Origin of the sequence: Paenibacillus sp. 23TSA30-6, assembly GCF_014858585.1 — a bacterium.
In the GTDB taxonomy this organism is placed as follows: domain Bacteria; phylum Bacillota; class Bacilli; order Paenibacillales; family Paenibacillaceae; genus Paenibacillus.
Window position 1 is genome coordinate 57,672 of sequence record NZ_SLTL01000018.1, and the last position, 50,003, is coordinate 107,674.

Annotated in this window: 42 protein-coding genes and 4 pseudogenes (1 of these 46 only partly in view); 16 read left to right on the top strand and 30 right to left on the bottom strand. The window is 44.3% G+C overall.

All coding sequences use genetic code 11. The annotated features are described in order from the left end of the window. A protein-coding gene (locus tag E0698_RS16935) for a DHA2 family efflux MFS transporter permease subunit (protein WP_192512302.1) crosses the window boundary here: on the top strand, positions 1-1,032 show its 3' portion. Its footprint begins 489 nt before the window's first position; only the last 1,032 of its 1,521 coding nucleotides appear in the window; its start codon lies beyond the left edge, outside the window; it ends in the stop codon at positions 1,030-1,032. 229 nt (positions 1,033-1,261) lie between these two features. Beyond that, positions 1,262-1,708, top strand: coding sequence for a hypothetical protein (locus tag E0698_RS16940; protein WP_149095671.1), 447 nt, complete (start codon positions 1,262-1,264; stop codon positions 1,706-1,708). Positions 1,709-1,811: 103 nt separating this feature from the next. On the opposite strand, the gene E0698_RS16945 is transcribed toward E0698_RS16940, so the two are convergent. Beyond that, positions 1,812-2,303 (bottom strand): phenolic acid decarboxylase, encoded by a 492-nt coding sequence (locus E0698_RS16945; protein ID WP_014279672.1) that lies wholly within the window; start codon positions 2,301-2,303, stop codon positions 1,812-1,814. Positions 2,304-2,469: 166 nt separating this feature from the next. On the opposite strand from E0698_RS16945, the gene E0698_RS16950 reads away from it, so the two are divergent. Beyond that, positions 2,470-3,018 (top strand): PadR family transcriptional regulator, encoded by a 549-nt coding sequence (locus tag E0698_RS16950; protein WP_192512303.1) that lies wholly within the window; start codon positions 2,470-2,472, stop codon positions 3,016-3,018. A gap of 98 nt (positions 3,019-3,116) precedes the next feature. On the opposite strand, the gene E0698_RS16955 is transcribed toward E0698_RS16950, so the two are convergent. From E0698_RS16955 to E0698_RS16965, 3 genes are read right to left on the bottom strand one after another with little or no spacing between them, the layout of a single operon-like run. Beyond that, entirely contained in the window at positions 3,117-4,316 is a 1,200-nt protein-coding gene (locus tag E0698_RS16955; RefSeq protein WP_192512331.1) for a Ger(x)C family spore germination protein, read from the bottom strand. A 2-nt stretch (positions 4,317-4,318) separates the two neighbouring features. After that, positions 4,319-5,404: a GerAB/ArcD/ProY family transporter gene (locus tag E0698_RS16960; protein WP_192512304.1), complete on the bottom strand. Its 1,086-nt coding sequence runs from the start codon at positions 5,402-5,404 to the stop codon at positions 4,319-4,321. A 30-nt stretch (positions 5,405-5,434) separates the two neighbouring features. Beyond that, positions 5,435-7,144 (bottom strand): spore germination protein, encoded by a 1,710-nt coding sequence (locus E0698_RS16965; RefSeq protein WP_192512305.1) that lies wholly within the window; start codon positions 7,142-7,144, stop codon positions 5,435-5,437. A gap of 312 nt (positions 7,145-7,456) precedes the next feature. On the opposite strand from E0698_RS16965, the gene E0698_RS16970 reads away from it, so the two are divergent. The 4 genes from E0698_RS16970 (at position 7,457) to E0698_RS16985 (ending at position 13,441) form a co-directional block, all read left to right on the top strand. Next, entirely contained in the window at positions 7,457-7,798 is a 342-nt protein-coding gene (locus tag E0698_RS16970; protein WP_192512306.1) for a phage tail protein, read from the top strand. Positions 7,799-7,845: 47 nt separating this feature from the next. Beyond that, complete coding sequence (locus E0698_RS16975) at positions 7,846-11,745, top strand: immunoglobulin-like domain-containing protein (protein WP_192512307.1); 3,900 nt, start codon at positions 7,846-7,848, stop codon at positions 11,743-11,745. Between the two features lie 131 nt (positions 11,746-11,876). Beyond that, positions 11,877-12,026, top strand: a complete 150-nt coding sequence (locus E0698_RS16980; RefSeq protein ID WP_192512308.1) for a hypothetical protein — start codon at positions 11,877-11,879, stop codon at positions 12,024-12,026. 155 nt (positions 12,027-12,181) lie between these two features. Further along, positions 12,182-13,441, top strand: coding sequence for an exosporium glycoprotein BclB-related protein (locus tag E0698_RS16985; protein WP_192512309.1), 1,260 nt, complete (start codon positions 12,182-12,184; stop codon positions 13,439-13,441). 57 nt (positions 13,442-13,498) lie between these two features. On the opposite strand, the gene nirD is transcribed toward E0698_RS16985, so the two are convergent. After that, the gene (gene nirD / locus E0698_RS16990) at positions 13,499-13,819 is read right to left on the bottom strand and encodes a nitrite reductase small subunit NirD (RefSeq protein ID WP_134911307.1); all 321 of its coding nucleotides are present in this window, start codon (positions 13,817-13,819) and stop codon (positions 13,499-13,501) included. A gap of 42 nt (positions 13,820-13,861) precedes the next feature. After that, positions 13,862-16,291 (bottom strand): nitrite reductase large subunit NirB, encoded by a 2,430-nt coding sequence (gene nirB, locus E0698_RS16995; RefSeq protein ID WP_192512310.1) that lies wholly within the window; start codon positions 16,289-16,291, stop codon positions 13,862-13,864. Positions 16,292-16,632: 341 nt separating this feature from the next. Between nirB and E0698_RS17000 the strand changes: the two genes are divergently transcribed. Both E0698_RS17000 and E0698_RS17005 read left to right on the top strand, forming a co-directional pair. Next, a complete protein-coding gene (locus E0698_RS17000) occupies positions 16,633-17,202 on the top strand; it encodes a TetR/AcrR family transcriptional regulator (RefSeq protein ID WP_192512311.1) in 570 nt (189 codons plus the stop codon). Positions 17,203-17,250: 48 nt separating this feature from the next. After that, positions 17,251-17,601, top strand: coding sequence for an Asp23/Gls24 family envelope stress response protein (locus E0698_RS17005; RefSeq protein WP_192512312.1), 351 nt, complete (start codon positions 17,251-17,253; stop codon positions 17,599-17,601). Positions 17,602-17,763: 162 nt separating this feature from the next. Here the strand turns inward: E0698_RS17005 and E0698_RS17010 are convergent, their stop codons facing one another. From E0698_RS17010 to rpe, 4 genes and pseudogenes are all read right to left on the bottom strand, one after another. Beyond that, on the bottom strand, positions 17,764-18,435 hold the full coding sequence (locus tag E0698_RS17010; protein ID WP_192512313.1) for a DUF4867 family protein: 672 nt from the start codon (positions 18,433-18,435) through the stop codon (positions 17,764-17,766). Then, positions 18,432-19,211, bottom strand: coding sequence for a glucose PTS transporter subunit IIA (locus E0698_RS17015; RefSeq protein WP_238354039.1), 780 nt, complete (start codon positions 19,209-19,211; stop codon positions 18,432-18,434). Before E0698_RS17015 ends, E0698_RS17010 begins: the two co-directional genes overlap by 4 nt. A gap of 41 nt (positions 19,212-19,252) precedes the next feature. Beyond that, a pseudogene (locus tag E0698_RS27710) lies at positions 19,253-19,315 on the bottom strand (ribose-5-phosphate isomerase); the annotation flags it as partial. 19 nt (positions 19,316-19,334) lie between these two features. Beyond that, positions 19,335-19,991: a ribulose-phosphate 3-epimerase gene (gene rpe, locus E0698_RS17020; RefSeq protein ID WP_192512314.1), complete on the bottom strand. Its 657-nt coding sequence runs from the start codon at positions 19,989-19,991 to the stop codon at positions 19,335-19,337. Positions 19,992-20,352: 361 nt separating this feature from the next. Here rpe and E0698_RS17025 point away from each other — a divergent pair, with 361 nt between their 5' ends. The 4 genes and pseudogenes from E0698_RS17025 to E0698_RS27005 all read left to right on the top strand — a co-directional run. Continuing rightward, on the top strand, positions 20,353-22,032 hold the full coding sequence (locus E0698_RS17025; protein WP_192512315.1) for a spore germination protein: 1,680 nt from the start codon (positions 20,353-20,355) through the stop codon (positions 22,030-22,032). A gap of 24 nt (positions 22,033-22,056) precedes the next feature. Continuing rightward, positions 22,057-23,160: a GerAB/ArcD/ProY family transporter gene (locus tag E0698_RS17030; RefSeq protein WP_149095661.1), complete on the top strand. Its 1,104-nt coding sequence runs from the start codon at positions 22,057-22,059 to the stop codon at positions 23,158-23,160. Continuing rightward, positions 23,153-24,349 (top strand): Ger(x)C family spore germination protein, encoded by a 1,197-nt coding sequence (locus E0698_RS17035; protein WP_192512316.1) that lies wholly within the window; start codon positions 23,153-23,155, stop codon positions 24,347-24,349. The genes E0698_RS17030 and E0698_RS17035 overlap by 8 nt, the downstream gene beginning before the upstream one ends. Before the next feature lie 65 nt (positions 24,350-24,414). Next, positions 24,415-24,711 (top strand): annotated as a pseudogene (locus E0698_RS27005) (cellulase family glycosylhydrolase); the annotation flags it as partial. Positions 24,712-24,803: 92 nt separating this feature from the next. Here the strand turns inward: E0698_RS27005 and E0698_RS17045 are convergent. Both E0698_RS17045 and E0698_RS17050 read right to left on the bottom strand, forming a co-directional pair. Beyond that, positions 24,804-24,917, bottom strand: a pseudogene (locus E0698_RS17045) (glycoside hydrolase family 2 TIM barrel-domain containing protein); the annotation flags it as partial. Positions 24,918-25,023: 106 nt separating this feature from the next. Continuing rightward, on the bottom strand, positions 25,024-25,932 hold the full coding sequence (locus E0698_RS17050; protein ID WP_202894943.1) for a LysR family transcriptional regulator: 909 nt from the start codon (positions 25,930-25,932) through the stop codon (positions 25,024-25,026). Positions 25,933-26,133: 201 nt separating this feature from the next. Between E0698_RS17050 and E0698_RS17055 the strand changes: the two genes are divergently transcribed. After that, entirely contained in the window at positions 26,134-26,991 is an 858-nt protein-coding gene (locus E0698_RS17055) for an alpha/beta fold hydrolase (protein WP_192512333.1), read from the top strand. Between the two features lie 496 nt (positions 26,992-27,487). On the opposite strand, the gene E0698_RS17060 is transcribed toward E0698_RS17055, so the two are convergent. The 3 genes from E0698_RS17060 to E0698_RS17070 form a co-directional block, all read right to left on the bottom strand. Then, positions 27,488-29,842, bottom strand: coding sequence for a glycoside hydrolase family 2 TIM barrel-domain containing protein (locus E0698_RS17060; RefSeq protein WP_192512317.1), 2,355 nt, complete (start codon positions 29,840-29,842; stop codon positions 27,488-27,490). A 79-nt stretch (positions 29,843-29,921) separates the two neighbouring features. After that, positions 29,922-30,716 (bottom strand): Nif3-like dinuclear metal center hexameric protein, encoded by a 795-nt coding sequence (locus E0698_RS17065; protein WP_192512318.1) that lies wholly within the window; start codon positions 30,714-30,716, stop codon positions 29,922-29,924. 126 nt (positions 30,717-30,842) lie between these two features. Then, on the bottom strand, positions 30,843-31,406 hold the full coding sequence (locus E0698_RS17070) for a 5' nucleotidase, NT5C type (protein WP_192512319.1): 564 nt from the start codon (positions 31,404-31,406) through the stop codon (positions 30,843-30,845). 280 nt (positions 31,407-31,686) lie between these two features. Between E0698_RS17070 and E0698_RS17075 the strand changes: the two genes are divergently transcribed. Then, positions 31,687-32,226: an AraC family transcriptional regulator gene (locus tag E0698_RS17075; protein WP_238354041.1), complete on the top strand. Its 540-nt coding sequence runs from the start codon at positions 31,687-31,689 to the stop codon at positions 32,224-32,226. Positions 32,227-32,400: 174 nt separating this feature from the next. Here the strand turns inward: E0698_RS17075 and E0698_RS17080 are convergent, their stop codons facing one another. From E0698_RS17080 to E0698_RS17105, 6 genes are all read right to left on the bottom strand, one after another. Beyond that, positions 32,401-33,987 (bottom strand): sensor domain-containing diguanylate cyclase, encoded by a 1,587-nt coding sequence (locus E0698_RS17080; RefSeq protein WP_238354042.1) that lies wholly within the window; start codon positions 33,985-33,987, stop codon positions 32,401-32,403. A gap of 467 nt (positions 33,988-34,454) precedes the next feature. Further along, positions 34,455-35,297 (bottom strand): PTS mannose transporter subunit IID, encoded by an 843-nt coding sequence (gene manZ / locus E0698_RS17085; RefSeq protein ID WP_269465364.1) that lies wholly within the window; start codon positions 35,295-35,297, stop codon positions 34,455-34,457. Positions 35,298-35,307: 10 nt separating this feature from the next. Beyond that, a complete protein-coding gene (locus E0698_RS17090; protein ID WP_134911320.1) occupies positions 35,308-36,078 on the bottom strand; it encodes a PTS mannose/fructose/sorbose transporter subunit IIC in 771 nt (256 codons plus the stop codon). Between the two features lie 47 nt (positions 36,079-36,125). Continuing rightward, positions 36,126-36,614 carry a mannose/fructose/sorbose PTS transporter subunit IIB gene (locus E0698_RS17095; protein ID WP_192512321.1) on the bottom strand — a complete coding sequence of 163 codons (489 nt, stop codon included), beginning with the start codon at positions 36,612-36,614 and terminating at the stop codon, positions 36,126-36,128. A 2-nt stretch (positions 36,615-36,616) separates the two neighbouring features. Then, positions 36,617-37,045 (bottom strand): PTS sugar transporter subunit IIA, encoded by a 429-nt coding sequence (locus tag E0698_RS17100; protein ID WP_223264266.1) that lies wholly within the window; start codon positions 37,043-37,045, stop codon positions 36,617-36,619. A gap of 191 nt (positions 37,046-37,236) precedes the next feature. Further along, positions 37,237-40,029 (bottom strand): sigma 54-interacting transcriptional regulator, encoded by a 2,793-nt coding sequence (locus tag E0698_RS17105; protein WP_192512322.1) that lies wholly within the window; start codon positions 40,027-40,029, stop codon positions 37,237-37,239. Positions 40,030-40,289: 260 nt separating this feature from the next. Here E0698_RS17105 and rpoN point away from each other — a divergent pair, with 260 nt between their 5' ends. After that, on the top strand, positions 40,290-41,609 hold the full coding sequence (gene rpoN / locus E0698_RS17110; protein WP_192512323.1) for an RNA polymerase factor sigma-54: 1,320 nt from the start codon (positions 40,290-40,292) through the stop codon (positions 41,607-41,609). Between the two features lie 138 nt (positions 41,610-41,747). On the opposite strand, the gene E0698_RS17115 is transcribed toward rpoN, so the two are convergent. The 9 genes and pseudogenes from E0698_RS17115 to E0698_RS17155 all read right to left on the bottom strand — a co-directional run bounded on the left by E0698_RS17115 (position 41,748) and on the right by E0698_RS17155 (position 49,359). Further along, entirely contained in the window at positions 41,748-42,713 is a 966-nt protein-coding gene (locus tag E0698_RS17115; RefSeq protein ID WP_192512324.1) for a bile acid:sodium symporter family protein, read from the bottom strand. Between the two features lie 139 nt (positions 42,714-42,852). Beyond that, on the bottom strand, positions 42,853-43,077 hold the full coding sequence (locus E0698_RS17120; protein WP_223264267.1) for a hypothetical protein: 225 nt from the start codon (positions 43,075-43,077) through the stop codon (positions 42,853-42,855). 327 nt (positions 43,078-43,404) lie between these two features. Next, entirely contained in the window at positions 43,405-43,677 is a 273-nt protein-coding gene (locus E0698_RS17125) for an SDR family NAD(P)-dependent oxidoreductase (RefSeq protein WP_238354043.1), read from the bottom strand. A gap of 124 nt (positions 43,678-43,801) precedes the next feature. After that, complete coding sequence (locus E0698_RS17130) at positions 43,802-44,380, bottom strand: TetR/AcrR family transcriptional regulator (RefSeq protein WP_134911326.1); 579 nt, start codon at positions 44,378-44,380, stop codon at positions 43,802-43,804. A gap of 128 nt (positions 44,381-44,508) precedes the next feature. Further along, on the bottom strand, positions 44,509-45,507 hold the full coding sequence (locus E0698_RS17135) for an NADP-dependent oxidoreductase (RefSeq protein WP_192512325.1): 999 nt from the start codon (positions 45,505-45,507) through the stop codon (positions 44,509-44,511). Between the two features lie 180 nt (positions 45,508-45,687). Beyond that, entirely contained in the window at positions 45,688-46,773 is a 1,086-nt protein-coding gene (locus tag E0698_RS17140; RefSeq protein ID WP_192512326.1) for an alkene reductase, read from the bottom strand. 49 nt (positions 46,774-46,822) lie between these two features. Further along, entirely contained in the window at positions 46,823-47,575 is a 753-nt protein-coding gene (locus E0698_RS17145) for an SDR family NAD(P)-dependent oxidoreductase (RefSeq protein WP_192512327.1), read from the bottom strand. 374 nt (positions 47,576-47,949) lie between these two features. Further along, a pseudogene (locus E0698_RS27010) lies at positions 47,950-48,180 on the bottom strand (TetR/AcrR family transcriptional regulator); the annotation flags it as partial. 141 nt (positions 48,181-48,321) lie between these two features. After that, a complete protein-coding gene (locus E0698_RS17155; protein WP_192512328.1) occupies positions 48,322-49,359 on the bottom strand; it encodes an aldo/keto reductase in 1,038 nt (345 codons plus the stop codon). Positions 49,360-50,003 lie beyond the last annotated feature (644 nt).

The window sequence follows — 50,003 nt, forward strand, 5'->3', positions numbered from 1 at the left end:
AACTGGCATTGGGTTTTCCTGGTCCACGTTCCGTTGACCATCCTCACTTTGATTCTTGTTTTCGGTGGCATAGAGGAGTCCAGAGACCCGCAGGTGAAAAAGCTGGACATTATCGGCATTATCACGCTTTCGTTGACAGTTTTTGGCCTTGCATACTTTATCACGCAAGGGCCGGAACTCGGCTTTACCAGCAGAGCATCCATCAGCATCCTTGTTGCAGTAGCAGTAAGTCTCATTGTTTTTCTATTTGCGGAAAAGCTCAGCGCCCATCCGATGTTTGACTTTTCCGTATTCAAGATACGTAATTTCTCCGGCGCTCTCCTTGGCTCCATCGGCATGAACTTCAGTTTTTGGCCGTTCATGATCTATCTACCGATCTATTTCCAGAGTGGCCTGGGTTACGGCATCGTAGCCGCCGGGCTGTCTCTCTTGGCTTATGCGCTGCCTACCTTGGTAATTCCGCCTCTGGCAGAGCGTTTTTCGCTCCGCTATCAGCCGCGCATAGTCATTCCATCAGGTCTGTTCATCCTCGGTATGGGCTTCATTTTGATGAAATATGGCAGCGGCAGCGATCACGCCAGTTGGTTGACCATGCTCCCTGGCTCCTTGTTGGCTGGTATTGGGCTTGGCTTAACCAACACGCCTGTAACCAACACGACCACTGGCTCTGTTCCGAGTGCCCGTGCAGGCATGGCTTCCGGTATAGATATGAGTGCCAGATTGATCAGTCTAGCCATCAACATCGCTGTGATGGGATTCATCTTGCAGGAAGGTATTCTGTATTATTTGAAGGGTGCCCTTTCCGGGACTCTCAATGCAGTGCAATTGCGGTCTGTAGCCGAAAAAATAGCCGCCGGAAATACTGTATCTCTCAAGCAGAGTTTGCCAGAACTCTCCTCTCTGGATGCGTCTGGAGCCGTCGTCCATGCAGCGCTTGTGCATGGCTTTGGCTTGATAATGCTCTACGGCGGTATTGGTGTCTGGGTTCTAGCCGCGATCAGTTTTATGATTTTTGGACCTAAGAGAGCATAAAGACAATCCCCGGGATAAGGATATCCGGGGTTCTCTTTTTTTCAATATAAAGGACTATCGGCAAGATAATAAAAGAAACGGATGCAAGTATTCGCTTTCATGAGTATTAAAAGTCAGTTTTCGTTACTCATCCTCATTTTAAGCCCTTGTTTGTGATTTACATTACATCCGCTGTGACGTATGATTCTCCCATCCCTATTTACGGTGAATCGAAGGAGGCCATTCTAGCATGAGCATGACGCTTGCCCAGCCCAAAACGTCCACAGCAACCCAATTACGCATTGGTTCCATGGCAATCATTCAGTACGACTATCGGCAGTTTCCAGACTCTAAACATGATCAACACCGCTGCTGTGGCTTGCTCACCATGTCGTGTAACGATGCTCAAGGCCGGGCAGAATATGAGCTGCCTGAAATCAAAGGAAGCTTCGACCTCGTCCGATGGGCTTCCGTGTTCACCTTGCTCAAGGGTCTATCCTTTACCGAGGCTCACCAATATATTCAGCACCACGCTGACAACTGGGGACATGTCAAAGCAGAGCTGGCTCTGTCCGCCTTATCCGACCTGACCACCCACGTGAACCTGCAAAGTCTCTCTCCTGCAACGCCCATCGTAAAACCACGGATTAGCCGTTCTTATCTGATCGAGCATGGTCTGGTCTACTATTCATTCTAAATCCCGCTCACAGATTAATCCCTACCCTCTCTCCAATCAGCACAAAAAAGCCTGAGACTGCTTATCACAGACCCAGGCTTTACACCCATCAGCAAATGTTTGATTATGCTTGCAGCTTACCTGCACGAATATCGTCTGTCATACCTGCGTATGGCGCTTGAGAAATCAATTTTTCGTTGTTTACACCCGCATTTTCAATGAATGTAATATCTGCAAATTCAGGGACAACATATTTAGGATAGGTTTCGTATTTTTCACGTGATTCTTCCATCAGTGGAATAAAATCGTTCTGATATCGTACAGTGATTTCGGGATGCTCATGAACCCATTTAGGGAAGAAAATAATGCCGTGCATCCGTTTTTCCTCTGGCATAAAGTTCAGGGAAACGTCCGTACCTGTCGGTTCAGTCCAAGATACTTTGTACACATTCTCCACCAGCTTCACCAGGTTGACCTTCTGGTCACGAACCCAACGTCCGCCTACCATGCCGCTATGAATGCGATAGTCGATGGTATCTTCATTTTTAATATATATTTCGTATTCCCAACCATTCTCGTAGGTGTAGATCATGTGACTGCCGATAAACTTGTCCATCTTGCATCCTTCTTTCTGTATTATGAGTTTTCATGAATTTGAACATCATGCTGAAATAATAAGTATTGAATTTTAAACATGTAAACTAAAACATGTTTTTTATTACATATAAATTGTAGCACTGTGGTATACTAATGTCAAATACCGCATTGCGAGGAGAGCTACGTTGAAACGTATATTAAAATATGCCATTTTAGGCCTGGTCCACAAACAGGAAATGAGCGGCTACGATATAACAAGCCAATTCAAGAAGGAAATCGGACAATTTTGGAGTGCCAAGCACAGTCAGATTTATCCTGAGCTCAAAAGGCTAACCGAAGAAGAGTTAATTGAATATCGCACCTCCATTACAGGAGCCAAGCTGGAAAAGAAACTGTACTGCATCACACCCAAGGGAACCCAAGAGCTGACCGAGTGGCTGCTGAGTCCCAAAGATTTACCAGAAACGGAAAAGGATGAATTCATGCTTATGCTGTATTTTTCATCAGCGATCTCGAAGGAAGAAAACAAACGATTGTTCGAGGACCAGATTACCAAACGTAAAGAGAAGCTGGAGTATTTATACGAAAGTAAGACCGCACTCCGACTGCTGGACGAAAACCTTCAATCTCCCGGCACTGAACAATTCGGACATTATCTGGTGCTGAGCCGTGCCATTAATCGGGAAGAAAGCTATGTTTCGTGGCTGGAAGATACGCTCCCGTTGTTTGATTAGGCTTCAATATGAAAAAGTGACATGAAATATAAAAGCCTTTAACACCACGAAAATGGATGGTGTTAAAGGCTTTTTGGTAACACATCAAAATGATATTTTTAGTCTGCCGTGGTATTGGAAGCTCCATAATCCTCAATTTGAATATCCGTGCTGAAGGTTACCGGAATGGTACTAAAGGTCTTGTCCCAATCTCCTTTGACCTTACGCCATACCTGAGGATGCTGAATCCGCAGTGCTTCTCCGAAACCTCCGACATCTGCCTGTAGCCTATGCATTTTCGCCAACGTTTTTTCGGCTATGGTATTGGCTTCTTCCTGCAAGATGTTCTCTACTCGTGAAAATAGACGGTTTTTTGAAAAATCCTGACCCGGATTGAGGTTTTCCGAAATACGCCCTGTCGATGTCATGTGAACATGAAAAGAGATGTCGTTGCCATGAAAGGTAGCCTTGATCCGGCTTTTGACAGAATTGATCTCATACACGATACTTCTACCTGTTTTAGGGTTTATGTATTTCAGGGTACCTCCATCCACTTCACCTTTCATCCACATCAGACCTTCAACCTCAGACTCGTTTAGAAGACCGATGTATTTTTGCGTCTTTCCCTGAATGACTCCCGCACCCGCAAGCTTTACTTCTTTCTCTGTGGTAATCACATTGGGTAATAAAAAGCTGCTGTGGGACTTCATCGGCCCAATGACTTTAACCAGAGACACGGGCTTGATCATTCGCGCATTCCGTTTACGGTTGATAAAGACATCCTTCAATATAAAGGCTGGTGTCTCTCCGGGGATTTTTTCCTCAAGCGCATCACCCGCTTTCTCTGTACTGATCAGCAGTTGAACGCTCGGCCTGATATCATTATCCCCTGCAAAAAAGTCCAGCAGCTCGTACATAGGAAGCTTTTGTAGCAGACTGGAACTGATAATGATCGTCTTCAAGTGAAACCCGATGGCAGGACGATTGGAACGTAATGAAACTTCACGCAGCATTTCAAGAAGAGAATCCCCCGTTTCAGTCATGTTGTAAAAGGTTTTATTTTGTGCAGGGGCACCTCCAGAGCCTTTACCTCTTTCAGGGAGCAGAAATTGAAAAGTTCCTTTAATTAGAATTTTCTTCGGATAGTATCCTCCTTCCCGTTCAATATACGCTTCCTGCGGAGATACTTGTCCTACATCCAGCGCGATGCCCGTCTCCAGATTCAAATCCTCCACCGGTCTACTGCTCCAACAGCCAGTTAGCAAACAACATATCAGAAGAAATGCTATTCCGAAAAAAACGATGCGCAAATTCTTCATCATCAGAGTCTCCTCCAGCGTGAAATAAGCAGTAGCAGCAAGGGTAACAAACCGTATAAAAGGATAGCCGCGTCACCGATCATCGTGCCTAGCGAAAACAACTCATTAATATTTTTGGGAATTCGGGACAGAACGTATACAATTGCGAGAACAATGAGTAGCATTTGGGTATACGATGTATTAAAAATTTGGGAGAGGCCAAGCGTACCACAGTAGAAGGCGATACTGAACGTAGCAAAAATCTGCATGATCCAGATGGACAGTAACAGGGACTCGAAACGTTCAAATACAAGAAAATCCACTTCAAAGCTGCGGGCCAGGTCCAGAAATGGCCACGTCCGAGTCACCACACCTTCCACCGAAAAAGCACCGATACACATGATCACAGCAGTCGTATAAAACAGCACCGTGATCCCGAAGCCCCAACCAATCACCCTCATTGCTTTCTCGGGCTTTTCCATACAACAAATAATGATGAGCAGGCACTCACTACCTGTAAACGTCAGACTTGTAGACTTTATGGCTTTGATGACTGGTTTTAGCCCTTCCGACAATACAGGGCGCAAATTGTTTAGTTCAAAAATATTAAAGCTCAGCAGACAGATGATCAAAAAGATAAACGCTGTAATGGGTAAAATAATTTGGCACACCTTACCTATCGCTCCTATGCGGCCCATGCACAGATATAGCGACACCCACATAAATGGTGCTGAAATAGCCCATGCGGGCGTTCCCTCAAGCAGAAAAAACGATGTTACTTCTTCCACGGAGCGAATTTCAAATGCACACAAAGCTACAAAATAAATCACGACTAGCATACCAATGATTTTGCCGATCGCTTTCCCCGTAATCTGCTGTACATACTGGTAGAAGGTTTTTTGGGGAAAGGTCTGACTCAATTTCACGATAATCCAGCCAGCCAGAAAAGCTACGCATCCTCCCAGGATCACGGAGATCCATACATCAGGAGTCTTGGAAGCCTTAACTGCCACCCGAGGAAGCGTAAGCAGACCTGCTGCCATGGTAAAGCCGACAAGAATCCCTGTCGTCTGCAACGTTGTAAGTTTATCCTCCCCCAGTTTTTTCATATCGTTGTGGCTCCCTCCTTTCCTAAATAACTAGCCTTTCCGCTTGGGTTGTTTGGGATTTAGCAGACGGGGCCTGCGTTTCATAAAATGTAACGGCGCCCGAATCATGTAATCCTTCCAGTCCCTCAACGAACGCGGAGATGTCAAACTAAGATAAGACAATCCAAAGCTTTTTAACTTAGCCATATGGATAACCAACAGCAGGAAAAACAGAATTACACCATACAAACCGAATATGGATGCAACAAACATCCCCGCAAAGCGAAGCATACGCATCGAAATCCCGGAACTGTACACAGGTGTGGCAAACGAAGAAATCGCCGTAACTGCCACAACAATGACTAAAATGGGACTTACAATTCCGGCATTAACCGCAGCCTGTCCAATAATCAAACCGCCGACAATACCCATAGCAGGCCCAATAGGTTTGGGCAGACGCAATCCTGCTTCACGCAGAATTTCAATGGAGGTTTCCATAATCAGCGCCTCGATCAATGTAGAGAAGGGTACACCTTGTCTTGCGCTGACGATAGAAATGACCAGCATGGTGGGAATAAGCCCGGGATGAAACGAGATAAAGGAAATATAGAGAGCAGGCGCGAACAGGGAGATAGCAGTTGCCATAAAACGCAGCAACCGAATCAAGGAACCCGATAGCCATCGCTCATAGTAATCCTCAGGCGACTGGAGCATCATATCGTAGGTTACAGGCATAAGGAGGGCGAACGGAGTACCATCCAACATCACAGCTACACGTCCCTCCAACAGAGCTGCCATCACCCTGTCAGGTCTCTCCGTATTTTGAACTTGCATAAAAGGACTAAGAAAATTGTCCTCAATGAGCTGCTCCACATAGCCTGACTCCATGACTTCATCTACATCAATGGTTTTGATCCGCCGTTTAACCTCCTCTACCAGCTCAGAATTAGCAATGTCCCTGAAATAGGCAACCATCAGTTGCTTTTGCACCCTTTTACCGACCTTGAAGGAGTGCATGGCCAGTTCGGTACTTTCTCCGTGTCTGCGCAATAACGCCGTATTATCACTGAGCACCTCTGTGAAGCCAATCCGTGGACCTCGCAATACCGATTCTGATAATGGTTCCTCCACTCCGCGAGTTTTACCCTTGGATGAACCCAGAATAAGTACACCTGAAGTACCCTCGATCAAGAGTACGATAGAGCCGAACAAAACCTTCTGCAAAGAATATTTCACATCCTGCGTATGCTCTGTCTCCACTACAAGCATAACTTGACGGATAACCATATCCCGGAGTGCATCGCCTTGCGGTATTTCTTCCTCTTGGTCTGAGCTTCCCCAATCCAGCAGTGGCTTGATTATATTTTGGTCCATGCTGGTCTTGTCCGTTAAGCCATCTACACAAAACAGACTTACCCTGACCTGTAAATGATCCAGAAAAATAGACTTTTGATTAACATCCGCCATATCCATTATGGCTTGTCTCATCTTCGTTACATTCGCCTCATAATCCTCAGAATAGCTTTCGTCCTCATTCTTACTAACATTCGGATCCTTGCTTTCAGAAGGATCGCGAGCATCTTGCTCTGCAAGGTCGCGTTCTTCAAGCAGCTCTATTCGTTCCTTGCGTCTGCTTTCTCTGCCGTCGACCGTTTTAATTTGTCGAACCGCCAACAAGATGAGTAAAGGTACAATGGACAAAAAGATAGCCTGTACTAACACTGTCCATTTGGGCATATGAGTTACAATTGCCTGCCACATGTCCCTTCCCCCTTCGCCTACATCCGATTTGTATATATATTTACCGGGATTAGAAAAAAAATGCATGAGCATTAATCCGCACCTCACCATCAGATGCACATTCGAGACATAACAAGGGATATTCCCTTCAAGGAATACTTACTTGGTGGAATAAAATTCTTGCCTAATAAAAGGAATAAAATGGTGTATTTGATAGGTGTCTAGCGATGTAAAAAGCCCAAATTCATGGTAGTATCATTCCATTCCATGACTAATGTCACGAATTTGTTGAATTCGTTGTCTATTATTCGAATTTGAAAAGGAGTTGTAGGTATGAAGAATCATTTTTGGAAGAAAGCCGCTGTGTTGAGTTTGTTAGCGGTCATTTTGGTTGGAGGGACCGCGGTAAGCCCCAAGCAGGCACAAGCCGCAGATATGCCTTACCTCGGAGAAATTACGATGTATCCTTACACTTTCGCTCCCATGGGATGGTTAAAATGCGAGGGCCAGATCTTAAGCATTGCACAGAATACGGCATTATTCTCTCTGCTGGGAACTAATTTCGGTGGCGATGGAAGTACCACCTTTGCTTTGCCAGATTTGCGCGGAGCCTCCCCGATGCCGAATGTGAGCTACTACATTTCAACTCAAGGTACATTCCCACCTCGTGACTAATGAGTGTGCAAAGCGCTATGCTATTTTTCTAAAGAAGAGGTGATCGCGTGCTCGAAGGCAATAACTTCACACGCAACAAAATAAAACCCTATCATTTGCTGATTCCACTGCTGCCTATCATCGGCGGTGCGGTTCTACTCATAGGGACGAATGAAGCTCATGCTGCTGGCTCGGAAAATGTAGTACTCAACAAACCCGTAACATCAAGCGGCTACAGCCAGCCTTATGAACCCGCCAGAGCAGTGGACGGCTCCTATGAGCCGACAAGCCGCTGGTATCAAGCCAGCAACGGTGAAAAATGGCTTCAGGTGAATCTGGGAGACTGGTATATCGTGAATCGCTATGGTGTAGCAGGCATGGGAATCATGAATGGCTGGCAGGATCAACGCGATCCTTACAGTTTCCGATTGCAAACGAGCAGTGATGGAACGAATTGGGCTACTTCCGATACTGTTCAAAATAATGCTGACGCTCATTTTAGCAGAAGCATTTCCCCGGTGACTGCACGATACTTGCGTCTGTATATTGATCAAGGAAATGCGAGAAACAACCAATGGGCTTCTGTCATGGAATTTGAAGCTTATGGGGAAAGATTGCCCGTTCCACAGGCTCCAGGTCATTTTACAGGAACCCAAAAAGGAAATACGGTGGAATTAAGCTGGGATGCTGTTCCTTATGCGACTTCATACAAGGTCATCCGAAATGGTGTCACCTTGTATACAGGACCCTTAACCCAATTCACAGATTCTTCGCCATTACCTCCCGGTGCAGCTCTTTACAGCCTTCAGGCTGTGAATGTTAAGGGCGAAAGTGCTCCCGTAGAGGTCACGGTGAATATTCTGACCGATGCCGATTATGTTGCACAGGCTAAAGCTGCACTGGCTCCTGGCTTCGCATCAGGAGATTCGGCTGCTACGGTATCACAAGGGCTGACACTGCCGCTGACCGGGTTGAACGATACAACGGTAAGCTGGAGTTCGGATACCCCTGATGTCATCACCAATGAGGGGGCTGTCACACGCCCGCGCTACGATTCGGGTGATCGGAAAGTAAAGCTGACCGCGACGATTACAAAGGGAACCGCTTCGGATACCCAAACTTTTGACGTTACCGTATTGAAGGTAGCTGCACAAAATACACTGGATCAGGCAGCAGATAGCCTGTCACTGGGCGATTTGTCTGCGGTGAAAGAAAATTTGTCTCTTCCTCTGTCCGGCTATGGTGGTGTCCAGATCGAATGGTCCTCTGCCAATCCACTTGTTATCGCACCAGATGGAACACTTAGCAGACCCTCCTATATTGATGGAAATACAGATGTTACCCTGACGGCTGTCCTGCATCTCGAAGGCTTAACGAAAACAAAGAATTTCACTGCACATGTGCTCAGTCTGCCGATGAACGATATTGAAGCCGTAAACGCAGCTTACGCGGCACTTGATGTACCTGTAACCACCGTAACCGGGGACGTATATTTGCCGAAAGAAGGCTTGAACGGCGTTGAGGTATCGTGGACTTCGAATCACCCCGAGTTCCTGGATCACAACGGTCATGTCACGTTCCCGAGCTATGTACAGGGCGATCAAATCATTACGCTGGAAGCTGTTCTGACAAGAGGCGGAGTTGAACTTCGAAAAACATTCAGCCTGCTCGTGCCCGCACTGCCCGTAAGTGCTGATGAAGCAGTGAATTTGGCAGCAAATACCCTGAAACTGGATTACCCACAGGGGATTAAGGATTCCATCACTTTGCCCAATACAGGAGCATTCGACACACGTATTGATTGGTCTTCGGATCAACCGGATGTTCTCAGCAGTACGGGTCAAGTAAATCGGCCGAAGTTTATAGACGGTGATGTGAATGTACAATTAAAGGCCACTATATCCAAAGGTTCAGCCTCCGTACAAAGATCATTCATGATCACGGTATTGAAGGCGTTACCGAATACGCCCTATGTACGTTTGAACGGCAACAACCCGATCATACTGGAAGCTGGCAGCAACTTCACCGATCCGGGAGCCAGCGTGCTGGACAGCGTGTACGGTAATGTTCTGGTACCTGAACTAACAGGTATCGGCAACGTGGATACGAATACGCCTGGTGTATACGTATTAAACTATGCTTATAGCGATCATTCAGGTTGGTCGGCTGAGCCAGCCGAACGCCACATAAACGTGCTGCCCCGTGCTATTGAAGCCGCAGCAGGCAATGACGCTACCGCCTCGGTGATCGTTACAGGCGCTTGGCCGGGCGCACGGCTTGAGCTGTACAATGCCCAGCAGGAGCTGATTGCGCAAGGAACCGCTTCTGGAGAAGGGAAATATGTATTTACACCTGTTCCTGAAGGAGTCAGCTACTACGTGCTACAGATCGTGAATGGTATGGAAAGTGCTCCCTCCAGATTAGTGTATGCACAGGGATTAACCGCCCAACGTGTAGCCGATTCCATCACAAGCCTGGCTGCACCTGCCGCCAGTGATACCCTGCTCAAGCTACCTGCTGTGCCCGAGGGCTTCCGCCTGACCATCAGCAGCACTAGCCAGCCGGATATGATTCGCACAGATGGAGCTATCTTCCCGGCAGCAACCCAAACGGCGGTTACTGTGATACTGGAGGTCACCAAGGTAAGCGATGGTTCTCATGCCTTGACACAACCAATCGAAGTAACCGTTCCCGCAAAGGTCATTGTGGACACAGGCAATTCTAATAAAAAAGACGAGGACCATAACAACGCTGTTATACAAAAGCAGCCTGGATTTTCTGAACAAGGAAAAGCAGTCATCATCCATATTCCTTCTACTGCATTTCTGGACGGACAAATCAATCAGGCCCGTTTGGAAGGCAAGGCTTACGCGGATATTCATCTGGAGCAGGAAAAGAATATTAGTCAGGTTATTCTTCCCCTTTCTTCGCTGAATAAATGGGATACCATCGGAGCCTCGGTCATATCCCAATATGGAACACTAATGCTATCCAGTCATACCTTAACCGACATGGCCTCGGGTCAGCAGGACGTTACGTTGTCATTCCAGCAGGCAGATGCACAACATGCACAGCAGATACGCAATTGGGCCGGACAACAATCCAATCTGAAGCTGATCGGTGCGTCTGTAGAAATCAAGGCTAACGTTACAGGCACATCGCATATCGTTCTGCCACTGGATGCCGAATCCATCCGTGAATTGCAGGGCAAGGAACCCCAGTTTTCTATTCTCGTTATTCATGACAATGGAGAGCATGAGATTCTGAAAGGTACAGCAGTGAGGGATTCCAAAGGAAATCTGTCGGCTGTGGGTTTCGATACGACCCGGTTTAGTACCTTTGCGATTGCTGTCTCTACTGATACAAAGTCTCCATCCGATAATACTAACGCGCAGGACAGCACAACAAATTCAGCGGATTCGCAAGGCACAGCTCCGGTATGGCCGGATGTCCAAGGCCATTGGGCGGCGAAGTCCCTGCAATCGCTGGCAGATAAAGGCTGGATGCAAGGCTACAAAGATGGCAACATGCGTCCGGAGCGTGCGGTAAGCCGTGCAGAATTTGTATCCCTACTGACCAGAGCGCTAGGAACCGCTGGAGATGAGAGTGTGCCTACCTCATTTACAGATATGAAAGGGCACTGGGCTGCATCAGCCGTGGATGCCGCTCATCGTCAGGGATGGATCGAAGGGTTAAATGCTCAGACATTCGGCCCCGATGAACGTCTTACCCGTGAACAGGCGATGGTGATATTGTCACATGCGATGGCGGATAAGGCATCGGCTTTAGGCACGGTCACATTGCAATCCTATAAGGATGAGCAGCAGATCGCTTCCTGGGCTTCCTCAGCCTTCGAAAAGGCTGTTTCCTCCGGTTGGATCAGCGGATATCCTGATGGAACGCTCAAACCAAAGGCAGCCATTAGCAGAGGCGAGATGGCTGAACTACTGGTACGTATTTTCAAATAAGACTGATTAAGTACCCAATGGATTTAGATATATTAGTGGAGTATAAGCAAAACAGCGCGGTTTCCGAGTTATTCGGAGACCGCGCTTTGTTTGTGATTGATATGGACTTATATAAGGAGGACTATATCGATATGTTTATCAGAGACTTTACCGAGCAGTTTGGTGACGTGAATATTTTGTTCAAGAAGAACTCGGATAGTGCAATTCAGAGCGCTATATTAGAAGGACTTGCTATTTCAATAGGTGAAGCACGGTTTGGAAATACAGAAAATCGATATTAAAGCTTATGTACAAGCCAAGCCTCCAATAATAATTCTTGTGTGGTGATTCACCCTTTTCGCTTCAGTAAATATATTGTTAATATCTGCGAAACGGGGGCGATGATCCACTTGTCACCTCTACAGTAGGGAGAAATGTGAGGAGGAGATATTTGAACATGAAACACAGAAAACCGTTCAGGTTCAGTGGTGCTTCAAAAAAAGAAGAGGATTGCAAACCACCTAAAATTAGCAGAGAAACGGAAGAACTTCTCAAACTGATTCAGGAATTAATCGCGATCATCCCGCTGGTTTTCGCTAATCCCTCTGCAGCTAATGTATCTTCATTGCAACAGATTTTACGCCGGTTATTAGCTCTGGCGAATACCTTAAAACTTAAAGGCCCCGTTAAAGCAGATTTACTGGCGGCGTTGGAACTGGCTATCGTAGCGTCGGAAGCCACCCCTTTCTCTCCGATCGGCGTTGGAACCACATTGCAACAACTACTGGATATCTTGTTGTCTATCATTTTGCAGGAACCCATTGACCCTGCCCTTAAAGACAGTTTGATCAGTGCTATCAGAAGTGCCGGGACGGCTATCAGTATTGCATTGGGAGGCAGGTCCGGCACACCCGGGCTACAAGGGCCTGCCGGACCTGTTGGGCCGGGTGGTGTGCCAGGTCCTGTCGGTGGACCAGGACCTGTGGGTGCGGCAGGACCACAAGGCCCAGTTGGACCTGCTGGGCCTGCTGGGCCTGCTGGGCCTGTCGGGGCTGCCGGATCTGTTGGAGCCGCCGGGCCTATCGGCGCCGCTGGACCAGTAGGAGCCGCCGGGGCTGCTGGAGCCACAGGCGCTACGGGCACAGCGGGGGTCGCTGGGGCTACAGGAGCTACAGGCGTTACTGGAGCCACGGGTTCGGGAGCGATCATTCCGTTTGCTTCGGGTGGACCAGCAATTTTGACAACCATTGCTGGCGGCTTGGTGGGTACTACCAGTTTAATCGGCTTCGGAAGCTCGGCAACAGGCATTAGCCTTGTGGGTGGAACCATAGACCTGACAGGTACGCTTGTCGGTCCACTGATCAACTTTGCTTTCTCCGTTCCACGGGATGGCGTCATTACATCGATTGCCGGATATTTTAGTACAACGGCTGCGCTTGCTCTAGTAGCTTCATCCTCAACGATTACTGCCCAGTTGTTCAGTTCGCCTACACCTAACAATACCTTTACAGCGGTTCCTGGAGCCTCAGTTACTCTGGCACCACCACTCACAGGCATCGTTGCCCTGGGCACAATTTCCAGTGGTATCACAACAGGATTAGCAATACCGGTAACTGCACAAACTCGTCTGCTTCTGGTCTTCTCCGCGACTGCTACGGGAGTTTCTCTTGTGAATACCGTTGTGGGTTATGCGAGCGCAGGCATTACCATTACCTGATCCAAGACGAAAAAGGCTCAGCAGGACTTGTTCCTGCCGAGCCTTTTCTTATTTGCATTAAAGTGATATTTTCACTTCGTCTCCATCTTCCCGAATGGTGAATGTTTTAATTTGTCCGTGATCAGGCTCTTGAACGATACCCGTCTCCAAATCAATCTTCCAATCACATAGCGGATCATAAATGTAATGACCGGATACCATCGCTTCAGTAAGCGGCCCTCCTTTGGGATGAGGGCTGGAATTTTCAACAGCGTAAAGCTTGTTCTCCGAAGTGCGAAAAACGGCGATTTCGTTATCATCCAACCGGATAGTCCGCCCAATTCTATTGGGGAAATCCTTACTGTTACCGACGATAAGCCATTCAGCATGCTTGATCATTCGCTTGATTGCTCCCTTCTTAAGGCATTATTTAAAAAGCATTCACACAACAGATGGTGTAACTACTTCAAATAAATTTTTGCGTGAATCGGCATCGTTGATGATCTTTTTCCAGGGATCTTCAACCTGCTGCAGTGCAAATTCGATCCGTTCTACTAAAGCTTTGCGATGATCTACATCGTGAACGACAGCCTTCCGTATCTCTTCAAGGCCGGTCCGTTCGACCCATTCCGAAGTACGTTCCAGGTATTGGCCTGTTTCCCGGTACAGTTGCATCACGCTTCCCACAATATCAATCAATTCATCGTCCGTCTTCACTTTACAGAGCGAATCAGCCAACCGTGCTTTTATACCGCCGTTTCCACCGATAAAGATCTCCCAGCCTCCATCATTGCCTACAATTCCGATATCCTTCGTACACGATTCCGCACAGTTGCGGGGACACCCGTTGACCGCTAATTTAAATTTTGCCGGAAAATCCAATCTTTCAAATTTCCGTTCCAGCAACTCTCCCATTCCCATGGAATCCTGTGTGCCAAAACGGCAAAATTGCGATCCAACACAGGTTTTAACTGTACGAAGAGATTTCGCGTAGGCATATCCCGACGGCATATCGAGTTCTTCCCATACTTTAGGCAAATCCTCTTTACGGACACCAATCAAATCTAGCCGCTGTCCTCCTGTTACTTTAACAACTTGAACGTTGTATTTAAGAGAAACATCAGCTATTTTCTTCAAATCCTCTGGAGTTGTTACACCGCCGTACATTCTTGGAACAACTGTAAACGTTCCATCTTTTTGAATGTTCGCGTGCAACCGCTCGTTGACGAAACGGGAATCTTCCTCATTTTCATAGGTATCCGGGTTAATCATACCCAAATAATAATTCAGCGCCGGGCGGCATTTGGAGCATCCTTCATCATTATGCCAACCAAGCACATTCATGACTTCACGCGTCGTTGTAAGACCCTTGGTTTTAATAGCCGCTACAATCTCGTCCCGGCTCAATGTTGTGCAGCCACATATTCCTTGCTTGGCTGTCGTCTTGAAGCTGTCTCCAAGAACATACTGGAGAATTTGTTCAACGACCGGCTTGCACCCCCCACAGGAACGTGTGGCACCGGTACATGCCTTAATTTCGTCGACTGTGGTCAGTCCATTCTCATTGATCGCATCGACAATTGCCTTTTTGGTCACACCGTTGCAGCCACAGACAATTTCATCATCTGCCATGGTTTCGGCGGATAAGGTCTTAGCCCCGTCTTTACTGCATCCGGTACCCATGATCTGTCCATATATCTCATCCGTCATCAACGTTTGCTGACGCACATATTTTTGAAGGCTAGCAGATTCGCTCACATCGCCAAACAGTACAGTTCCAACAATCTTATTTTCACGAAGCAGCACTTTTTTGTATGTGCGCTTCCACTCATCCTTTGCCACAATCACCGTATGTTCAGGCTGGGTTATGAATTCACCAGCCGAGAAAACATCCACCCCTGAAATTTTGAGCTTGGTGGAAACCACCGATCCCATATAACCTTCAGTATCCGCACCTGCCAAATGTTTGGCAATTACACTCCCCTGTTCAAACAGCGGAGCTACCAAGCCGTAACAGATCCCGCGGTGTTCAACACATTCCCCTACAGCATATACATCCGCCACGGAGGTTCTCATCAAATCATCGACCACAATTCCACGGTTCGTTTCCATACCACTTTGTACGGCAACCTGAATATTAGGCTTGATCCCGACGGCCATAACGACCAAATCCGCTTCCAGCTCGCTTCCGTCTGAAAACCGCAATCCTTGTACCCGATCTTGACCGTACACCTCCGAAGTTTGCATTTGCATAGCAAACTTGATTCCCTGGCGTTCTAGTTCTGCTTTTAGCATCGCAGAGGCTTCCCGGTCCAGCTGACGTTCCATCAAATCCTCCATTAAATGAACGACCGTAACATCCATACCCAGGTTGACCAAGCCTTTAGCTGCTTCCAGCCCCAATAGACCTCCACCAATGACTGCTGCCTTTTTATAGGTTCTCGCCGCCTCAAGCATTGCCGAGCAATCGGCGATATCTCGGAAACCGACGACCCCCGGTAATTCTTTGCCCGGAATAGGCAGAATAAACGATTGTGAGCCAGTAGCCACCAAAGCCACATCATAATTGATTTCCAGTCCATCTTCGGTGTGAATCTTCTTGTTCTCACCGTCGATGCTTCGCACCATTTTTCCTGTATATAAAGTGATCCCTTGATCCGCGTACCATTGCAAATCGTTCAGTATGATATCATCAATCGTCTTACTACCTTCCAGTACATAAGAGAGCATGATCCTGTTATAGTTCGGATGCGGCTCATTTCCCAGGACCGTAATTTCATACTTATCCGTTAATTTTAAAATTTGTTCGACCGTATTGATACCAGCCATCCCGTTCCCTATAACCACAAGTTTCTGTTTACTGTTTATCATATACCGGTTCCTCCATTCATTCGACGATGCTTCCTATCCGACGACATCTCCTACGTTCCTATGAATATTGCTTATGCTTCTATTCTAATGCAGCAGATAGAGCTATATGTGATCACAGTCACAGCATAGTTCAAATTATAAATGTTTAGGGATTTCCCTATTCAAATTCAAGGGATAAAGGTAAGAAACTGAAACCGAAATTGAAATTGAGTTATTATGACGATTTTTGAAAAGTGGATGCTCCTATTTGACTCTTCTCAATATTTGATTTAAAATTCAATTAAATGATACAAACAACTATCAATTAATAATATATGATATCAAATAAATAAGGAGTTCCAATGAAGAAAGACATGACAACGATCAAGCAAGTGAGGCTTAACAGCCTTTTGGATGTAGCTACCATGCTACTTATTGAAAAGCCAAACGCCTCCATGAATGAGATTGCCGATTATGCAGGAATTGGTATTGCCACATTGCATCGATATGTTGAAAGCAGAGAGCAACTGATGATTTATCTGGGATTTCGGGCCATCGAAGTCGTAAGTGAAACCATGAAAGGGATTCCCTTGGACGAGGAAAACTATGAAAATTACATTCCAGAGTTGATTGAGGCACTTATTCCGTTAGGAGATAAAATTTATTTTCTTGCTCATGATGCATCCGTCAACTTCAACAAGGAAATTGAAGGAGCGGATCAGAAGCTAAGGGAACCCATCTTACATGTAATTGAAATATTGCAACAAAAAGGTTATTTTCTTCCGCATATCGATAAAGATTGGATCATGAATGTCCTCTACTCGCTGCTATTTCTAACATGGCAGCAAGTAAGGAACGGCAATATTGCGAAAAATTCTGCAGCGGCACTGGTAATAAATACTTTTTACCATGGATTTAAAGCAACTGATTAATGATCACACTGGATTATGAAGAGGCGAACCACGCGAGGAGGAATCTACATGTTGATTCAAAACGTACTAGGGAGTATTGCGATTTCCAAGGATGCTATTTCTAAAATCATTGGCAAGACAGCAACGGCAACAATGGGAATTGCATCGATGTCAACAGGAGTCGTCGAAGGAATCACTAACAAGTTAAGTGGGAAAAGCCTGAAAAATGGCATTGAACTTCATGTGACAGAATCAGGACTGGATGTCGATTTAAGCATTGTTGTTCATTACGGAACAAGAATGTACGATGTAGGCAGAGAATTACAGAAGAATGTTCGGGAAGCCATTGAGAAATATACGGGCCTATCCATTGGCATGATAAACGTCAAAGTACAAGGGATATCCCTATCCGTTAATTAATCGCGCAGCAATCCCTTCTACAGAACAGCTTAACTTCTATGGCACTCCACATTATATATTTTATAGATTAATCGACAAAGAAACCGTCCTCTGGAAGAATGGAACTACCATTCAACTTGCTCCAGAAGCGGTTTCTTTGCTTTATGAATTATTGACTTTGACTCAAATTGATGAAATATTCATCAACTTGCCGTTCAGCCCGGGATGAACCCCAGCCGCGATTTTTTCCGTCTGTGTACTATGAACCATAAGAAATTTGTTTTTCTTCGTAAGCAATGGGTTTCCCTGATGGTCCCCACTTATTTCAAGCAGCATATTCGTTCCTGCCGATAGGATCACTATCGTCAAATACCCTTCACTGTCAACCTTGCAAGGAGCATAATGAAGTGTCGTTGAATATAGCTCAACTACTGTGTTTTTAGGCTGGAAAAAAGCCTGAACATTTTCGCTACCATAGGTATTATTTTCAATGTCCTGTACTTTGCCGACAAGGTGGATACAGTCCGTCGCGGCAATCACCACCTCGCTGCCCTGATGATATTCCAGCCCTGTTAGTTCTGTATTCTGCCCTGCACAAAAGCCAGCCTGAATCGGGAGTTGGCCATACACTTCATCTTGAATCCGATGAATTACACCAAAGGCTTCGAGTTCTGCAACCGAGGGTACATAATGATTTCCCTGATTGGGAACGCTAGTGGTTTCTTTTGCATACTTGATAAGCCCTGTCGTATTGAAATGAGTCAGCAGCCTCCCATACGGGCGGAACGCTTCACTCATTACCTCTTGAATGACCAGAGGTGCATTGACTTGATTTAGTCTTTCCATTGTATTCATAGCTTGACCTCCAGCAATGAATCTCCCGTGTGCACTCGGTTGTTTCCCAGCACCTTAACATCAGAGTATTCGGCTGTATTGGTCACAATAATCGGTGTAGTCATGTCATAGCCCAGAGCTTTAATCTCCTCAATATCAAACTCGACTAGCAGTTGACCTTTGGTAACCCGATCCCCTTCTGAGATATGCGTTTTAAAATGCTGTCCTTTCAATTTGACGGTGTCCATACCGATGTGGACCAGGATCTCCGTTCCTCCATCCGATACAATGCCAATCGCATGGCCTGTGCGGAAGGCATTAGCTATAGTTCCGTTGAATGGCGAAAGCAGCTTGCCGTCCTCAGGCACAATAGCAACGCCTTTACCCATGGCTCCTGTGGAGAATACTTCATCAGATATCTCGGATAAAGGTTTGACAACACCCGTCAGCGGGCTGGAAATGTTCTCATTCGTCAGGGCAGGAGCTGGGGTTTCAACTTCTTTCTTCTCTTCATGGACTGCAACCATTTCTTTTTCCATGGAATCATTAAATCCAAAGAAATACGTGGTAATGGCTGTGAATACATAAGCCACTGTAATGGCAATTACGAATCCGGCGAATCCTGTGCCGAAGAAAATCGGCAGGGATGCCAAGCCTGGTATACCTGGAGCAATGGCCACGGAACCCGAAGCACCCGTGATCGCCCCGGCGATAGCACCCCCGATAATAGCCCATACGAACGGTTTTTTGTAGCGGATACTAATCCCGTAGATGATCGGTTCCGTGATGCCGAACAAACCGGTCCATAGTCTATGACCTCATGACCCAACTCACGAACGTAAGCTGAAATAATCGCTTTCAGCTCTACAGCCACATGGTCACTCCCGATGGCAATTTTCATGGCTCTATTCCTCCCCAAATTAGATATTTTTTAATCTGTTAATGATGGTTTTGTAGGATTCTTCTTTACCAAACAAAGTGGATGTCCCCAAAACGAATCCTTCAACGCCGTAGTGTGTCAATTCGTTGATCTTCTCTTCGGAGATAGCCCCATCTACCACGATTGTATAATTCAATCCCTTTTCATGTTTAAATGCTTGCAGTGCTTGAATCTTGTCATTCACAAAGGGTAAATATTTTTGACCTGCAAAACCCGGATTTACAGTCATGACCAGCACATAGTCGACCATGCCAAGCAAAGGTTCCACCGCAGCAATAGCCGTTCCTGGATTAAGGGCAATTCCTGCTTTTACCCCTCTTCCAACCATTCGATCAATTGTGCGCGTCGGATGCATATCAGACTCCGGATGGAAGTAAATGATATCTGCACCCTTATCAGCAAATAAATCAATATAGGCAGAAGGGCTGTCAATCATCAGATGGACATCCACTGTTTTTTGGGTTTGTTTGCGGATGTACTCCAAATCCTGAAGCCCCATTCCAAAGTTGGGGACAAATTTACCGTCCATAATATCGATATGATAAATATCCACATTTGCTTCATTCAGAGCGTTTACTTCATGCTCCAAGGATCTGAAATTGGCGCACATCATAGAAGGACATAATAGTATACTCATTAAAAATCATCCTTTCCAAAACTAAAGGTAAACGATTACTCAAATGACGTAATTAATGTTCGAGATAACGATTACCCTTCTAAAAAATAAAAAGAAATTCGTGATTTGAATTTCATCGGATTAACTATTCATCTCGTTAATAATTAATATCTAGAATTAGTTGGGTAAACGTTTACCTTTTCGCTATTAAATTATCATTTTCCGATACCTTTGTCAAACGTTTTTTAGTCACATCGCCACTTCATCGGCCTTTGAATCCCCGTTTCATATTTAATGAGTAAATACAACCTTTATAAGGAATACTTTAGGAACAACTTGTATCTTAAGGGAAAATGAATTGAATCGTTTGGAGGTGATCATCATGTGGTCTAAAATAATTTCTTATATTCCAAGCTGGAGTACACTCTTTCAAGCAGGTCTCGCGTTGATTATTCCTTTAGGAATTTATTATATAAACACATCGATTTATTCGTTTGTTGGCAGTAAGGGGGCAAAACCCAAACATTCTTCTGATCGTCCGCTCTCCGACGAACATAACGAAGGCCACGCGGATCAACAGCATGAACCAAGCTCCAAAATTTCAGGGAATTATGATTCCGATTTAAAATCGATCCGAGAGGCTATAGGCGAAAATAGTGATGTGCATTTTCGTGAGTTTGTAGTAAAGAAATTTCATGCACGGTCCGTGTTAGTCTTCATAGAAGGTATGCAGGATGAAGAGCTTATGAACAAGCAGGTATTGCAGGTCTTGATGTTTGAAGGCCAGCAGGACCCACAGGAACAGCAGGAAAGTATAAGTAACTCTTTTATAAAAGATAGCTTGATGCCACTTACGCAAATTAGTGAAGTTGCTGATATGGAGGACCTGCAGGAGTCTATACTTTTAGGCCATACTGCCTTATTAATTGAAGGAATGAAGGGAGCACTGCTAGTCGGGTCTCCTAACGGCTCTATTCGCTCCGTCAATGAACCAACCTCTGAAGCGTTACTTCGGGGTCCCAGAATTGGTTTTACAGAGGTATTAAGTGAAAATACTTCGATGCTTCGACGCCAAGGCTTAAATAAAAGTCTGGAAATGAAGAAATTCCAAGTGGGAAGCCGAATCAAAAAAGATCTGGTTGTCGCGTATATAAAGGATATTGTGAACCTGGATCTCCTCGAAGAAGTAAACCGCAGAATTTCAAAAATAGACATGGATTTTTTGGCTGAATCCGGTTATGTGGAACAACTTATTGAAGACAATTATTTAAGCCCGTTCCAGCAGGCTCACAACACAGAGCGCCCCGACCGTGTCATTAACGCTTTGTTGGAAGGAAGAATAGCCATTTTGCTGGATGGAACACCTTTCGCACTTATTGTTCCGGTGACCTTCAGTATGCTGCTTCAATCACCCGAGGACTATTATGAGCGCTGGATTCCAGGAACACTTTTGCGTCTTCTGCGATTTTGTGGAGCGTTTATAGCGCTTATGGGGCCTGCTTTGTATATCTCTTTTATATCGTTTCATCCCGGTTTGATTCCAACCAAGCTGGTCATTAGTATCATCGAAACCCGCCAAGGCGTCCCTTTCCCATCTGTCATAGAGGTCATGATTTTGGAAATCTCTATTGAAATCCTACGAGAAGCAGGCATTCGCTTGCCCAAACCCATTGGTCCTGCAATGGGCATTGTGGGAGGCTTGGTCATCGGCGACGCTGCTGTAAATGCGGGTATCGTTAGCCCGTTCCTGGTGATTGTGGTTTCGGTTACTGCGATTTCTTCGTTTTCGATACCGACATACAGTGCGGGCATTACCTTGCGTCTTTTGCGTTTTGTCGGGATGCTCTTTGCAGCACTCCTGGGCATGTTCGGAACCATATTGTTCTTTCTGTTAATTTGTATCCACCTGACGAAATTGAAAAGCTTTGGCGTACCGTATGTAACCCCCTTTTCGCCCATGCGTCTAAGCGACTGGAAGGATGTGTTCATTCGTGCTCCTATATCTATGATGAAACGAAGACCTGTTATGATGAAAACCCAGCAAAAAAAGCGTAGACCATGATGTCAAGATGAAGGAGGTGCTAATGTGTTTACACGCTCTGATGATAAGATCACAACTAAGCAAGCTGCTGTATTCCTGACCAATACCGTATTGGGGGCAGGGATTTTGACACTGCCGAGAGGTGTAACTGAAAAGGTACAGACTCCTGATGCATGGCTTTCTGTCCTCATCGGAGGATGCATTGTCATATTAGTCGTCTGGCTTATGGTGAAATTAAGTCAACAGTTCCCCGGAAACACCGTGTATCAATACTCCAGAAAAATCGTGGGCACGATTCCAGGAGGATTTTTAAGCGTGTTATTAATTATATATTTTATTATCATTGCTGGCTTTGAGATTCGCGTTTTAGCTGAGGTGACAATGTTTTTCCTGCTCGAAGGGACACCCATCTGGGCAATTGTCATTCCATTCATATGGGTAGGGAGTTATTTGGTTTTTGGAGGCATTAATCCCATCGCTCGGCTATACCAGATTGTACTTCCGATCAGTCTCTTCTTTCTGCTGCTCTGTTTTGTCTTTAGCTTAAGGATTTTTGAAATTGATCATCTTCGTCCTGTACTGAGTGAGGGGATTTTCCCTGTCATCAAGGGTCTGAAATCGACTATTCTTGTTTTCACTGGATGTGAAGTCATCATGACACTGGTCGCTTTTTTGCAGCACCCCGAAAAAGCATTTAAGGCCATGGTAGTAGGGATCAGTATCCCTTTGGTTTTGTACTTTCTGACCGTAGTTATGGTGATCGGCGGGTTATCGATGGACTCCACTGTAACAAGTACTTGGCCCACCATTAATTTGATGCGCAGTTTTGAAATCCCCGGATTTCTTTTTGAACGGCTTGAGTTTCCGCTGCTGGTGATCTGGATGATGCAAATGTTTTGTAATTTCTGCAGTTTTTTCTTCAATGCATCCTTAGGTGTCTCACAGGTGTTTGGCCTTAAATATCGTTATGCGATTTTTGGCTTAATCCCAATTATCTTTATCTCCACAATGACTCCTGTTCGTATGATGGAAGTGTTTAGTCTAGGCGATGCGATCGGATACATGGGAATCGTTTTATTTTTTCTGGTCCCGGTACTTCTCTCCATCGTTTTCATGATCAGGAAGAAGGGAATGAAGCAAAATGTGTAGACGACCTATCCTCTCATTGCTGCTTGCCTTCATTCTTCTGGTGACTCAAGTCGGCTGTTGGAGCAGCAAAGAAGTAGAGGAACTAAGCATATATACAGGACTGGCTCTGGATAAGGGGGAGCTCACTCCATTAGAGCAGGATCTGGAGAAGAAAGGCAGTCGTTACTTCAAGAAAAATAAAATTACCGCCAGCGTACAAATCGTCCCCAAAAAATCATCTGAAAGCACAGAGCAGCAAGGCGGCGGTGGACAAGGGCCAAACTATATCAATATAGCTGGCACCGGGGATTCTTTACTTGAAATCTTCCGGCAATTATCCCTCCGTTTGGATCGTCCGATTATTGGTCACCATCTAAAGGTCATGGTGGTTTCCACCGATTTGGCTAAAGAACAGACGGTACAGCAATTAATGGATTTTGTGCTACGTGATAATGATATTCGCCCGAGTTGTTTGGTTTTCTTAAGCAAGGAACGAGCAGCTAACACTTTAGTTACCAAATATGAGGACGAGGTCCCATCCATTCATATTTTGTATATGCTTCGTAACCATTTCAGAACCAGCAAGGTAATGAGGGGAGTCAATTTGTCTGAGTTGGATGGATTGATGCATTCTAAAAAAAGCTATATATTACAAAGCATTACTGAATCAAATGGAGAATTAGAATTTTCAGGGGCTGGCATTATTAAAGGGGATACCGGTCACTGGATCGGTAGTTTGGGACAACAAGACGTGGAGAGCATTGCATGGATTAAGGGTGATGTTGAGGGCGGAGCTGTCAAAACGTATGACAAGCGGAATGAAGCTATAACTTATGAGGTCAAGTCGGTAAAAAGTAAAATAACAGCTAAGGTGACCGAGGGTAACGAAATCTCGTTTCACGTAAAAATTGAATCCAAAGGACGTTTAATCGAAAACTGGGATGAGAAAGTGGACCCGACTGAGACACGAAACATGAAAGAGGCTGAGAAAGAATTTGAAAAAGAATTGACTAGAAGGATTAAGTCTCTTATGCACAAATTACAATCAGAGTATAAAGTCGATGTTGCTGGTTTTGGCGAACGCTTAAATATTGAACAGCCTCAAGTGTGGAAAAAAGTAAAGGATGATTGGGATTATAAGTTCAGTAAAATACCTGTAACTTTCGATGTCAAGTTATCCATTACGGATTTAGGTTCAGCTGCTGAATGAAGTCCTCCCTTGATGAGCCTGTATAATATATTGTGTAAACTCCCAAAACCATTAAAATGGAAATCAAAGATGCTCAAACTGTACGCACCAATATGGATAACGTTCTGAATAAAGGACTTCCATTGATTATTGGTGAATTTGGCGGTTACCATCAGGGAGCGGATGTCGATGAGACAGAAATCATGAGATACGGCCAATCCAAAGGTATAGGCTGGTTAGCCTGGTCCTGGTATGTATCATTCCGGCCTTTCCTATTTTGATCTTGTAACAGGACATAATGGCAGTCTGACTGATTGGGGTAAAACTATAGTTAACGGAGCCAATGGGATCAAAGAAAATCGAAAAAAGCGGGTATCTTCTAAAAACACACAACCCAAAATGAAGACCTTATATCATAATAGCCGCTCCTGCATTTTTTCAGAAGCGGCTTACTGAGCATGGACGGCTGACCCTAATTCTCCACTTCATTCCCAACACTCCACATAAAAACACTGGGATGGTTCCTGTCTCTTATGAGCATCGCTTCCAGATCCTTTTCCCACCATTCATCGTATAAATGCTCATAGGAAGAGCAGGCATTATCTGTCGTCGTAAGTGTTCTGACTTACGTTAGAGTAGGTTCATATTGGAATTACGTATGTGAAGGTTTCAGCGGAAGTGTAGACAAACCCGCACTAACTCAAATACCTATTAAAATAATGCAGGAGTTCCGTTTGAAAACTTTTTGCGGTAAAACTAAGCTCACGATTTTTATGAACAATTAGACCATGCGAAAAGCTCATTTTCGAACTAAAAGGAAGAGGCTCTAGTCTGCCTGTTTTTAGTTCGTTGTGAATAGCTATTTCAGGAAGCAAAGCGAAACCTTTCCCACAACTTACAATTTGTTTAATCATCTCAAGACTCGATAGCTCTAACGCATCTTTAACCAGAATCCCGGCATTTTTCAAAACATCTATGGCAGTCGTATGGTACAAACAAGATGTGCCGCTACTGATAAAAAGCTCGTCATTCAGAATCTGGACTCCCGAGCTTTCCACTTGCCGAGCTATATTCTCAGATGCAGCAAAAACGATGGTTTCCTCCAAGATTGGATAAAAGAGAATATCATGGCGCTTAGGATTTTGAGGGACAATTCCAAAATCCAGCGCATAATCCAGCACACCATTTAGGATGTCTTGATGCGTTCCCTCCTCTATACGCAGATTCACGCGTGGAAAGTTTTTCATATATTCCTGCATAAAGGGAAGCATTCGTGTAAGAAAAAAAGATTCCTGTGTTCTGATATGTATTGTTCCACATTGCTGATCCAATTCACTCATACTTTCTTTAATGGATTGACTCAAGTGAATATACTGATAAGCATATTTGGAAAATATCTTCCCCGCTTCCGTAAGTTCTCCCCCTCGTGGAAACCGATGGAACAATTTTTGTCCACAGATTTTCTCCAACTGTTGAATGTGAGTTGTTACTGTGGACTGCACATAGCCTAATCGATCCGCGGCACGACTGAAACTTTTTTCTTCAAGCAAGGCAATAAAGGCTTGAAAAAAACGACCTTCCAATGAATCAATCACATCGATCATCCTTTATATTTCAATTTGCAATAGTAGACATTTAATTTATTCATTAGTCAAATATATATTTTTCATTATACAATAACCATACTTCGAAGCCAATTGTTGTAACACCATCACATCATGGAGACATAAATATGTTGGTTCTTGAGGAGATTGAGAAAATGATATTGGTCTCTTAATAAAAAAATCTAGAGAGGGATGAAGAAAATGAGGATTTGTTATCATCAGCAAAAGGTTGGGGATGTCGAAGTTTTTTATCGTGAAGCTGGCCCTAAGGATGGTCAAGTTATTTTACTTTTACACGGGTTTCCAACTTCAAGTCATATGTTTCGCGACCTAATCCCCCAATTGGCAGAACACTATCGTGTCATTGCCCCTGATCTCGCCGGATTTGGTCATACAGTAACCCCGCCGCGCAGTCAATTTAACTTTACATTTGACAGCCTGTTCCAAGTTATTGAAGGGTTTACCGAAGCATTAGCTCTTAAACAGTATGTACTTTATGTGTTTGATTACGGTGCACCTGTTGGTTATCGTTTGGCAGTAGCTCACCCGGAACGAGTTCAAGCAATTATTAGTCAGAATGGCAACGCTTATACCGAAGGATTTAGTGACACATGGGGATCCTGGGAGACTTATTGGCATTCTCCAACATCTGAAAATCGTGAAAAATGCCGTGATTCCTTGACTCCCGAAACCATCCGCAATTTTCAGTATCTTCATGGATCTGATGCCAGCCTCGTTTCTCCAGACGGATACTCGCTGGATATTGCTTATATGTCGCGCCCGGAGGCTGAAGAAATCCAACTCGATTTGATCCTTGATTATAGAACAAATGTGGATCGTTATCCTGACTTTCAGGCCTATTTTCGTAAGTATCAACCTCCTTTTTTAGCCGTATGGGGCAAAAATGATCCCGCCTTTCTCCCTGCTGGAGCCCAAGCGTATAAGCGTGACATTCCTTCCGCAGAAGTGCATTTACTTGACACTGGGCATTTTGCTCTTGAAACACATGCCCTAGAAATTAGTGAGATAATCCTCATGTTCTTAAAAACAGGATCTTAAAACGTCACACTATTTTATCCGGATTCTCATTCCCATATGTAAATTATGAGCTTGAAAAGCTCAAAAAATCTATGTTAACATCCTCTTATTTGTCTGAATTATTTGTTAATTCAAAACAAAAAGAGGATGTTTTTATTTAAGTTTATACTAACAAATCTCAACATCAAAAAACGCAAGGACCTTTCACAATGCGTTTTTCAAAAGCTCTTTACAAAAGCTAGCTCACCATAAAGAAGTTATCATAATTATTTCCGAAAATATTGTGAGTTACACAAAACATTTTCAATTTTAAACTCGACTGTTTTTCAAAGGACAAAGACGAGTGAAAAAACGCGCACCTTCCATCATCTCGTACTGGCCTATCATGAACGCTCGATCACAAGCTCGGACGTTACCGTATCCGTAAGGCTACGCCGAACTGGCGGCACTGCTGCCGTACCCATACGGCTACATCCGCTTCACGTGTCAGATCGACCGCTTCCTCAACCTTGAATTGTCATTTGTATTCATGTTCAATTTTCAGTCTGGTTTCTCCCTGCAACCCTCCATCTGCTGAAGCTTGAAGCAACAGCTCACCTGCCAGATGCCCGGATTGCACAATAACGAGACACCTTCCTCTGTGTGTTCGTCTCTGGTTCCCCTTGAAGGGTTCATCACTGGTGAGGTCGCCGTTGTCTATTCCAAGGATACGACCAGCTCCATGTAGTTTAAAGGTTAAATCAAATTCCTGATTAGGTGCAATGATTCCATCTTGGTCTGTGACGGTTATTTCCACATGGGATATCTCATGCCCATCGGCAGGTAGAACCGTCCGATCAGCCTCCAACTTTAGAGCATAAGGAAGCCCGGCAGAGATTAATTCATGCTCACAAACTTTTTGATTTCCATTGCTGCCAATAGCCCAGATTTTGCCAGGTGTATAGGGAAGCTCCCATATGATTAAATGATCAGGGTAATCGGCCAGCTTCCTCACACCGTATGATTCATCGTTCACGATCAATTCCACGCTCTCACAATTGGTGAAGGTAACCAACCGTATCAATTTTCCACCGTATTCAGGAAATGTCCAATGATCTTCCATGGACGGGGATTTCCAGTGCATCGTCCATGACGGATTGTATTCCGGTTTCATATGTTCGTGAAATACGGCTATGTGCACAACAGGCTGATCTGACCATAAACTTTGTTGGAGATAGGACACAGGTTTGCGGAACCCACAAGTATCGATCAGGCCCGAGGACCACCCTTTGGAGGGATAGCTTGTTTCTCCCAGATAGTCAATTCCACTCCAAACAAATTGACCGATCACATAATCGTGATTAGCGACATCAAACCAAGGATTCATGGGCAAATAACCTTTAACCCGATTATCTTTACCACGGTAGTATGGAAAAGTCTCCGTTCCAAGGATAAGAGTATCTGGCATGGCCCCCCTATAGTGCTCATACCACTGCTCCTGATAGTTCAACCCCAGAACATCCACTCGTTGTGCCAGCAGCTTGGTATGCTCTACCTTGGCTTGAATCGAACCTTCACGCAAGCTTATCGGTGTATTATGCGGCTCAAGCGCACATGTAACAGGCCGGGTTGGGTCTTTTTTATGGCAAAAGGCAACGAGTTGCTCCAACATCCTGAGCATGGACGGCTGACCCTGGTTCTCCACTTCATTCCCAACACTCCACATAAAAACACTGGGATGGTTCCTGTCTCTTATGAGCATCGCTTCCAGGTCCTTTTCCCACCATTCATCATATAAATGCTCATAAGAAAGAGATTTCCATTTGTCAAAAGCTTCGTCAATTACCAGGAACCCCATCTGATCACAAAGATCCAACAATTCAGGTGCCATCGGATTATGGGCAAAACGAATCGAGTTACAGCCCATTTCCTTCAACTTCTGCAGCCTTCTCTTCATTGCCGTATCATGGTAAGCAGCCCCTAGACAGCCTAAATCATGGTGAATGCAAACTCCCTTCAACTTCAGGCTGCTTCCATTCAGAAATAACCCTTTTTGGGCATCAAGGATCACTTCTCTTATGCCAAAAAGGGTTCGATAACGATCCACCTCTGTATTGTCGCAATAGATAGTCGTTTGGGCTTCATAAAGCACCGGGTTGTCCGGTGACCATAATTCCGGTTCTAAAACACGCGTTTTTTGCTCCATTTCGCCCGTCTCGAAGCCCGAAAGAGTCACTCGGTTTTCAATTTTTCCTTTTATTTGTCCCTGTGAGTCCAGAATTTTAGTCACCATATTACACTCTACGGCATGCTCATGATGATTAGTAACCTGTATTCTGGCACTCACCTTGGCTTCATCTGGCGAAATTTCAGGTGTGGTGATGTAAGTCCCCCATTCGGTTATGTGAATATAATCCGTACAAATCAGCCAGACATTACGATAAATACCGGACCCCGAATACCATCTGTCAGGCGGAAGAATCGTATTGTCCACTTTGACAGCAATCACGTTATCCTCATCCCACCGAATATATGGGGTCAAATCATATTGAAAGCTAACATATCCATAAGGCCGCTTATCCACAAAATGCCCATTAATCCAAACCTCACTGTTATTGTGAATACCATCAAATTGTATGTATACGCGCTGTTTTGGAGAGGAGGGCTTCACCTTAAAATGCTTTCTGTACCATCCGACAGACCATCTCGGCAAATAAGCTTGATTGCCACCATACAGCATATGTGGATCAAAGGAATTTTCAATGCTCCAATCATGAGGGACTTGAAGGAGCCGCCAATGCTCATCGTTGTAGTCCATTTTCTCAGCACCCGCGTAATTTCCCTCTATAAATTTCCAGTCTGTTTTGAACGGCATAATCACTCTGCTTCCCATCATCTTGCCTCCATTTCATAAAGTGGATGAACGGATATAACAACAGTGCGGGATGACCATCACAAAAGACATGTTCTCATTACAATATTTGAAACACCGGGCGATCTTCAATAAAGTGTACGGGAAGCATGGGAAACTGGGCGGAAAGTACATCTGCGAGATACTTCATCCCAGGTGCTTCACTTTCAGCATGTCCCAGCATGATAAGTGCTTTACTTTGTCCTTGATAGACAGCATCTTTAACATATTCTGGCGTTTCCCATTCTGGGCCCTCACCGGCAATGACTAAATCTACATTTTCATTTAGAAATAATGGAATGGCTAGATCGCCACCTCCCCTGTATCCTACTGAGATTCCCACTCGTTCACATGGCATGGAAACCTCGCCAGCCACCCGTACATAACGAATATGTAGTTTGGCTTTGATATATTCAGCGATCCCCTTAACTTCCATAGCCGGAATAGTCAAAATGGCGGCCGTCGGCTGCTGTTTCACAATGTAATTGTGCCAGCCAAGCGCCTGAAGAAGCCCAACCATCACTCCATCCGGTTGATAATGGTGTATGGTGTCATGAAAACGAAAAATGCCTACACCTGAATCGGCAATCAGACGGGATTTTTGCAAAAAAACGGAATCATGTAGTAAACAATCCTGCATCCCCTGATGACTATAAAAAATGCCTTCATGCGTAATGATAAAATTTGCGCCTAGAGAAATAGCTTGTTCTATCACATACTGCGAAGCACAGAAAGCGGTTACAATTCCTTGTATCTCAGTATCTATATGCCCTGGGTTAAGAAGATCTACGGTCGCATTGGGTGTACTTATTCCCTTTGTCAGATGCTTCACAATCTGACCCATAGTTATGGTCATACACGTATCCCTCCTCATGGAAAATGTATATAAATTATACCATTTTATTTTAATCATGAGTGCTATCATTTCTAGCAAAACAGCCAGCTCCAAGGGGGCCAGCTATTGTACGAATGGTTCTATTATTTATTTCAGAACTCCTAAAATGGAGTCGATTCGTTCTTTTGCTCCTTGCCAAGATGTCATGACCGGGAACTCATATTGCTCTCTTGCTCTTAGATTCCATGGATGAGGAATACAAAGCACCTTTTTCCCCTCCTTTAGCGCAGGCACTAAATTATGAGGACCATCATCAATCAGGAGATCATAGTTAATCAGGTTCTTTCGTTTACATGGGAAAAAGTTCTCAATCGGAATGAATGGCATATGCCTTTGAAGCCAGTTCCATTTCTCCACGACGGTCTTGGGTTCTGCCGCTGTCACAATAATGACATCAAAAGCATTGCAAAGCTTCTCCATTTCTTCTACAACATACTCGTCAAACAGTTCAAGCTCCTCGAACAAACCCGGTCGCCCATAAAATACATCAAGCGTGCTTTTCGGATGACGTAGATGATCGGTGTTCCAATCTAACATTTCTTCATAACGGAGCGGATGAGTGGGAAATTCACTATTGTTATGGTATATGGCTCGTTTGACGAGATGACAGATGGTATCGTCCATATCGACTGCAATGATTGGTTTTCTCATCAGCTTGCCCCTATCCATTCTGGTAAAAGTTTTCACAAGAGTATCATACTATAATTTAATATCTTGGTGAAGCTTAGGTATGAGTTGTCCCATTGGACTCTCACATTTTTCAAGATAATCAGCCAAGTAGAACGTTAGGTTTTGCTACATAAAGTAGGTACATGAATGGATTATATACGTATTTCATCATTAGAGCTGCACCCGGCTAGGAGATGGATAGATTATGAATAAGAAAGCTGATGGATTTGAGGGTGAAAGGTTATATGTCCTTCCACCCTAAATGTTGAATAAATTAAAATTGAATCCGCCTACAAGTAATCTATATATTACGGATATAGGCTGCTTTAGCCATGCCCGCCATCATTTTCGCGAAAGAACTCACGGCTGTGACTCTCATATATTCATTTACTGTGCCATCGGAAAAGGTTGGGTACGAACGGAGGATAACATAACCATTTGCATGACGGAGCGAAGCTTTGCGTACATTCCCAGGAACATGCCGCATGCTTATGAGGCGGACGAAGAAGATTCTTGGACGATTTACTGGTTTCATCTTCAAGGGGACCAAATTGACGATTTTATGGTATTATTTGAGCCTTTTAAAACGTATGTTTCGATGGCCGCCAGTGATGAAGTCAAACTACTGGAGCTATTTCATATTAAAGAAATTAGCATACAACTCGGTTTTAGGGACCCTTATTACTTCTCCAGACTGTTCAAAAAAATAATGGGCTGCTCTCCTTTGGAATACCGAAATAATCTGAAGGGTAGACCCATAGATGAGCCCCCCGTTCACTGCATGCACCATTCTCATGGATGATCCCTTACGACCGGCAGCATACCTAATTAAAAGATGATAATTGGTTGGTCCACCAACCAATTAATTTATTATCAATAAAATTATAACAAGAAGAGGCGGCGGCTGAGAGGTCAGAAATAGATTATAGTCCATTCCACGCAAATTTGCTGGTTGTAAGCATTTTGAGGAGTTACTTTAACCCTCAGAGACTAACGTTCTGTTTCTTCCTCTGCTCTTGGCCAGGTACAATGCCTGATCCGCCTTCTCTATCAGCTCCTCCCGCTCTGACGCATGCAAAGGATAATGGGCGATGCCCAGAGAGACCGTAACTCGTGTCGGAATGGGAGCCCTGCTTTGTTCCAAAGCCCGACGGACTCTTTCCGCTACGTTGAAGGCTTCCTCAGGTCGGTTCAGCAGAATGACGAACTCTTCGCCGCCGTAGCGATAGCAGACATCATCCGGGCGAAGCGAGGTAACTATAACTTCGGCAACATGTTTCAGCACTTCGTCACCGATGAGATGGCCGTAGGTGTCGTTTACGAATTTAAATTTGTCTACATCCAGCATAATGAGCGAAAACGGCAGACCAGAGGCCATCCATTGACTCATCGTATATTCAAGCGATCTTCGGTTCATTAATCCGGTCAGAACATCCGTCACAGCTTCCTGCGTCAATTGATCCGTCTGCTTCTGAATATTCAACATGGCAAGCATTACGGCCTTGGTGAGCAAATCGGCCTCCTGGCTCCAATGCGGCTTCGCTTCCGGCATTACAATCTTTTCCTTGCCTATCTTGCTCACCAGATTTGCTAGATAGACAAAAGGCCGGGCCAACCTGAATGCTACGAGTATGACGCCCATCAGCAATATGATGAACGGAAACAACGAATACCACAGAATTGTCCGAATGTGGTCCATCAGTTGATCATGGATTAGACCAATCGGCGAAACGACCACAATTCCCCATCCGTTGGCCGGGACACTGGAGTATCCGGCAAGCATCTCGACGCCACTGATGTTGCGAACTTGCTGTTCCCCGCTTTCCCCCTTCATCAACTTCTGCACTACCTTGTTGCTGCTGACATCCTTCCCGAGGAGCTGCTTGTCCGGGTGATACAGCAGGCGTCCGTTGGAATCCACAATATAATAATAAGAACCGGAATCGTCCACATTACCGTTGCCAAAAATATCAGACAGGATATTGTTCTCCTGAAGATAAAGCGTGCCACTCAAAATACCGAGATATTTACCGGCGCTGCTGAAAATCGGTTGACTCATAAATACGATTAGTCTCTTAGTGTTTGAAGTCATGTATGGGGAAGAAATATACGGTTTTTGGAGTGCCAAAGCTTCCAGACTGGCCTTAGACGTGATACGCCGACCTGCCGTTCCCACTCTAGCCGGCGCTACATTGCGGATCAGCCCGTTGGCTTCGACCACTGCGATGGAATTGAAGAAATTGCTGCTCTTGCGCATCAGATCTAAATAATCGTACAGTTGCTTCGAAGTCATGGCATCAACATTGGAAAGTTTATCGGCACTGTATTCCAAGCTGCCGCGCATGGATCGAAATAAAGAATCCATCGTCTTGGAAATGCGATCAGCGTTGGAGTAATTCAGATGGAGCGTCGTCTCCATCAATGAATTCTTTTGGGACTCATAAGAACCAACCAGAAGAATGCTTGAGGTTAGCAGAACCACCAGCGTCACCAAGCCCGTAAGCAACGATATGAGACTTAGCTTTTTACTTTGACGATGTTCGGCTCTTCTCGGTGTAGACAAACTATGACCCTCCCTGGTTCCTGAAAACTTGTTTAATCCATAATACATCAAATTCTGAGGTTATTCGACAATTAGTCGGTGAACTCCATCTTTTCATAATATAAATAAGGAAGACTGGCAAAATGCCGCCGTCTTCCTCATTTATCCGGGCCCCCAAGCGAAGTCAATAACTCACGTCTCTGATCAATATGACTCTCCATGCTCCGTGCTTAGTCCAAAGTACTGGTGGAAACTATAATAGGCGAATTCCAGCTTGCCGATGAATACGGTGTTCACAGACTCACTGTTAGGTCTATTCGATATGTCGGCTCCCAAACTCAGGTTGGTCTGTACTCGAAAAGCATAATTGGGAACGGGTAATGGCGAAGGTGAGGTACTACAGAGGAATGAAAGTAAAGCGCTTACATATTCAAAAACAGGTTTCCGGTCAAGGATGGCTACTTGACCGGATCACTTTAAAAATCGGCTTAAGCCAATACACCCAGAGCGTATCCAATAATTCCTATTGCGAATAAAGCAAAAATTAGAGCTATAGCATTCACTTTCTTTTTGAGCAGTCTCATACACAAAAAAGTCAGCAAGAGAGGTAACAGACCAGGTATCAATTGATCCAGAATCATCTGTATCGTCGTAACCACCTCTACTCCATCCGAACGGGTATATCTGGATACTTCAAGCGGCACATTCAGGGTAGTCCATTTGGATACGAGTGCGCCCATGACAAAAAGTCCCAGGATGGAGGCCGATTCTGTAAGCTTTTGCAACCGGTTTCCGGACATGTCGGACACAATCTCTGTCCCTTTTTGGTAGCCGTATTTCAGCCCGTACCACTTAGTTGCTAGGCGAAGAACATTAAAGAGTAAGAAAAAAAGGACAGGCCCGATGATGCTCCCGGACAAAGCAATGGAAGCTCCCAACGCAGCCAGAACCGGGCGTAACGTTCCCCAGTAAATAGGATCCCCTACTCCGGCTAAAGGCCCCATCAAGCCGATTTTCACTCCACTTATGGTAGCATTGTCAATAGGCTGGCCATTTGCTTTCTGCTCCTCCATAGCCGCCGTTACACCCATAATCGGTGCTGAGATAAACGGTTGAGTATTGAAAAACTCTAGATGCCGCTTTAATGCTTCTTTTTGGTCTTCTTTCTTGCTGTATAGCCGCTTGATTGCCGGAATCAAGGTGACACAGAAACCAATCGACTGCATACGCTCAAAGTTAAACGAGCCCAGCAGGAACCATGAACGGAAAAACATTTTGTTTAGATCGCTTTTTGTCAATTTTTTTTCTTCCATAGTACCCCACTCTTTCATTAGGTATTCTTTAGAGCTCTTCAATTTCACCTATTTGATCTTTTCGCTGACTATATTTAGGACTGAGCTGGATATACAACAAAGCCAGAACCGCTCCTATGACCCCAAAGCCAACCAGATTGATGCTCGTAAATGCCGCAATGACAAAGCCCAAGAAAAAGAAAGGCATCAGGTATTTGGCTGCCATCATGTTGATAACCATGGCATACCCTACAACGACGATGAATCCTCCTGCTATTTGCAACCCTTTTGTAATGACCTCCGGGATCGCATCAAGCAAAGCCGTAACCAGACCGGTTTCTGCTGCAATAGCCACCAAAACGGCAGGCAGAGCGACGCGCAATCCCTGAAGAAGGAGGGCGATGAAGTGGCATAGTTCAATTCCTCTGAAATTTGAAGATTCGGCATATTTATCTGCCAAGTGCTGAAAGAACACGGTAATCGTTCTAACAAAAATCGTCAACACTTGCCCAGCAGCTGCAATCGGAATCGCAACAGCAATTCCGGCGCCGATCGACTGATGTCCAACAATAACCAATATGGTTGAGATTACACTGGCCAAAGCGGAATCCGGAGCCATTGACGCCCCGACATTCATCCAGCCCAATGCCATCAATTCCAGCGTACCGCCTAGAATAATACCCGTTTTGAGATCGCCTAGGACCAGACCGATCAGTGTACACGCAACCAGAGGCCGATGAGTCTGTCCTTCATCCAAAACGCTGCCCATTCCGCAAATGGCTGCAACCAGCGTTACCATTACGATTTCAAAAACACTCATGTTTAAACCCCTCTCTTATGCCAACCTGCTCTTGTGCCAACCTGCAGTTAAAACTGGACATTCTGGAGCTTGCTAATCAAATTGATTTTAGGATCACTGGCCACTTTTCTAATTTCCAGTTCAATCCCCTTTTCGTGCAGTTTATGAAATGCCTCTACATCCTGCTTATCTACGGACACCGCTCCGGTAATCTGTGTCTTGCCTTCTTTAAAGCACATTCCACCTACATTTACAGATGTGAACGGTACCCCGCCTTCTACGACCCGCAGTACATCAGTCGGATTGGTAAACAGGAATAAGGTCTTAAAATCGTTATATTTAGGGTTGTTGTAAGCTTCAATCGCTTTTGCAATCGTGACGACATAAGCCTTAATTCCCGGCGGCGCCACCTGTAATAATAAGGTTTTGCGCAGCGTATCCGCAGCGACCTCATCGCTGACCGCGATGATTTTGTTACACTTCGTTTCTTTCACCCACACAGTAGCCACCTGACCATGGATCAGACGATCGTCAATACGAACAAATGAAATTTCCATATCTATAATTCCTCCTCTGTTTGTATGTCCCGGATGACACGAAAAGACTTCATCGAATCCTGACCCGCACGGATGGCCAGATCACTCAGATTCTCCACTTCCTCCAGCCCTCTATTTGTCAGCAGGTCTACGATCATTGGCAGGTTTACCCCTGTTACAATGTCCATTTTTTCATAGCCGGCCACAATCCTGCTGGCCGCATTATAGGGGCTGCCACCAAACAAATCGACGAGAAAGATAAGTCCATCCGTCCAATCAATCGTTTCCAATGCCGCTTTGTACTTCTCAACAAGTCCGTTAACGCTTTCACCAGGCTCAAACGTCACGCCCACCACATTTTCCAGATGTCCGAAAATCATTTCCGTGGATCTTAGGATCTCTTTGGAAAGTTTCCCATGTGTGCCAACAATAACACCTATCACTTGTTTCACCCCCTCCTTACATCCTTCGCCTATACATATATGCAAGTCTCGTGCCAACATTCTGTATGATTCGTTCAATCATCAAAGAAAAGACCAAACCCCTCGGCTGTTCCGGGGATTTGGTCTTTTCTCGCCATATGCTTATTTTCAACATCCGCATTATTGATACACATCTGAAAGCGTTTTATACACTTACGCCATTACTCGGGAATACAGTTATATACTTCGCTTAAGATTTCACAAATATAATATTTTTCATCATTGGTCAGCTTCATGTTCATACTGGAAGCAAATATATTGCAGGAACGGTTCACCGCATCGAGAATTCGTTGATCAAGCAAGGGTACATCCCCCTGATATACTAACCCTTCTCCAATGACCATTCGTTCCATGGCATGAGCCGTATGAACGGCAAGTTGAACTTTCTTTGCATAATGAAAATCGACTTCCAGTTCCTGTTCCAGCTGTTCGATAAATTTCATCAAGATCCCCAAAATTTTGTGGGGATTCAAATAAGTCATAAACTCCTTTAGCGTATCCTCACATAGCTCTCTAACGACTACGCTTTCGTTAGCATGCATAACAGGCAGTTGATTGTTCAGCAACAGTTCTCTTAATGCATGCTCACCGCTTGCCTCGATCAGTTTTTCCAAAGGAATAAACGGTACATTCAGCTCGCTTGGCCGCTTAACTCCAATCACTGCAAGAATCGTATGCTTGGCCCGTAAATCTTTCACCGTTTTATCCAATTCCCTGACTTTTGCCGGTACAACGACGATTTTCTCTTCTGTTAAGTCGTAAACGACCTTCTCCACAAACTCCTTCAGCTTGACTGCGGCGCCTTTGCCGGAAGAACAAACCGTCACGATTACCTTATTACTGACCTTCTCTGCTTTCACTTCGGCATTTCCATTGTTATATCCACGAAAATCCTTCAGGGATTGGTAAATTTCCTCTATATTCATATCAAAAATACTGGCCTTCCGCACGGCCTCCAACGTAAGGGGAGTTGATACCATATCAATGGTCTTCACCTTGATCCCGACGCGTTCCATAATGGTTGCTTCAAGGTTGAGCAGGGAGCCCATATCAACTAGCAGCAATACGCCTCTGCCATTGTCAATGTCCTTTACTTTATCAATAACAACCTCTAGAATTTCCCTGGGACTAACATCCAAAGGCATATCTACTGCACAAATATTTGAGCTTCCCAGCAGGCTATCGACGACGCCGACGATACTGCTCGCCGTACTGTTGCCATGTGCAGCTACGATGATCCCCACATTTCCTTGATGCTCCTCCTCCACCGATTTCAGGAGAATCGCCACATAGGTAGTCTCGGCATCGGGTACGCTGACTTCGAACTTGGACTCGATCAAATCCTTGATAATCAGTGCCAGTCTGTATTCTTCATCCTGATCATTCATCGGATCATAGATTTGTTTGCTGATGTATTTCTTCTCTCGGATTCGCTTTAAAAAGGCACTCAAATGAAGGCTGAAGGCATAAACAAACCTGTCACTGTACTTTCTGTTCAGTTCTTTTTGAGCCATCTCCTGCACCTGTTCAGCAAACTCCAGGATATTTCTGCCCACGATTTTAAGGATCCGTTCCCGTCCCCCTTTGATATTATAAAATCGGTTATAGAAGCTTTTGATATGAATATTGACATCTGTAGTAATAAACTTATTGATAAAGCTGTCGTCAAGTCCTTCTTCCTTCAGCATACCTATTTTGTCTTCAATCAATTTGTACAGGTTGAACGGCAGTTCAGAAGCGTCTGCTTCATCCATTCCTTTGCTGCCTTCAGGAGTGATATACAGCGAGGAGTTGACCATTTCCATTTCGGCAATCTCCTTGCGGTTTTTCCCCATATTAAATAGACCTTCCTTGATATTTCCGGGCAAAATTTTAAAATCAAGTTCAATCTCTTCCTTATTTTCATGTATGCTGTTCAAAAATCCTTTGGCACATACAAGCTGAATGTTCGATTTCAACTGGCCGATATTGCCATAGGTTACGCTGCCAATCAGTGCTTTTACAGTTTCCAATTCAACCCTAATGGGCTTGTTAACACGATGGGCCTCGTTTGCGAAGAGATGCTTCAGGATCAAAAACCGCTCTTCAACTGCTCGTTCTTGCAGGGAAGGAATGTTGATCGTAATCGGTATCCGTCTGATAAAGGTTTTAAGCATGGAAGAACTGGGATCTTCTGTCGTAGCGCCGATGAGCAGCACATTCGCATCCCGCTTACGCTCCGACTCGCCCAATTTGTTGTAACTGTTCGTGTCCATGAAATAAAAAATCATTTCTTGGCCTTCTGGAGGCAACCGGTGAATCTCATCCAAAAACAGGATGCCTCCATCCGCTTTCTCGACCAGTCCCTCTTTTTCCCGATCGGCCCCGGTAAACGCCCCTTTCACATGTCCAAAAATATGGGAAAGTAGCAGTTGAGGGTTATTGTAATAATCGGCGCAGTTAAATACGATAAATGGTGCTTGCTCCGAAAACCGCTTCATATACTTTCCATAATTATACATTAATCTGGCAAACATCGTTTTTCCTACGCCAGTCTGCCCCACAATCAGCGTATGCAGACCCTTCGGCGGGTATAATATTGCCGCTTTTCCCTGCTCAACCTGATTTCTCATACTGCCCATGAAACCGATTAAGGCGTGAAACGGATCGACTTGCTCTCCAGGCAGCAATATTTCATTAATGCTGTTTACTTGGATTTGTCTCTCTTTAAGCTGAACCGTAAAAATCTCCTCAATTACCTGCTTGTGCAAAAACTTGACGGGTCTTCCCTTGATTTTAATAATCAAGTCAGCGCGAAGTAGGCTATTAAGCTCCTTGCTTACATTATTTCTTAGCATATTCTGACGATCGGCTATTTCCGCAGCCGTAATTCCATCGCCATCCAGCAAAGCCTCTACCGACAGTTTCTTTGTGCCTTTGGCAATATACTCTAAAATCTCATCAATTCGTTTCACAGTATTCCCCCAGCCTGACGAGTTCTCATTTAATTAGTATATAAAAAAAGAAGTAATCCTCTACAAAAAAAGCAACTGACAAGATAATCAGTAATGTGATACCCTTCATTAGATCTATCCAAAATTCATACTCAACCCACTCAATTCACTTATTTTCCAAAATCAGAGGTTGGCAGTATAATTGCATAAGCTTCAAGAATAAATTGGTATTGAAACCATATTAAAGGCTTTGTTGCTGCCCAGCAAGGAGATGAGATAAAATGATACGATACGGATTACAGCAAGAGCAAGCATTCAGGCTGGCTATGACTCCTGAATTACGACAAGCCATCACGATCCTTCAATATTCTTCAGCCGATCTAATGTCCTATCTTCATGAGCAAGCGAATGAAAATCCAATTATTGATTTGACAGAGATCGACATGTCCAGCGAAAGAATGAGTAAAGAGGAAGAATATTCACCACGAAAAAGCGATAATCCGGTAGATCTTTTGGATTTTGTCTCTAACCCTGCAGATAATTTATATAGACATCTCAAAGCACAACTTGGGCTGGTCCGCGGGCTTTCAAAATTGCAGCAGATGATTGCAATGTTTCTTATTGGGAATTTAAATGAAAAAGGCTACCTCGAGTTGGATGTAAGTACAGTTGCTGGAATACTTGACGTCTCCACCGAAGAGGTTGAAAATATACTCGCTCTGATCCAAGGCTTTGAACCGGCAGGAATCGCCGCTCGCAGCCTGGAGGAATGTCTTCTTTTGCAGCTACGGTATGCTGGCAAGGTTGGTGTTTACCTGGAAGAGATCGTGCGACACCATATGGTCAACCTTTCATGTAACCGCATACAAAAAATCGCGGATGCTCTGGGTATCAACATTCGCGAGGTACAGCAAATAACCGACCAAATACGCAAGTTGAATCCTTGTCCAGGAGCGGCATTTGCCCATTATGAACACCAGTATCATATAGCAGATATCTCGGTTGAAAAATCCAAGAACGACTATCTTGTGACAGTTAATGATATCACAGTCCCACGCGTCGGGATTAATCCTTTTTACCAGCGTATGCTCCGGGAGCAGACGATGGGGGAAGAGAAGCAGTTTCTTCATGAGAGGATGAATACGGCATTATGGCTAATTCATAGCCTTGAGCAACGCCGCCTGACCCTGATGCGTGTAGCCCAAGCCATTGTTGATAGACAGTGGGAATTTTTCGAGCATGGCGTTCATTACCTCAAACCGATGACCCAAAAGGAAATTGCTGAAATAACCGGCTTGCACGAATCCACGATCAGCCGGGCGGTCAGTAATAAATACATACAGACGCCCCGTGGATTGTTCGAGCTCAAATATTTCTTCACCTCTGCCCTAGTGTCGAAAAACGGAGATGCCACTTCATCGGAGAGCGCAAAAATGCGTATTAAGCAGATCATCGACGACGAAGAGAAGCAAAAACCGTTTTCGGATCAGGCAATCACAGAACTGCTGGCAAAGGAAGGGCTGGAGCTGTCACGCAGAACGGTGGCCAAATACCGGGAAGAGCTTGGATATCTTTCTTCTAGCAGGAGAAAAATTTATTAAAGCTTCGGTGACCATATCGGTTATAGCCCTGCCACCTTACTCAGGGGAAAGCCGTTGTGAATATGAAGGAGCGGCAAGATCAAACTCAAAAACTATCCTATTGTCCAAATATCAAAAATACTTTCCCATTGAGTAGGTCTAGGCGGCGATTCGCCGCTCCTTGGCCTTGCCTCGGTCATGGCGGCTCAACAGAAATCCGACCAGAGACGCGGTGGATTGTTGGAAAATCATTCCGAGCACAACAGGCAGCGCTACCGGAGCTGGGAAGTAGGTGATAGCAAGCACGGCTCCTGCGCTGATATTGCGCATGCCGCCGTTAAAGACAAGCGCCGTACGGTTGGCATCATTCCACCCCATCAGCATGGAGATCAGGTAACCGATCACATATCCAGTGGAAGCAAGGGCGATTATCGATAGGCATACCCCGACGAGTTTTAGATTAAAATCGACCAGATAGGGCGCGATTACAGATCCGTTAATCATCACGACCAGAGCCATAGCCAACTTGGAGAACGGGCCCAGCCGAGGTTCCCACACCTGCTTGATCTTCCCTTTGGTCCATTCGTTCAACACCATGCCGATTAGCGAAGGAACGACAATCATCCAGAACAGGCTCTGCATCATTGCCCAAGTATCAAGTTGTACATCCGCTCCCACCAGCAGGGACATAATGCCGGGCACGGCGAATGGGGCCAATATCGTATCGATCAGAATGATGGCTAGCGTCAGGGCCGTATTGCCTTTGTAGATGTTGACCCACACGAAGCTGGAAATGCCCGTAGGGATGGCCGCACCAAGAATAAGCCCGGTAATCGTATAAGGATCGTCGCCGAAAGCGAGATGTCCAAGCATCATCGCGAGCAGCGGCATAGCCAAGTGAAGAATAAACAGGCAGGCGATCAGCGGACCGGGATGCTTTATCACATGGACGAAATCTTTGAAACCCATGCTGATACTGCCCGCGAAGGTCATGAATGCAAACAGCCAGGGAGAGAATCCGGTGTATTCCGACAACGGCGTACCGATCAGGACGCCGATTAGAATGCTGATGGGCGTGATCAGCGGCATAGCTGCATTTAGTCTCCGATTCAACGTTCTGAACATACATAACTTCCTTTTTTTACACCATAGTATAGACCTTGCAGCGCCAATTCGTAAACGAAAGAAATCATCATTTATTTAAAAACACACCGTGTTACAGCAGAAGAGACCCACATAGTGTAGATCTCTTCAAAGTTTTTTGCTATTGATGTGCAATATGACATTGGGTTCCCGGTCTGTCGATCTGTATCGTAATATGCTTGATCTTGTATTGTTCATTGAACAATTTTTGTGCCTGCTCCATCACAACACTACTGTACATTGGATCTTGAATAACAATATGATAGTTCAGCAATAGAACATCTGATGATAGCGCCCATACATGAAGATCGACAATTCCATGTGCAGAGCAACTAAAGCTCAACATAAAGCTTGCATCCTGTTTTTTAACATGTTTCATTCAATTAGATAATTATCAAATCGGCTTAGATACATGTTCTTGTCCTTAGCTTGGGACAAGAACTTACATCGTTAAAACAAAAAAGCCTCCAAACGCGTTCATATTGGCAAACGCATGGATTCGTTCTGGTTTCACCAAACGTGAAAAACTCAGTATCAACTGTTTCACCGCTTCTTGAGAAGAGAATTAGCTCCCTTTTACATTCGTAGCGAACAGCATGTCAAAATCCGCTTCCGTGATCTCTGCAATGGATTTAGCTTGCCGAAAGCTACGAGAGTTACTTGAAATAATTTCTCAAGCTCGCTCAAGCGGCTGACGATAGTCAACGATGATCCCCTTCTCTTTAAGCTCCGTGAAAATTTCCTCCGGAACCCCAGGTGCTGCAACATCCTTGACAATGACCGTCGCCTGAATGCCATATTTCCCCTCATACTCCTGCGCAAGCTCCAAAATCTTACCCTCACTGCGAGCTACCAGCACAATATCATGTCCCCCCTTGGCAAAACGATCTGCTAACTCTTTACCGATCCCACCGGATACCCCTGTGATAAGAACTGTCTTTCTCATTTTGTAGCCCACCTCTTTTTTATTTTAAAATTTAAACCATTTAATACCGTTTTTTAGCTCGCTGAAATGCACGGTGTAGAAACAAATAGGAGAACGAACATTCTAGTAATATGAAAAAAAACTGTCATTTTACTATAAGCTGCATGGATAGATTAGCTATACGGCGAAGTTTTTCTTTTGTAATCGAAGTTTTGGATATCACTCTTAACCCAACCCCCACATTATGCAGATATTCCGCCAATTCCCTTGCGTCGTACTCAGATGTGAATTCACCGTCTTGCTGCCCCCACAGAATAATGTCCTTGAATAGTTGCTCTGCAGTCGAAAACACTTCAATTGATTTGTTATTAATATCGGCATCACGCGCCGCCAATTCCACCGTCGAATTCACCATTAAGCAGCCAAAAGCTGGATTCTCTTCTCCGCAGATCAAGAAGCCAACAATAAACTGAAGTGCTTCCGTTGCAGTTTTGGAGCTTTTTACCCCTGCTGCAAGTGCGGTGCTAATTTTATTATCATAAAGCTCTACTGCCTTTAGAAACAGCGTATGTTTGTCGCCAAATGTGTCATACAAGCTTCTGCGATGGATTCCCATATGCTCGACCAGATCGGTCATGGATGTCTTCTCGTAGCCCTGTTCCCAAAAAAGTCTCATCGCTTTATCTAATACAACGGACTCTTCGAACTCTTTGCTTCTGGCCATTTGAATTCCCTCCTGTCAAGAAAAAAGATCATTGAATAAAATGATCTCGTAGTCCCCCTTACTTCGTTTTACAGTATACTTTGTTTATTCTCAGAACACGCGAGCAACACCACTTAGTTGCTTGTAGTTTAGAAGGTCACAATCACTTTGCCCTGGGAGTGGCCCGTCGACACTTTAATCAACGCCTTATTAATGTCATCAAACGTATAAGTTAAATCTATAGAAGGCTTGATATTTTCTTTTTCAACAAGTTTAGTGATTTCTTGTAATTGACTTCCATTGGCTTGCACAAATAAAAAACGATATTCATTTTGATGTTTACGCGCTAAAGAATCTAAGCGAGCACCCACTAAACCAAACAATGCTTTTTTCCACATCGGAAAATGATTGTCAACCGCAAAGCGATAATTAGGTCCGGCTTTCAATGATACCAATTTGCCTTGTGGTTTTAAAATGCCCAGTTCAGCTTTGATCTCTTTGGTACCCAAGGTGTCGATCACATAATCGATATCGGACAGTATGTCAGCATAGTTCTCTGCCTTATAATTTATGAATTGGTCAGCCCCGATCGACAGTGTACGTGATCTGCCTCTTTCACTGCCACTTGTAATAACATATAATCCCATTGATTTGGCAATGGGGATTGCCATAGCGCCGAAGCCTCCGGTTCCTCCAGGAATGAATAGCTTTTTATTCGGCTGGGCATCGAGTACTTCGTGTAACGCTTGATAAGCAGTCAAGGCAGTAAGGGGTACCGCAGCAGCTTCAATGAAAGATAGATTTTCAGGCATGATGGATAAAGCATCTTCATTCACGGCCGCATATTCAGCAAAAGCACCGATTTTAGCAAGTGGCAACCTCGTATACACAGGGTCACCAACCTTAAAATTCAAAACATCATCACCAACGGCTTCAATAACGCCAGATAGTTCATTTCCTAAAGTTAATGGCAACTCATAGTCGGCAATCAACCGAACGCTGCCATTCAAATTAAGAATGTCCAGTGGATTTACACCTGCAGCTTTTACTTTGACAAGTACCTCGTGGCTATTGATCTGTGGTATGTTAATATCATTTAATTCCACTTGGATTTTTTTTGAATATTTCTGTATTTGTGCTGCTCTCATGTTTCATCCTCTTCCTTTGCTAATTTTGGGGTAGCACACCATGAACGCAATCGAGTTTTTAGGTTGACCCGCTCGCTATACCATTTTTTATCAAATACGTTTTTTTGAAAACATCGAACATCTTTAGACTAAAAACATGGCGCACAATTTTCAGTTGTACGCCATGTTTCACCCTTTATGCTATTGTAGCCCCTCTTGGGATTCTAATTCTTCCATCGTAGGATAATCCGTGTAACCTTTGCTTCCCAGACCAAAGAATGTTGTCGGATCCGCTTCATTCAATGGCGCACCTTTTTGAAGTCGTTCCACTAAATCCGGATTGGCTAATGACCATACACCAACAGGCACCAGATCAGCAAGGCCACTATCTATATCCACGTTAAGATCCTCCAGAGCTCGTCCAGCACGATTGACTAACAAAGGATTCGTCCAGATTGAACGAATGTCTTGGAGCAGTTTTTCGTTTCCAAGATGCATGACATGAAGGTAAGCTAAATCCAATTGAGCTAATTCTTTTACAAGATAACGATAAAGTTCAGGACCTTGTTCACCATCTTGAATCCCACCAAGAGGTGTCCCTGGCGAGATACGGAAGCCTGTTCTTTCTGCTCCAATTTCTTCGACAATGGCTTTCGTTACTTCAATCGCGAAGCGAGCACGATTTTCTATAGATCCCCCATATTCATCCGTCCGTGTATTCGAATTTTCTCCGATAAATTGATTAATCAGATAGCCATTGGCTCCATGGATTTCAACGCCATCTGCACCTGCTTTAATAGCCGCAGCTGCTGCTTTTCGGAAATCTGCAATAGTCGTTTGAATATCCTCTTTACTTAACTCACGCGGAACGGGGATGTCCTGCATACCTTTAGCAGTAAACATTTCTACACCTGGCGCGATTGCAGATGGCGCAACAGGTTGACGATGATGTGGTGTATTGTCTGGGTGCGACATGCGACCAGCATGCATTAATTGGATATACATATATCCACCTGCTTCATGCACTGCATCTGTAACCTTTTTCCATCCTTCAATATGCTTATCCGTATAGATCCCAGGTGACCATAAGTACCCTTGACCATCATCAGAAGGTTGTGTACCTTCCGTAATAACGAGTCCCATTGACGCTCGTTGAGCATAATAAAGGGAAGTTAGCTCTCCCGGTGTACCATCTTCTTGCGATCTACTACGTGTCATTGGTGCCATTGCTAAACGATGTGGTAACTCCATTTCTCCAATTTTCGTTTTACTCCACAACTTTTCCATTCTGATACTCTCCTCTTCAAATGAAATTATACGGATATATTAATTCGATTTAAAATTCTGAAATTATTGGATATATTTCGCCTCTCAGATTGAAATCATAGTTCTGGTCTACAATCCCTACCACCTCGTTGCTATCATAAAGATCTACCATGAAGCCCGCCATTTGTTTGGCAGTGTGGTACTTAGGCATGTTTGCTTTGTAATCAAATTCTTCAGCATCTATTGATTTCTTCACGAATTCCGTTTCCGTTATAGCTGGTGCTAAAACTTTTGCCTTTAGTTTTGCCCCTTTCAGTTCTAGTTCTTTTGCAAGCCCTTCTGTGAAGGCACTAACGTAGTATTTAGATGCAGAATAAGCAACGCTCCCAACAGCAATGGCATATCCGAGTGAGGATGATACGTTAATTAACTGAGTTCCTTCTACATCAGCATAATCTCGCACAAATAGTGTAGAAAGGATCGTCAAGGATTCGATATTAACACGTAACATGGTTTCAACTTTATCTAAATTCTGTTTTGCTACAAATGAAGCTTCACCAAGCCCCGCATTGTTAATCCAGGTCTCAATTTGGTATTCCTTTAAATTGTTATACAGTGTGTAGGCCTGATCTGTAACAGACAGATCACTTGTACGAACAATAACATTTACATTAGGATCAATTTCCTGAATTGTTGATTTAAGCTCTTCTAACTTATCTAATCTTCTAGCTACCAAAATTAAGTTTTTGCCACGTGCAGCAAACGCCAATGCCGTCTCATATCCAATTCCTGAACTTGCTCCTGTGATAACTGTGTACTTCATAATATTCTCTCTTTCATAAAATGCAGATTATTGTACATGAATTTCAAAAACAAATTTAGAACAATCATTCTTATTTGGGTGAAAAAAGTTAGATCTAACTTGCTTTAAGTATATCGATTTTAGAACGAACAGTAAAGAATTATTTTCGCGGCTAAGAATTTTAATTTTGAGACCGAATTTCTTGTCTTGTTTGGGGCATAAGATACAAGTTCTTTCCTCCGCTAGAGGGACAAGAACTTGTATCGCGAAAACAGCCATTTAGGTGACTCCTTTTGCCCGATAAGTTGTAATTACACTTTTAATCTAATCCGGACAGTGTCATATCAATAATATCCTTTAATTTTTGTTGATCCGTTGTTGTCTTAACCAACGTTTTGTTTTTCAACCAGAAATTTCATTTTGCTGGTCTGCTTAGTTTCATATCGTTCGAGTGCCTTCATAAATAAGGCATGCTTATCACCAAAAGTATCATAGATACTTCTTCGGTGAATGCCCATAAAATCAACCAATTCTTGCATTGAAGTTTTCTCATATCCTTGTGCCCAGAACAGGCGTATTGCTTTATCTAATACTTCATTAACTTCAAATTCCTTGGATCTTGCCATTGTAATCACCTCGAATAATCGTTATACATTGAAGTGAACGATCGGCAAACTGGAAAGAAGAACGTGAATAAAATCAAACGATAAGTCGCTTGATTTTATTCTTGGTGTATGGAATACAGGTATGATGCCTATCTTATATATTTAACGCAGGATTCTTCGTTTGTCTGCTTGTAACCAATCGGGTGTCCAACCTTTTTCCAACGCATCCAGGGTTACTCCTGGTGGAACAATGGCATCTATCGCATCCAGTATATCGCTGCTTAATCGGATGTCACTACCCTTTAACGTTTCCCGGAGTTGTTCAATTGTTCTTGCCCCAACAATGGCAGAAGTAATGGACGAATGAGCTTGTGTGAATGCCATGGCAAGATGAGGTAAAGTTAATCCTGCTTCATCTGCAAGTGTTTGGAGTTTGGCTATGGCTTCAAACTTGATGCGGTTTTCTTCTCGATTAGGGTCAACAACAGATTTTAAGCGTCCAGCGAAGGTGGCTGCTCTTGAATCCGGGGCGACAGCTTCTCCTGAACGGTATTTTCCCGTTAATAAGCCACCCGAAAGTGGGCTCCAAACCAAAACACCCATTCCATATTTTGCTGTGGCAGCAAGCAGATCGAATTCGATACTTCGGTTTAAAATGGAATACGGGGCTTGCTCAGAGACAAAACGCGCTACATTTTTGCGTTCGCTAGTCCATTGAGCTTCGGTCACTTGCCATGCCTGAAAATTGGATGTACCAATATAGCGAATCTTTCCTTCACGAACCAGGTCCGTAAGTGCGTCAAGACTCTCTTCAATATCGGTATGGAGATCCGGCTGATGTAGTTGATACAAATCGATATAATCCGTTTGCAGCCTTCTCAAACTATCCTCTACTGCACGCTTAATCCAATATTTCGAGTTACCGGATTGATTAAGTCCACTACCCATGGGCATTCCGCCTTTCGTGGCCAGAATGACATCCTGTCTGCGTTCTTTTAGAATGTGACCCAGAATTTCTTCGGATTGACCACTTGAATAGACATCCGCAGTATCGATCAGGTTAATTCCTCCAGCCAAAGCTTCATCCAACATGACTGCAGCTTCTTTCTCCGTGTTGTTCCCCCAAAAACCAAATGAACCTGTACCTAATACAAAACTGCTTACTTTAAGGCCTGTATTTCCTAATACACGATATTCCATGTTCAATCCATCCCTTCTCCATCTGTTATAATAAGAATGATCATTCTAATAAATGTATAAGAACTCCAAGGCAAGATCATATACCACTTCTCATAACTCTTGGCTTCTTACCCGTTTATTCCTCCTACGTCAACAATATAACATATTGAGAACGATTGGTAAATAATAATTATTTATGACCGCAATTAATCGATCATGTCTTTTGAGTCTTGGCTGCGTCCTACTCTCTCAGGACCTGCGGTCCAAATACCATTAGCGTTAGAAATGGAAGAACGACATAGATCGCTGCAAAAGGAAGTCAGACAACAAGTATTACGTTTGAAGAGATAATTCCTTATTGGGTCTGTCATTAAATCTCGAATGCTAAAAATATCATAATCAATGCTTATTGTTTATCATCTTCATATGTTGATTTCCATCCTACATTATTCACTACAGATGGTTCTAAACTTGAATCCTGATGATCTCCAGAATATATCCATATGCAGAAGACAAAATGCTCATACTCCCCGCATATTTATTTCATTTTGAAAAAGTTGGGCTAAGTAAAGTTAAAACTTTTTCAGCCTAGTACCTTGGCCGAATCAAATTTCAGGATAGAGGTGCTTTAATTTCCCTCTCGCTTGCTCAGTTGTAAATTGCCA

Coding starts and splice junctions, on each gene's coding strand:
- E0698_RS17140 (WP_192512326.1), bottom strand. CDS start 46,773: ATGGAAAAGTTGTGGAGTAAAACGAAAATTGGAGAAATGGAGTTACCA.
- E0698_RS16980 (WP_192512308.1), top strand. CDS start 11,877: ATGTTTATCAGAGACTTTACCGAGCAGTTTGGTGACGTGAATATTTTG.
- manZ (WP_269465364.1), bottom strand. CDS start 35,297: ATGAAAGAGTGGGGTACTATGGAAGAAAAAAAATTGACAAAAAGCGAT.
- E0698_RS16985 (WP_192512309.1), top strand. CDS start 12,182: ATGAAACACAGAAAACCGTTCAGGTTCAGTGGTGCTTCAAAAAAAGAA.
- rpoN (WP_192512323.1), top strand. CDS start 40,290: ATGATACGATACGGATTACAGCAAGAGCAAGCATTCAGGCTGGCTATG.
- E0698_RS17070 (WP_192512319.1), bottom strand. CDS start 31,406: ATGAGAAAACCAATCATTGCAGTCGATATGGACGATACCATCTGTCAT.
- E0698_RS17135 (WP_192512325.1), bottom strand. CDS start 45,507: ATGAGAGCAGCACAAATACAGAAATATTCAAAAAAAATCCAAGTGGAA.
- E0698_RS17000 (WP_192512311.1), top strand. CDS start 16,633: ATGAAGAAAGACATGACAACGATCAAGCAAGTGAGGCTTAACAGCCTT.
- E0698_RS17075 (WP_238354041.1), top strand. CDS start 31,687: ATGTTGAATAAATTAAAATTGAATCCGCCTACAAGTAATCTATATATT.
- nirB (WP_192512310.1), bottom strand. CDS start 16,291: ATGATAAACAGTAAACAGAAACTTGTGGTTATAGGGAACGGGATGGCT.
- E0698_RS16970 (WP_192512306.1), top strand. CDS start 7,457: ATGAAGAATCATTTTTGGAAGAAAGCCGCTGTGTTGAGTTTGTTAGCG.
- nirD (WP_134911307.1), bottom strand. CDS start 13,819: ATGATCAAGCATGCTGAATGGCTTATCGTCGGTAACAGTAAGGATTTC.
- E0698_RS17115 (WP_192512324.1), bottom strand. CDS start 42,713: ATGTTCAGAACGTTGAATCGGAGACTAAATGCAGCTATGCCGCTGATC.
- E0698_RS16965 (WP_192512305.1), bottom strand. CDS start 7,144: ATGTGGCAGGCAATTGTAACTCATATGCCCAAATGGACAGTGTTAGTA.
- E0698_RS17155 (WP_192512328.1), bottom strand. CDS start 49,359: ATGGAATATCGTGTATTAGGAAATACAGGCCTTAAAGTAAGCAGTTTT.
- E0698_RS16955 (WP_192512331.1), bottom strand. CDS start 4,316: ATGAAGAATTTGCGCATCGTTTTTTTCGGAATAGCATTTCTTCTGATA.
- E0698_RS16960 (WP_192512304.1), bottom strand. CDS start 5,404: ATGAAAAAACTGGGGGAGGATAAACTTACAACGTTGCAGACGACAGGG.
- E0698_RS17090 (WP_134911320.1), bottom strand. CDS start 36,078: ATGAGTGTTTTTGAAATCGTAATGGTAACGCTGGTTGCAGCCATTTGC.
- E0698_RS17050 (WP_202894943.1), bottom strand. CDS start 25,932: ATGATCGATGTGATTGATTCATTGGAAGGTCGTTTTTTTCAAGCCTTT.
- E0698_RS17005 (WP_192512312.1), top strand. CDS start 17,251: ATGTTGATTCAAAACGTACTAGGGAGTATTGCGATTTCCAAGGATGCT.
- E0698_RS17095 (WP_192512321.1), bottom strand. CDS start 36,614: ATGGAAATTTCATTTGTTCGTATTGACGATCGTCTGATCCATGGTCAG.
- E0698_RS17145 (WP_192512327.1), bottom strand. CDS start 47,575: ATGAAGTACACAGTTATCACAGGAGCAAGTTCAGGAATTGGATATGAG.
- rpe (WP_192512314.1), bottom strand. CDS start 19,991: ATGAGTATACTATTATGTCCTTCTATGATGTGCGCCAATTTCAGATCC.
- E0698_RS17025 (WP_192512315.1), top strand. CDS start 20,353: ATGTGGTCTAAAATAATTTCTTATATTCCAAGCTGGAGTACACTCTTT.
- E0698_RS17130 (WP_134911326.1), bottom strand. CDS start 44,380: ATGGCCAGAAGCAAAGAGTTCGAAGAGTCCGTTGTATTAGATAAAGCG.
- E0698_RS17065 (WP_192512318.1), bottom strand. CDS start 30,716: ATGACCATAACTATGGGTCAGATTGTGAAGCATCTGACAAAGGGAATA.
- E0698_RS17060 (WP_192512317.1), bottom strand. CDS start 29,842: ATGGGAAGCAGAGTGATTATGCCGTTCAAAACAGACTGGAAATTTATA.
- E0698_RS16940 (WP_149095671.1), top strand. CDS start 1,262: ATGAGCATGACGCTTGCCCAGCCCAAAACGTCCACAGCAACCCAATTA.
- E0698_RS17035 (WP_192512316.1), top strand. CDS start 23,153: ATGTGTAGACGACCTATCCTCTCATTGCTGCTTGCCTTCATTCTTCTG.
- E0698_RS17125 (WP_238354043.1), bottom strand. CDS start 43,677: ATGAGAAAGACAGTTCTTATCACAGGGGTATCCGGTGGGATCGGTAAA.
- E0698_RS17055 (WP_192512333.1), top strand. CDS start 26,134: ATGAGGATTTGTTATCATCAGCAAAAGGTTGGGGATGTCGAAGTTTTT.
- E0698_RS17120 (WP_223264267.1), bottom strand. CDS start 43,077: ATGTTGAGCTTTAGTTGCTCTGCACATGGAATTGTCGATCTTCATGTA.
- E0698_RS16945 (WP_014279672.1), bottom strand. CDS start 2,303: ATGGACAAGTTTATCGGCAGTCACATGATCTACACCTACGAGAATGGT.
- E0698_RS17010 (WP_192512313.1), bottom strand. CDS start 18,435: ATGAATACAATGGAAAGACTAAATCAAGTCAATGCACCTCTGGTCATT.